48 protein-coding genes and 1 riboswitch (1 of these 49 cut by a window edge) are annotated in these 57,671 nt (G+C 49.0%); of the genes, 11 read left to right on the top strand and 37 right to left on the bottom strand.

Annotated elements, in window-relative coordinates; all coding sequences use genetic code 11:
• From wecB to fni, 15 genes are all read right to left on the bottom strand, one after another.
• Positions 1–487, bottom strand: the 5' end (the start) of a protein-coding gene (gene wecB, locus AM231_RS26875; RefSeq protein WP_054405382.1) for a non-hydrolyzing UDP-N-acetylglucosamine 2-epimerase. Its footprint begins 671 nt before the window's first position; the window shows 487 of its 1,158 coding nt (coding positions 1–487); its start codon is at positions 485–487; the stop codon falls past the left edge of the window.
• A 62-nt stretch (positions 488–549) separates the two neighbouring features.
• The gene (upp, locus tag AM231_RS26870) at positions 550–1,179 is read right to left on the bottom strand and encodes a uracil phosphoribosyltransferase (protein ID WP_053491142.1); all 630 of its coding nucleotides are present in this window, start codon (positions 1,177–1,179) and stop codon (positions 550–552) included.
• Between the two features lie 335 nt (positions 1,180–1,514).
• The gene (locus AM231_RS26865) at positions 1,515–2,765 is read right to left on the bottom strand and encodes a serine hydroxymethyltransferase (RefSeq protein WP_054405381.1); all 1,251 of its coding nucleotides are present in this window, start codon (positions 2,763–2,765) and stop codon (positions 1,515–1,517) included.
• Between the two features lie 86 nt (positions 2,766–2,851).
• Complete coding sequence (locus tag AM231_RS26860; RefSeq protein ID WP_054405380.1) at positions 2,852–3,436, bottom strand: TIGR01440 family protein; 585 nt, start codon at positions 3,434–3,436, stop codon at positions 2,852–2,854.
• A 100-nt stretch (positions 3,437–3,536) separates the two neighbouring features.
• Positions 3,537–3,992: a ribose 5-phosphate isomerase B gene (gene rpiB, locus AM231_RS26855; RefSeq protein ID WP_054405379.1), complete on the bottom strand. Its 456-nt coding sequence runs from the start codon at positions 3,990–3,992 to the stop codon at positions 3,537–3,539.
• A gap of 114 nt (positions 3,993–4,106) precedes the next feature.
• Positions 4,107–4,188: riboswitch (ZMP/ZTP riboswitch) on the bottom strand.
• Positions 4,189–4,281: 93 nt separating this feature from the next.
• Complete coding sequence (locus AM231_RS26850; RefSeq protein WP_054405378.1) at positions 4,282–4,869, bottom strand: low molecular weight protein arginine phosphatase; 588 nt, start codon at positions 4,867–4,869, stop codon at positions 4,282–4,284.
• A 53-nt stretch (positions 4,870–4,922) separates the two neighbouring features.
• Positions 4,923–5,486, bottom strand: a complete 564-nt coding sequence (locus AM231_RS26845; RefSeq protein ID WP_082341813.1) for a manganese efflux pump MntP — start codon at positions 5,484–5,486, stop codon at positions 4,923–4,925.
• Between the two features lie 90 nt (positions 5,487–5,576).
• On the bottom strand, positions 5,577–6,788 hold the full coding sequence (locus AM231_RS26840) for an L-threonylcarbamoyladenylate synthase (RefSeq protein ID WP_054405529.1): 1,212 nt from the start codon (positions 6,786–6,788) through the stop codon (positions 5,577–5,579).
• Positions 6,789–7,088: 300 nt separating this feature from the next.
• On the bottom strand, positions 7,089–7,781 hold the full coding sequence (gene spoIIR / locus AM231_RS26835; RefSeq protein WP_053491137.1) for a stage II sporulation protein R: 693 nt from the start codon (positions 7,779–7,781) through the stop codon (positions 7,089–7,091).
• A gap of 376 nt (positions 7,782–8,157) precedes the next feature.
• Positions 8,158–9,336, bottom strand: a complete 1,179-nt coding sequence (locus AM231_RS26830; RefSeq protein WP_054405377.1) for an FtsW/RodA/SpoVE family cell cycle protein — start codon at positions 9,334–9,336, stop codon at positions 8,158–8,160.
• A 338-nt stretch (positions 9,337–9,674) separates the two neighbouring features.
• Entirely contained in the window at positions 9,675–10,859 is a 1,185-nt protein-coding gene (locus AM231_RS26825) for an FtsW/RodA/SpoVE family cell cycle protein (RefSeq protein WP_054405376.1), read from the bottom strand.
• A gap of 338 nt (positions 10,860–11,197) precedes the next feature.
• The gene (gene prmC / locus AM231_RS26820; RefSeq protein WP_054405375.1) at positions 11,198–12,088 is read right to left on the bottom strand and encodes a peptide chain release factor N(5)-glutamine methyltransferase; all 891 of its coding nucleotides are present in this window, start codon (positions 12,086–12,088) and stop codon (positions 11,198–11,200) included.
• Positions 12,089–12,092: 4 nt separating this feature from the next.
• On the bottom strand, positions 12,093–13,160 hold the full coding sequence (prfA, locus tag AM231_RS26815; RefSeq protein WP_054405374.1) for a peptide chain release factor 1: 1,068 nt from the start codon (positions 13,158–13,160) through the stop codon (positions 12,093–12,095).
• A gap of 357 nt (positions 13,161–13,517) precedes the next feature.
• Complete coding sequence (ychF, locus tag AM231_RS26810) at positions 13,518–14,618, bottom strand: redox-regulated ATPase YchF (protein WP_054405373.1); 1,101 nt, start codon at positions 14,616–14,618, stop codon at positions 13,518–13,520.
• A gap of 182 nt (positions 14,619–14,800) precedes the next feature.
• Positions 14,801–15,898: a type 2 isopentenyl-diphosphate Delta-isomerase gene (gene fni, locus AM231_RS26805; protein ID WP_054405372.1), complete on the bottom strand. Its 1,098-nt coding sequence runs from the start codon at positions 15,896–15,898 to the stop codon at positions 14,801–14,803.
• Between the two features lie 363 nt (positions 15,899–16,261).
• Here fni and AM231_RS26800 point away from each other — a divergent pair, with 363 nt between their 5' ends.
• Positions 16,262–17,677, top strand: coding sequence for a phospholipase D family protein (locus AM231_RS26800; RefSeq protein WP_242615318.1), 1,416 nt, complete (start codon positions 16,262–16,264; stop codon positions 17,675–17,677).
• A gap of 66 nt (positions 17,678–17,743) precedes the next feature.
• On the opposite strand, the gene cls is transcribed toward AM231_RS26800, so the two are convergent.
• Positions 17,744–19,246, bottom strand: a complete 1,503-nt coding sequence (gene cls, locus AM231_RS26795) for a cardiolipin synthase (RefSeq protein WP_054405371.1) — start codon at positions 19,244–19,246, stop codon at positions 17,744–17,746.
• 215 nt (positions 19,247–19,461) lie between these two features.
• Here cls and AM231_RS26790 point away from each other — a divergent pair, with 215 nt between their 5' ends.
• From AM231_RS26790 to AM231_RS26770, 5 genes are all read left to right on the top strand, one after another.
• On the top strand, positions 19,462–20,058 hold the full coding sequence (locus AM231_RS26790; RefSeq protein WP_053491129.1) for a TetR/AcrR family transcriptional regulator: 597 nt from the start codon (positions 19,462–19,464) through the stop codon (positions 20,056–20,058).
• A gap of 104 nt (positions 20,059–20,162) precedes the next feature.
• On the top strand, positions 20,163–20,504 hold the full coding sequence (locus AM231_RS26785; RefSeq protein ID WP_053491128.1) for a DMT family transporter: 342 nt from the start codon (positions 20,163–20,165) through the stop codon (positions 20,502–20,504).
• A complete protein-coding gene (locus AM231_RS26780; protein ID WP_053491127.1) occupies positions 20,504–20,818 on the top strand; it encodes a DMT family transporter in 315 nt (104 codons plus the stop codon). Before AM231_RS26785 ends, AM231_RS26780 begins: the two co-directional genes overlap by 1 nt.
• Before the next feature lie 154 nt (positions 20,819–20,972).
• The gene (locus AM231_RS26775; RefSeq protein WP_054405370.1) at positions 20,973–21,929 is read left to right on the top strand and encodes a TetR/AcrR family transcriptional regulator; all 957 of its coding nucleotides are present in this window, start codon (positions 20,973–20,975) and stop codon (positions 21,927–21,929) included.
• A 29-nt stretch (positions 21,930–21,958) separates the two neighbouring features.
• Complete coding sequence (locus AM231_RS26770; protein ID WP_054405369.1) at positions 21,959–25,162, top strand: efflux RND transporter permease subunit; 3,204 nt, start codon at positions 21,959–21,961, stop codon at positions 25,160–25,162.
• Between the two features lie 87 nt (positions 25,163–25,249).
• Here AM231_RS26770 and AM231_RS26765 read toward each other — a convergent pair whose 3' ends face one another.
• Together AM231_RS26765 and AM231_RS26760 are read right to left on the bottom strand one after the other, a co-directional pair.
• Positions 25,250–25,924, bottom strand: a complete 675-nt coding sequence (locus AM231_RS26765; RefSeq protein WP_054405368.1) for a TorD/DmsD family molecular chaperone — start codon at positions 25,922–25,924, stop codon at positions 25,250–25,252.
• 10 nt (positions 25,925–25,934) lie between these two features.
• The gene (locus AM231_RS26760) at positions 25,935–26,273 is read right to left on the bottom strand and encodes a hypothetical protein (protein WP_054405367.1); all 339 of its coding nucleotides are present in this window, start codon (positions 26,271–26,273) and stop codon (positions 25,935–25,937) included.
• Between the two features lie 305 nt (positions 26,274–26,578).
• Here AM231_RS26760 and AM231_RS26755 point away from each other — a divergent pair, with 305 nt between their 5' ends.
• Positions 26,579–27,814 (top strand): MFS transporter, encoded by a 1,236-nt coding sequence (locus tag AM231_RS26755; RefSeq protein WP_054405366.1) that lies wholly within the window; start codon positions 26,579–26,581, stop codon positions 27,812–27,814.
• A 177-nt stretch (positions 27,815–27,991) separates the two neighbouring features.
• Here the strand turns inward: AM231_RS26755 and AM231_RS26750 are convergent, their stop codons facing one another.
• Entirely contained in the window at positions 27,992–29,710 is a 1,719-nt protein-coding gene (locus tag AM231_RS26750) for a glutamine--tRNA ligase/YqeY domain fusion protein (protein ID WP_054405365.1), read from the bottom strand.
• Positions 29,711–29,773: 63 nt separating this feature from the next.
• Here AM231_RS26750 and AM231_RS29755 point away from each other — a divergent pair, with 63 nt between their 5' ends.
• Genes AM231_RS29755 through AM231_RS26740 form a run of 3 tightly spaced genes read left to right on the top strand, consistent with a single transcriptional unit; the run spans position 29,774 to position 30,833 of the window.
• Positions 29,774–29,935, top strand: coding sequence for a hypothetical protein (locus AM231_RS29755; RefSeq protein ID WP_207383693.1), 162 nt, complete (start codon positions 29,774–29,776; stop codon positions 29,933–29,935).
• A 52-nt stretch (positions 29,936–29,987) separates the two neighbouring features.
• A complete protein-coding gene (locus tag AM231_RS26745) occupies positions 29,988–30,242 on the top strand; it encodes a DUF2164 domain-containing protein (RefSeq protein ID WP_054405364.1) in 255 nt (84 codons plus the stop codon).
• A 42-nt stretch (positions 30,243–30,284) separates the two neighbouring features.
• Positions 30,285–30,833 (top strand): GNAT family N-acetyltransferase, encoded by a 549-nt coding sequence (locus AM231_RS26740; RefSeq protein WP_053491120.1) that lies wholly within the window; start codon positions 30,285–30,287, stop codon positions 30,831–30,833.
• A gap of 148 nt (positions 30,834–30,981) precedes the next feature.
• Here AM231_RS26740 and AM231_RS26735 read toward each other — a convergent pair whose 3' ends face one another.
• From AM231_RS26735 to AM231_RS26660, 16 genes are all read right to left on the bottom strand, one after another.
• Complete coding sequence (locus tag AM231_RS26735) at positions 30,982–31,632, bottom strand: MOSC domain-containing protein (RefSeq protein ID WP_054405363.1); 651 nt, start codon at positions 31,630–31,632, stop codon at positions 30,982–30,984.
• 188 nt (positions 31,633–31,820) lie between these two features.
• Positions 31,821–32,318 carry a GNAT family N-acetyltransferase gene (locus AM231_RS26730; RefSeq protein WP_054405362.1) on the bottom strand — a complete coding sequence of 166 codons (498 nt, stop codon included), beginning with the start codon at positions 32,316–32,318 and terminating at the stop codon, positions 31,821–31,823.
• 81 nt (positions 32,319–32,399) lie between these two features.
• Positions 32,400–35,777 (bottom strand): GH36-type glycosyl hydrolase domain-containing protein, encoded by a 3,378-nt coding sequence (locus AM231_RS26725; RefSeq protein WP_054405361.1) that lies wholly within the window; start codon positions 35,775–35,777, stop codon positions 32,400–32,402.
• Between the two features lie 234 nt (positions 35,778–36,011).
• Positions 36,012–36,773: an alpha/beta hydrolase gene (locus AM231_RS26720; RefSeq protein ID WP_054405360.1), complete on the bottom strand. Its 762-nt coding sequence runs from the start codon at positions 36,771–36,773 to the stop codon at positions 36,012–36,014.
• Positions 36,774–36,797: 24 nt separating this feature from the next.
• Positions 36,798–37,799 (bottom strand): LacI family DNA-binding transcriptional regulator, encoded by a 1,002-nt coding sequence (locus AM231_RS26715; protein ID WP_053491115.1) that lies wholly within the window; start codon positions 37,797–37,799, stop codon positions 36,798–36,800.
• Positions 37,800–37,840: 41 nt separating this feature from the next.
• Entirely contained in the window at positions 37,841–38,659 is an 819-nt protein-coding gene (locus AM231_RS26710) for a carbohydrate ABC transporter permease (protein ID WP_054405359.1), read from the bottom strand.
• Between the two features lie 45 nt (positions 38,660–38,704).
• A complete protein-coding gene (locus tag AM231_RS26705) occupies positions 38,705–39,610 on the bottom strand; it encodes a carbohydrate ABC transporter permease (protein WP_207383692.1) in 906 nt (301 codons plus the stop codon).
• A 93-nt stretch (positions 39,611–39,703) separates the two neighbouring features.
• Positions 39,704–40,945, bottom strand: coding sequence for a sugar ABC transporter substrate-binding protein (locus tag AM231_RS26700; protein ID WP_054405357.1), 1,242 nt, complete (start codon positions 40,943–40,945; stop codon positions 39,704–39,706).
• A 468-nt stretch (positions 40,946–41,413) separates the two neighbouring features.
• Positions 41,414–42,649 carry an MFS transporter gene (locus tag AM231_RS26695; protein ID WP_054405356.1) on the bottom strand — a complete coding sequence of 412 codons (1,236 nt, stop codon included), beginning with the start codon at positions 42,647–42,649 and terminating at the stop codon, positions 41,414–41,416.
• A 314-nt stretch (positions 42,650–42,963) separates the two neighbouring features.
• The gene (locus tag AM231_RS26690) at positions 42,964–44,790 is read right to left on the bottom strand and encodes a sensor histidine kinase (protein ID WP_054405355.1); all 1,827 of its coding nucleotides are present in this window, start codon (positions 44,788–44,790) and stop codon (positions 42,964–42,966) included.
• Positions 44,787–46,361, bottom strand: coding sequence for a response regulator (locus AM231_RS26685; RefSeq protein WP_054405354.1), 1,575 nt, complete (start codon positions 46,359–46,361; stop codon positions 44,787–44,789). The genes AM231_RS26690 and AM231_RS26685 overlap by 4 nt, the downstream gene beginning before the upstream one ends.
• Positions 46,362–46,532: 171 nt before the next feature.
• On the bottom strand, positions 46,533–48,218 hold the full coding sequence (locus tag AM231_RS26680) for an extracellular solute-binding protein (protein WP_054405353.1): 1,686 nt from the start codon (positions 48,216–48,218) through the stop codon (positions 46,533–46,535).
• A gap of 67 nt (positions 48,219–48,285) precedes the next feature.
• A complete protein-coding gene (locus AM231_RS26675) occupies positions 48,286–49,185 on the bottom strand; it encodes a carbohydrate ABC transporter permease (protein WP_054405352.1) in 900 nt (299 codons plus the stop codon).
• 27 nt (positions 49,186–49,212) lie between these two features.
• Complete coding sequence (locus AM231_RS26670; RefSeq protein WP_054405351.1) at positions 49,213–50,190, bottom strand: ABC transporter permease; 978 nt, start codon at positions 50,188–50,190, stop codon at positions 49,213–49,215.
• Positions 50,191–50,430: 240 nt separating this feature from the next.
• Positions 50,431–52,506, bottom strand: a complete 2,076-nt coding sequence (locus tag AM231_RS26665; protein WP_054405350.1) for a molybdopterin-containing oxidoreductase family protein — start codon at positions 52,504–52,506, stop codon at positions 50,431–50,433.
• 289 nt (positions 52,507–52,795) lie between these two features.
• On the bottom strand, positions 52,796–53,671 hold the full coding sequence (locus AM231_RS26660; RefSeq protein ID WP_054405349.1) for a formate/nitrite transporter family protein: 876 nt from the start codon (positions 53,669–53,671) through the stop codon (positions 52,796–52,798).
• 283 nt (positions 53,672–53,954) lie between these two features.
• Here AM231_RS26660 and AM231_RS26655 point away from each other — a divergent pair, with 283 nt between their 5' ends.
• Positions 53,955–55,370 (top strand): amino acid permease, encoded by a 1,416-nt coding sequence (locus AM231_RS26655; protein ID WP_054405348.1) that lies wholly within the window; start codon positions 53,955–53,957, stop codon positions 55,368–55,370.
• A gap of 121 nt (positions 55,371–55,491) precedes the next feature.
• Here the strand turns inward: AM231_RS26655 and AM231_RS26650 are convergent, their stop codons facing one another.
• Positions 55,492–56,739 carry an MFS transporter gene (locus tag AM231_RS26650; RefSeq protein WP_054405347.1) on the bottom strand — a complete coding sequence of 416 codons (1,248 nt, stop codon included), beginning with the start codon at positions 56,737–56,739 and terminating at the stop codon, positions 55,492–55,494.
• A gap of 106 nt (positions 56,740–56,845) precedes the next feature.
• Positions 56,846–57,439 carry a TetR/AcrR family transcriptional regulator gene (locus AM231_RS26645; RefSeq protein ID WP_054405346.1) on the bottom strand — a complete coding sequence of 198 codons (594 nt, stop codon included), beginning with the start codon at positions 57,437–57,439 and terminating at the stop codon, positions 56,846–56,848.
• Between the last annotated feature and the right edge of the window lie 232 nt (positions 57,440–57,671).

The raw sequence follows: 57,671 nt of genomic DNA, 5'->3' as shown, positions 1-57,671 counted from the left end.
CCTTACGTAAATTGTTCGCGGACCATTCCGTCGGAGCAAAATGAAGATCAGCCAGCACACCAGTCAGCTGACGATTCATCTCCTCAGGATAAGGATTCAGCTTATTCCATGTGCGAAGACCTGCTTCGACATGACCAACTTGAATCTGTTGGAGGAAGGCAGCATAACTGGCCAGGAAGGTAGTCAGCGTGTCTCCATGCACCAGTACGATATCCGGCTTGACCTCACGCAGAACAGGTTCCAATCCTTCCAGGACGCGCACGGTGATTTCGTTCAGCGTTTGGCGATCCTTCATCACATCCAGATCGTAATCCGGGACAATCTTGAACACATCCAGCACCTGATCCAGCATTTGGCGATGCTGCGCAGTTACGCAAACGACCGATTCAATATGCTCGGGATGACGCTGAAGTTCTAGTATAAGCGGCGCCATCTTGATCGCTTCGGGGCGGACCCCAAATATCGTCATCACTTTCACTTTTGACATGTTTGAAATACCCCTCTTTGCATGCGTAATATTTGAATCCCAATGAAGGGACCGGCTTGTACTTATTTCGTGCCGTACAGCCGATCTCCTGCATCACCAAGACCCGGTACGATATAACCATGGTCATCCAGTCCCTCATCAAGCGCAGCAACATAGATGTCTACATCAGGATGAGCATCATGCACAGCTTTCACACCTTCGGGTGCAGCCACCAGATTCATCATCTTAATCTGCGTGCAGCCGCGTTTTTTTAGCACGTCAATAGCAGCGATGGCGGATCCGCCCGTCGCCAGCATCGGATCGATCACGATCAATTCGCGCTCCGTAACGTCTGTTGGAAGTTTCGTATAATACTCGACAGGCTGGAGCGTCTCAGGATCACGAAACAATCCAACATGCCCTACCTTAGCAGCAGGAAGCAGTTTGACTACTCCATCCAGCATGCCAAGACCAGCACGCAGGATCGGTATAAGCCCCAGCATTCGGCCGGATATGACCTTTCCCTGCGTTTCCGCTACAGGCGTCTGTACGGATATCGATTCGAGAGGAACCTCCCGCGTAATTTCATAAGCCATCAAAGTCGCAACTTCATCAACCAATTCGCGAAAGTCTTTTGTGTTAGTCCGCATATCGCGAATAAATGTAAGTTTGTGTTGAATCAACGGGTGATCACAAATCACCAATTTTCCCATGTCAGGTCCCTCCGGTTTTGAGTACAAATGTGATATCAATATGGGCGTTTATATTTGTGAGCTCCATAAATCTTGTCTATTATATCATTCCCTTTCGTCAATTGACACCTGCCGTAGTCATGTTTATTTCCCGGAGTTTTGACCCTGTAACTGGATCGCCATCTCCTTCAACCTAGGTTTTCCATTTCTGCCTATATTGATGCTTCCTAAAAACCAACCTGACCGGGAGATGAGAAGCCGCATCCAGCAAAAAATGATGGGTCCAATAAAAAAAGGAACCCACCTGCTTCAGGGGGTCCCTTCATCATAACCTGTAATTGCTTGCGAAGCTGTGATTAATATTTCATTTCAGTATAAAGAGGGTATTGGTCTGTAAGCTCAGCCACCAAACGGCTTGCTTCTGCAAGCGTCGCCTCGTCTTTAGGCTGCTTCAAGGTCATCGCAATGATTTTCGCGATTGTTACCATCGCTTGCTCATCCATGCCGCGGGAAGTAATCGCAGGCGTACCGATGCGGATACCGCTCGTGACGAACGGACTGGTCGGATCAAACGGGATAGCATTCTTATTCACGGTAATTCCGATAGAATCCAGAACTTTTTCCGCATCTTTACCGGTGATGTCCAGATTGCGTGTATCGACCAGCATCAAATGATTATCCGTTCCGCCGGAAACGATATTCAATCCTTCCTCGATCAGCGTATCAGCCAGCACTTTTGCATTCTTCACAACGTTCTCTGCATAAGTCTTGAAAGACGGATCCAATGCTTCGCCAAGCGCTACAGCCTTGGAAGCAATGACATGCATAAGCGGTCCGCCCTGGGAACCCGGGAATACAGCTTTGTCGATCGCTTGTGCCCAAGCTTGTTTGCACAGAATCATGCCGCCGCGCGGTCCGCGGAGGGTCTTGTGCGTTGTAGTGGTTACAAAGTGGGCATGCGGAACCGGGCTCGGATGAACTCCAGCTGCTACGAGACCCGCGATATGAGCCATATCGACCATGAACAATGCGCCAACATCGTTCGCAATGGCAGCCAGCTTCTCGAAATCGATGACACGAGGATAAGCGCTTGCGCCCGCCACAATCATGCGAGGGCGATGCTTGAATGCCGCTTTACGGACTTCATCGTAATCGATCAGGAATGTGTCTTCCTGCACGCCGTAGGCAACAAAGTTGTACAGCAGGCCCGAAGCATTAACCGGACTTCCGTGCGTCAAGTGTCCGCCATGAGCCAAGTTCATGCCGAGCACGGTATCGCCAGGCTTGAGCGCTGCCAAATAGACAGCCATGTTCGCTTGGGCACCGGAGTGCGGCTGAACGTTGACATGCTCGGCTCCGAACAATTCTTTGGCACGGTCACGGGCGATATCTTCCACGATGTCCACGCGCTCACAGCCACCGTAGTAGCGTTTGCCAGGATAGCCTTCCGCATATTTATTCGTCAGTACGCTCCCCATGGCTTCTATAACCGCTTCGCTGACAATGTTCTCGGATGCAATCAGCTCGATGTTGCTGCGCTGACGCTTCAATTCCAAATCCATAGCTTCCAATACAGCCGGGTCATTCTTCCGCAAATGTTCCATCATGTTTTTATCCTCCCATAATCGATCGTTTTTTGTTTCACCATCAAGACTTCAGGTTTACGACTTGCAAAAATGAGCTTTCATACGAATCAATCGCACAGCGCGGAATCATCCTTCTGCTCAAGCTGGTATACCGCCCGCTCTCCGCCAATCAGCTTCGGCCGGGTATAGGCAGCAGTCACGCGAGCCTCACCGATGTAACGCCCGCTTGGCCTGAACGGAACCGCCACTCTCCGCAAATGCATGCCGATCAGCGTCTCACCGATGTCGACTCCCGCATGGGCCTCGATGGATTCTGCAAGGCAAGGATCGGTCATACTGCGGTAAGCTGCCGAGGCCATGGAGCCGCCTGCTCCCGGAATAGGCACAGCTGCCACCTCCGTCAAGCGAAGACGCTCGAGCAGTTCACGCTCCATAACAAGCGCACGGTTCAAATGCTCACAGCATTGATATACGACAGCGAACCCGAATTCAGCTTGAACCTCGGCAATGCCCTGAAGGAGCTGCTGCGCTGTTTCAAGTGCGCCTCCCGTTCCGATCCGGCGTCCGGCTACTTCGCTGGTGCTGGCTCCGATGACCAGCACTTTGCCCGGGCCTAAGACGGCCGCTTCGGCCAGTTCACGGACAATGCTCGCTGTCTGTTCAGACAAGGAAATCTTGGAGATATCGGTCATGTCATAGTCCTCCCGATGTTTTATCACTGAAGAAGCTTCTTCCCTTCTGCACCATGGACCCTGCCAGTCGCTTAGCGACCTCAGCGGTAATGGCTATAGACTAATTCTTCAGATATCGTTCCTCGATGGCCTTGATCTTGTTCACACGGCCGACATGACGCTCGCCATGACTGAAATCGGTTGTCAGCCATGCGCTGACGATTTCCGCAGCCAGTCCGGGACCGACCACACGTTCGCCCAGTGCAATCACATTGCTGTCATTATGCTCGCGTGTCGCTTTGGCCGAGAACACATCATGCGTCAGCGCACACCGGATTCCCGGTACCTTGTTGGCAGCGATGCTCATGCCGATTCCTGTGCCGCAGATCAGAATTCCGCGATCAGCTTCACCGGAGACTACCTTCTCGCATACCGGCAGTGCATAATCGGGATAATCCACGGAATCGGAACAGCCGCAGCCAAGATCCTCCACCTCGTGTCCAAGACCCCGAATGACCTCAACAATTTCCTCTTTCAGACGAATGCCGGCATGATCTGTACCCAATGCAATCTTCATCTATGAAAAACCCCCTTGTATGTTCGCTTTTGCGTTTTAGCTTGTTTCATTATAACCCAAATGAGACGCAAAAGACGAAAAAAGAGCAGTCGGCGCACGTGTTGTGCTCCAATTGCTCTTTGCCCAGGCGACCGGCCGTATCGTCCGATGCTCCACCGTGGTTTCATCCACTTCGTCGCCAGTTACATCGGATTCCATAGTTTTTCAACTTCATCTTAAATCAATATGGAGTGAAAGGCAAGTGGCTTTTTATCCCCATAAATGTTTCTGTTTCGCGTAGCGATTAATCCTACTCGGGCAGGTCACCTTCCAGCTTGTCCAGCAGACGGAACAGCGCCGTCCGAATCTCTGCTGCCGTCGCTTCATAATCCTCCCGCGAACCACCGAAAGGATCAGAGATATCGAAACTTGGCATGCGCTGGCTCAGCTCGATCAGACGCTCGCGCTCGCTGTCACTGACTTTCCGACCCAGCGATCTGGCCAACTCAAGCGAAGCGTATAAGCTATCCAGCTCCCGTAAGTCTTCCAGCACTCTGCGATCATCCTCAACAAACTCTTTCAGCGTATGCATCTTGTCTGCGGCGTGCGGGAACTGCCGGATGGCGTAGTGCTTATGCGACTGGGTTAATGTCAGAATCAAATCTGCCCATTCCACCAGATTCGCTGTCAAAGCCTTGGATACCAAGCGCTCTTGAATATCCTGATCCTGCAGGATTCCCTGTGCATGGTGAGAGACCGGCATTCCGTCCACGGCCGAAACCCCGGCAGATTGAGCCTCCAGCGGGATGCCCCGTTGTTTGGCCAGCTTCCGCAGCATGCCTTCAGCCATTGGACTGCGGCAGGTATTCCCCGTGCAGACGAACAGTATTTTTTTCACAGGCCCGTACCTCCCGTTAGTAGATTCTTGGAGTTATTGTAACAAATATAGTGTTAAAAGATAAACATGATCCCAAATACAACCAAAATCAGTCCGCCCAGCATTTCACCGTATTCCCCCAGCTTATTGCTCACTTGCCTGCCAAGCAGCAAACCAAGTATGGCCAGCAAACCGCCCACCACACCGAAGGAAATCACGATAAGCAGCACATCATTCACAAACATCCCGAGCGATAGGCCTACCGAGAAAGAGTCTATGCTGACACTAAGCGAGAATAATAGCATACCCCAGAAAGCGGTAGGATGGATTGGCAGACCTTCTCCGCCTTTCCAGGCGTTATACATCATATGCCCGCCGAGCAGAAGCAGCAGTCCACCTGCTGCAAATCCCGTAACATGACCAAGCAGCATACCTACATAGCGCCCGGCGAATAAGCCGAGCAGCGGCATCAACATATGAAACAACGCGATCATGAAGCTGATGCCCGCCATATGAGCCAAGCGCATGCCGCTTCTCATGCCGACTCCAATACCAAGCGAAAATGCGTCTAGCCCGAGAGCAACTGCCATCAGCAGAATCGCCGCAAGCTGTCCGGATTGGAAAGACGCCTCTAACATGCCCATTCCCCCAAGTCCCATGGTCTTGTACACCATATGCGGACAAGGGATAAATGATGCAAAACTTTACTTTATCGCCGGTCAGTCGGGTTAATCATTTTCACTTCCACTTACATAAATCTGATGATGCCCTGCCGCTTTCAGCAGCCGGTTCATCACGGCTGCGCCAAGCCCTTGCTCGGGGCAGGCCTCTGCCAGGATGAAGGTCGCGCCCTCCTCATCGAACCGGCGCAGACCGGCGTACAGCCGGCGGGCCGCTTCCTCCGGCGCGGCCAGGCTGCCGAGCGAGACGGCAACGTCCGCGCGATAGTGACCGATGTGCTCGTCGAACGACAGCACACCGGTCACCTCCCCGCGCCGGGCGGCTGCCTCAAGCTCGGCCGCGATGCGTGCCGACACCGCGTCGGCACGCGGGCCCTGCACCACGCACATCGCACCCTTTGGTGCGTAGTGCGTGTACTTCATGCCCGGCGAGCGCGGCGCCGGGCTCTCCGCCTCCCCGGCGGCGCGAAGCAGCGCCGGGTCGAGTCGCACGCTTGCCGCAACGGCGGCAAGCTGCTCGGCCGTAACGCCGCCTGGGCGGAGCACCGTGACGGCGCCGTCTTCGCCGACTTGCACCACCGTCGACTCGACGCCCACCCCGGCAGGGCCGCCGTCGAGCACGCCGTCGATCGCCCCGGCCAGATCCTCCAGGACATGGCTGGCCAGCGTAGGACTTGGCCGACCGGAGCGGTTCGCGCTCGGTGCAGCCAGCGGGCACCCCGCAGCGCTGATCAAGGCCAATGCTACTTGGTGATCCGGCATCCGTACAGCAACGGTATCCAGTCCCGCCGTCACGCGAGGTGACACAGCGTCTGGTTTAACCGGCAGTACCAGTGACAACGGTCCTGGCCAGAATGATGCCATCAGCGCCCGTTCCGTCTCATTTACATGTTCCACCAAACCCTCCAGCTGCGAGACCTCCGATATGTGCACGATCAACGGATTATCCGACGGTCGGCCCTTGGCGGCAAAGACCCGCTCCACCGCCTCGGTATTGCCAGCATCTGCACCGAGCCCATATACCGTTTCTGTCGGAAAGGCTACCGTGCCGCCTTGTGCAAGCACCTGCCCTGCTTCCCGCAGCGCTTGTCCTGCCGCCTTCTGGTCCGAAGCAGCTTCTTCCCCAATCGTCAAATCCTTCAGAGAAAACGAGGTCGGTATATGCCACACACGGGTCGATAAAGACTCTGTCCGATGATGGGCACTGTCATACCGCTGCTCCTTATCGTTGCCCTCGATTCCGTTTCCGTTCTGTTTCATAATCATCCCAAGCTTTCTGTATATAAAGTATATAAACGCAGCAATCCGTTTTTCCCTGTCCTTGCTCCAAAATAAAAAGCGCTTTGATTCTTCAGTCCCGTGCCAGTTCCTTTAGGAGGACCGGTCGCGCCAAAGAGAAAGCACTCTTCTACATGAAAGTGTATCACACTGTTCTACGATTGAAAATGCGACTCCACTTAACCTTGCATGGAAGCAGCCGAGCCTCCGCCACACTTCGCAAGCGGGGACTTGGTCAAGCCCTATTCACTAATGTGTTCGGAGAATCCGTACGCAACCCATTTAGAACAAGCTCGTTACCCAATCCCAGATCTTTAAAAGCATATCCCACAAGAAGAAACGAACCTGAGGTTCACCATCCCCTGCATTCTTCGGCATCTCATTTCCTGCAGTGCCACCCTGGGCAGAAACGTTTTGGACTCCCGTGTCAACAGGCTGAGCCGCGGCATCTCCGCTGCCGCCATCGATGAAGCAAAGTGGCGGGAACAGGACGCACCACCAGTTTTGTCCTTGACCTTCCCCTAAGGTAATCCGCAGCGCATCATAATCACCGGCAGGATATACCGTGCCTCCATACAGTTTGGTCGGAAAAGGTACAACATCAAGCTCTACATTATAAGAGTATGTAATCCCTCTTCTACTCAACTCTTCCCCCACTAATTGGCGAATTTCCGGCAGATGCTGCCTGGTTAACGCCTTGGCCTCTTCCAGACTTTGCGGATTGTCCAGCTGCAGGACCCAGAGCTCCATTTGTTCAACGATTGCATCACGAATCTCACGTTTGACGAGCTGATCGGACGGGCTATCGGAATTTGCCAGAATTCGAAGACGTATGGATTCTTGAGGGATCGGACCGCCTACAACCGATGCGTCGATCTGCTGCCCTTCCCAAGCCATAATCACCATAAACATACAGGATAAGAGCACTACCATTTTCTTCACAATAATACGGAGGGTTTCACTATAATTAGTCATCTCGGACAACCGCCTCTCTATGAAAGAAACTCTATGATGCTATCAGTATGTCCCTTCGTAAAAGATATAAACGTGGAATCTAGCAATTGGATAAAAAACAATAGATTTGTGCAGCTCAATTCCCCCTACGTGGCTTTCTGATCTGAATTCGCGCCCAACTGAAACCACTTGCGACGCTCTTTTAGGAAGCCGTCTCACCAATCGTTTCACATCCAAGACACATTAGGCTGACTCACTCAGTACCAAGGCTTGAAATCTCTCTATAAAAAAAGATGCCGTCTCATAGGACAGCATCTTTATAAGTTCAAGTGATTAATCTGTTCAGTTCATATTTGCTTCCATCATATAAAACTAAAACCAGGTGCCACAAAATAATCTATGCCTCTTTGGTCGCTGCAGGACGGTATGCACGAGGATCCGGCATATCTTCTTCCACTTCCTGCCCATGCAGTTTCACACTCATGGCTACTCCCAGACTCGCCATACTGATCACAAGAGAAGTCCCCCCGTAACTGATGAAGGGGAGCGTGATCCCGGTCAGCGGCATCAAGCCGATAAACATGCCGATATTCTCGAAGATCTGATACAAGAACATAGCCACGACCCCTACGATGAGGAACGGTCCAGCACGCTCCCGGGACTCCAGAGAAATCAGAATCAACCGGTGGATCAGAATGAAATACAATAGGAGCAGGATTGAAGAGCCTATAAAACCGAACTCCTCAGCGATCTGCACGAATATGGAATCAGAATACGCGTAAGGCACTCTGCCTGATTGGATCGACGATCCTTGCATATATCCCTCACCGCTCATGCCGCCAGAGGCGATGGCAAGCTTTGCATTCGTGGTATGATAGCTTGCTTTAGCTGTTGCCTTTTCCGGATACAGCCATGGATCAAGCCGTTCCACCCAGTGAGGCTTTAAAATTTTCGATTCCAGCAGCTCATCATGATAATGAATATACGCTTGTGCCCCTCCGAAAGCCAATCCTACCACAAGAGTAAGTCCAATCAAAGCATGGGAGAACTTCACATTTCCAATCCAGAGTAGCCCAAGCAAGATGACCACATAACTCAAGGCATTCCCCAAGTCGTTCTGGATCATAACGAGCGCGAAAGGAACAAATGCCAGGAGTCCGATTGGAACCACGTCCCTCCAGAAAGAGAGGAGCGGTTTATTCTTACGCACCAATACATAAGACAAGAAAATAATTAGAATTAGCTTAAACAATTCAGCAGGCTGAATACTTAGACTTCCAATATATATCCAACCTTGGGCTCCATTGATATCCTCACCGATAAATATGACAAGGACCAAGACGGCTAATCCACCCAAGTAAATGTACTTGGCATATTTAATTAACAGCCGGTAATCCAGCAGGCTTATTCCGAAAAAAGCAATAAAACCAACCAGATAAAAAATAATCATACGGGTATGAGAGCCTTCAAACTTGGTATCAACGGTCGTGCTGTATATCGACGTAATGCTGATACCCATCATTAAAACCAGTACGAAAACGATAACGTAATCCATCTTCTTGAATTTCTGAAGCATGCTTTTGATCCCCCTGTGCCAAGAGCAGTTAACTCCCGGTTTGCCTGATACAGGCATATAACAAATTGTTCAAATAGAAAGTTTATCCCGATGGTCATGGCTAGACACCGATTATATCCGCGCAATTACGATTAAAAGCAGATCATTGTAGCTGTGCGCATTCATGCCGCGTAAGTCTCTAATGTTGTATTTTAAAAGATTTTGTCCTCTAATACAATTTACGGGCATCATATGGATATTTAACCCAAAAATAAAAGAGATGCTGTAATTGAGATAGCATCTCTCTGATTTCCCATCTATCATCATTCAGAAGTATGCGCAGAGTTGTTAAACCCGTGTTAATTCAGCTGTTGAGAAGAAACAGGACGATACGTATGTGGACGAGGCATATCTTCTTCGATCTCCTGTCCGTGCAGTTTCACACTCATTGCAACGCCCAGACTCGCCATGCTGATCACAAGCGAGGTTCCCCCATAACTAATGAAAGGAAGCGTAATGCCTGTCAGCGGCATCAAGCCAATAAACATGCCGATATTCTCGAAGATTTGATACATGAACATAGCCACAATGCCAACAATTAGAAAAGGCCCGGCACGGTCCCGGCACTCCAGCGCAATGAGAATCATGCGGTGGATCAAAATAAAATAGGCAAGCAGCAGAACAGATGAGCCGATAAATCCAAATTCCTCAGCGATCAGGGCGAAGATGGAATCGGAATACGTATACGGCACTCTTCCTGATTGAACCGTTGATCCCTGCATAAAGCCCTCGCCGCTCATTCCGCCGGAGGCGATAGCCAGTTTGGCATTCTTCGTATGGTGGATAGCATCCCGGGTCGCCTTCTCAGGAAACAGCCATGGATCAATCCGTCCAACCCAGTGCGGCTTTAATATTTTGGCTTCCAACAACTCGTCATGATAGTGGATATAGGCCTGAATTCCACCAAATGCAGCGCCTGCTGCAAGAACCAGTCCGATCAGTGCATGCAGAAGCCTCACATTCCCTATCCAGAGTAAACCCACTAGAATAACGATATAACTTAGTGCATTACCGAGGTCATTTTGTACCATCACTAATGCGAACGGTACCAATGTCAACAGCCCAATGGGAATGACATCGCGCCAGAAGGAAAGCACCGGCTTATGTTTACGGAACAGCACAAACGACACAATAATGACCAGAACAAGTTTGAACAATTCCGCAGGTTGTATGCTTAAGTTTTGTCCGAGCTTGATCCATCCTTGCGCGCCGTTAAGATCCGCACCGATAAATATGACAAGCACCAAGAGGGCGATTCCACCCCCATAGATATACCATGCATATTTAATGAACAGCCTGTAATCCAGCAGCGAGATGCCGAAAAAGGCTATGAAACCCACGATATAAAAGAGAAGCATCTTCCGATGGTAACCTTCCAGTTCCGTATTCACTGTTGAGCTGTAGATCGAAACGATGCTAATGATCATTAGCAGCAATAGAACCACAACGATAACTATGTCCATTTTCTTCAGTTTCTGAAGCATGTCTTTACTCCCCCTGCGCCGGAGTGATTAACCCTCGCTTGCATGACAAGCTGCGAACACACACACTTGAAACAAACGATTGGCTTCTCGCTTCTGCCTAACTCAGAAGTATAAGACGAACAGTTCCAGAGTGAAATAACACGACTACCAGCACCCATGGTGCATTCCTAAACAAACACACTAGGCAGCCAACTCTATTCTAAAAGAAATCCAACGCCAGCACAATGATGTGGCTAACTCCCGTTGACATGGAGCGAGGCACCATGTGGCTGCGCGAAAAGCATGTGCGCTTGGCTATTATGCCAGCATCAGAGAGTGTATCGATTGCAAAAATAAAATCACCGCGCTATTCCCAGCACATGCCGGTCAATTCCGGCCAAATCCGGCACGGTGATAATGTCATTCCAGTGCCCTGCCTGGCGCAGCAATTGCGCTACATCCCCGGCCTGGCCCATGCCCAGCTCGAATGCGATCAGACGCGGAGGTGCGGAGAGCAAAGGCAGCTGCGCCATCATGATCCGGTATGGGTCCAAACCGTCCGATCCGCCATCGAGCGCTGTCCGCGGCTCGTAGTCGCGGACTTCCGGCTGCAGACCCTCGATATCCTGCGCCGGGATGTACGGCGGATTGGATACCAGGATATCCGGCGCCATACCGGCAAACGGCTCGAGTAAATTGCCTAGCCGAAACTCGACAGTTGCCTGCAGCTGCTTCGCATTACGCGCCGCAACATCCAGCGCTGCCGGTGAAATATCACTTGCATACATGTCCCAAGCCACTGCCTTCAGTGCCAGCGTGATGGCAATGGCCCCGCTGCCGGTACCGATGTCGATGGCCTTCAGCCTTACATCCGGTTGCAGGATGAGCTCCTGCCCATGCTTCAGCACCGCTTCCACAAGCAGCTCCGTTTCCGGACGCGGAATGAGAACCGCTGGCGTAACTTCAAACGGCCGGCCGTAGAATTCCTGTTCACCGATAATATACTGGGCAGGAATACCTTGCGCTTTTTGATTGATTGCGTCTTCCAGTGCGTGACGGCGGCCTGGTGGAAACGGCTCCGTCAGCGCCATATAGTAGGAGGTTCCCGACAGTCCCAGCACATGCTCCAGCAGCAGCTGGGCATTGCGCTGCGGCTCCATCACCCGCATGCCGTCTAAAAAAGAAGAAGCCTCTACGAAGGCTTCCCTTATGCTGCGCTGCGGCGTCAATTCAAATGTCGTCCGCTTCAAAGCGTTATACTCCTTTTTCCATCATTTCAGCCTGCTCCGCAAGGGTCAGCGCCGAAACGATCTCTTCAATCTCTCCGTTCATCACCTGATCAAGCTTGTGAACGGTCAGTCCAATCCGGTGATCGGTTACACGGCTTTGCGGGAAGTTGTATGTGCGAATCCGCTCACTGCGGTCGCCCGTACCCACTTTGCTCTTCCGTTCTCCGGCATATTTCGCTTCTTCCTCTTGACGCATCATATCAAAGATCCGAGCTCGCAGCACTTGCAGCGCCTTATCCTTGTTGGAGTTCTGCGATTTGCCGTCTTGGCATGTTGCCACGATCCCTGTCGGGACATGCGTTACGCGTACCGCCGATTTGGTGGTGTTAACGGACTGACCGCCTGCACCGCTGGAACAGAAGGTATCGACGCGAATATCCTTATCATGGATTTCGATATCCACTTCTTCCGCCTCTGGCATAACCGCCACAGTCGAGGTTGATGTATGGATACGGCCCCCGGATTCCGTTGTAGGAATCCGCTGCACACGGTGTGCGCCGCTCTCGAACTTCATTTTGCTGTAAGCGCCACGGCCATTAATCATGAAGATGACTTCCTTGAAGCCGCCCAGATCGTTGGTGTTGGCATCCATCAGCTCGACCTTCCAGCCCTGGGTATCCGCATAACGGGTATACATCCGGTACAGATCGGAAGCAAACAGCGCCGCTTCGTCTCCGCCAGCTGCACCGCGAATTTCGATGATCACGTTCTTGTCATCGTTCGGGTCCTTCGGCAGCAGCAAGATGCGGATCTTCTCTGCCAGCTCTTGCTCACGCTGGGTGAGCTCCTCGATCTCCATTTTCACCATTTCGCGCATTTCGTCATCCATCTTCTCGCCCTGCATGGTCTTGGCAGCTTCGAGCTCTTCAATTACATTTTTATATTCAACATAAGCCTCATAAGCAGGCTGCAAATCAGATTGTTCTTTGGAGTAATCCCGCAGCTTCTTGGAGTCATTAGCGACATCAGGATCACACAACAACTCACTTAACTTGTCGTAACGGTCTGCTAGGGATTGTAATCGGTCCAACATAGGAATTCACCTCTCTAAGATATATTCCTGAGAATATGTCTTCTTTGCATGGGATTGGACTATTCCAATAACCGCATGCAAACGACATTTTATTTTACCATGAATCAACACGTTTGACTAGCAGGCAGTTGATGGGGCTGAGGAATTTCTTCCTCTTAGCCTTTCTCTTTTATCTGCCTACATCCACCCTGTACATCGTCCGCCCAATATGTGGTTCAAGGGCAAACAAGAATGGACTGTCGGCCCCGGGCGGATGGTGCGGTACAGCATTACTCCAGATGAATCCTCTCTTTTTAAAAAAACCACGGTCCCACGCACAAAGTGACATGAGGCCATGGTTTTTGAATCCTTCTGTTCTTATACGTTGAAACGGAAATGCATGACATCGCCGTCTTTGACAACGTACTCTTTGCCTTCCAAACGCAGCTGTCCGCGTTCCTTCGCACCGTTCATCGATCCGGCCGCAACCAGATCATCGTATGCCACGACTTCCGCACGGATAAAGCCGCGTTCAAAGTCGGTATGGATGACGCCTGCTGCTTGCGGCGCTTTCGTTCCTTTGCGGATCGTCCAGGCACGCACTTCCTGTACGCCAGCTGTAAAGTACGTATACAATCCCAGCAAGCTGTAAGCTGCTTTAATCAATCGGTTCAGCCCGGACTCTTCCAATCCAAGCTCCTCGAGGAACATGGCTTTATCCTCGCCCTCAAGCTCGGCGATCTCGGCTTCCACCTTCGCGCTGATCGGAACCACGAGTGCATTCTCCGCTGCCGCGAAATCACGGACCTGCTGCACATAAGGATTGCTGTCTGCTTCCGAAACGCCGTCCTCGCTCAGGTTAGCAGCGTAGAGCACAGGCTTTAATGTCAGCAGGTGCAGATCCCGGACGATCAGCTTCTCATCATCGTTCAGCTCCACGCTGCGTGCAGGCTGATCGTTGTATAAGGCTTCCTTCAGCCGCTCCAGCAGTTCAACTTCCTGCGCGTACTGCTTGTTGCCGCCCTTCATGTTCTTCTTCGCGCGATCAATCCGCTTCTCCACGCTGTCGAGATCCGCCAGAATCAGCTCGAGATTAATCGTCTGAATATCGCTGACCGGATTCACTTTGCCGTCAACATGCGTAATATTCTCGTCTTCAAAACAACGAACGACGTGAACGATAGCATCCACTTCACGGATATGGGCAAGGAATTTGTTTCCAAGTCCTTCCCCTTTGCTGGCACCACGAACCAAGCCCGCAATGTCTACAAATTCAAAAGCGGTCGGTACTGTCTTGTTCGGCTGAACCAGTTCGGTCAGCTTATCGAGGCGCTCATCCGGCACCTCTACGACACCGACGTTAGGATCGATCGTGCAGAACGGGTAGTTCGCCGATTCCGCGCCTGCCTGTGTGATCGCATTAAATAATGTAGATTTGCCGACGTTAGGCAAACCGACGATTCCTGCTTTTAAAGCCATTTATGTGACAACTCCTTATTTAGGTTACTCTTTATCTGTAAGTATACAAAGCTTGGAGCCTATCACCCAAGCCATTCATCTTCAGCTAAACAATCTTATTAATTATAGCAGATACCTCATAGACTTCAATACGAATATACGGTCAACACACCATCCTGATCCTGGGTGCCGCTTGCTGCCATTTACACCCGGATCAAGCGCTTGGTTGATTTCAGGGCATCGATGTCCCGGGCTCCGATTCCGAACATCGACGTGCGCAGTTCCAACTCCACCTGGGCCAGACGCCGGTCAAGCGCTTCTACAGAATCGACGGCTGACCCCAGAAGCCCGCGACCGAAACCGGCCATGTCGGCCCCAAGCGCAATCGCCTTCGCCGCATCAACCCCGCTCTGCAGTCCCCCGCTGCCGATAAGTGCGCAAGTCGGCGCTGCTCCCCGTACTTCCACGATACATTGCGCGGTCGAGTTGCCCCAATCAGCGAAGGCTTCGGCCGCAGCGCGGCGAACCGGATCAGGATTGCGGAATTTCTCAACCTGGCTCCACGATGTGCCGCCTGCACCCGCCACATCGATGAACGACACGCCAACTCCTAAGAGAGTCTGCGCTGTCTCGCCATCGATTCCCCAGCCAACTTCTTTAATGCCAACCGGTATATCCAGCGTTCGGCACAAATCCTCGATTCTACCGAGCAAATGACCAAAGCGGGTATTCCCTTCCGGCTGAAACACTTCTTGAAGTCCGTTCAGATGAAGCACCAGCATGTCCGCCCCGGCAATATCGACAGCACGTAGGCAATCCTCAAGGCCAAAGCCATAATTCAACTGCACAGCTCCCAGATTAGCAATAACCGGAATGCTGGGTGCACGCTCACGAACACGGAACGTGGAGGCAAGCTCTTCCTTCTCGACCGCAGCCCGGACCGAGCCAACTCCAAACGCCCAGCCGCGGCGTTCCGCTGCTTCAGCCAGACGCATATTGATCTCCCCGGTCGTCTTGCTGCCGCCTGTCATGGAACTGATCAACAACGGCGTTCGCACGTTGATACCAAGAAAAGTGGTGTCCAGTGCAATATCATCAAAATCAATTTCAGGCAGGGCAGCGTGGCGAAAACGATAATGCTCAAAGCCGGCGGTTATCCCTACCGAGCCTACTTCCTCGTTCAGACATAAACGCACATGCTCTATTTTCCGCTCGCCTGTAGGCACCTCCGGCAGCAATCTGTCCCCGTGCTTGTCCGACCCACTGCTTGATTCTGCGTTCTCTCTAGGTTCCGAATTCATTTCCTACGTCCTCCTTCTCTATTTCAACATCCTCTATAAACAGATCGTGACTATCAGTCTGGCCATGTAATCTGATTGGACAAACCGCTTGTTTCTCATTCTTCCCCGGGAGCATACGATCCACCCGATCTCCTATACTTGCCGAATAGCAGAAACTGGGGTGCGTCAGGACAAGTCAATTATGTTAAATAACGTTATATGACTGAAGCGACAGGAGGATGGACGATCGTGGGTTTCCCCCCTTTATTTCATAAGCGCCATACAGAGAATCTACATACGCAAGAGGGAGACACATCACTCCTGCCAGGGAAATTAAAAACGCATTCCAAAGGTTCTCGCATAAGAAAAATAGTGTTCGTCTGCATGATTCTACTTATACTATGGCTGATCAGCGTGATGATCTATCACACCCATAAGCCGCTTCCCAAGGGCATCTCCTATGAAAGCCCCCTCTACCAAAGCGACGTTAAGATGTGGGTCGACCTGACCTACCCCGGACCGGACGGCCAGCCGGTACACGATCAAGAAATTGGTCAGCGTATCGGCCAGATTGTCGATGAATCCCGGAAGTTCCTCGTTATTGATATGTTTCTGTTCAATGGGTACACCCATAAAGGCCAAAGCTTCCCTAAAATCAGCGAAGAGCTAACTCAGCGTCTTGTGGCCCATAAGAAGAAATACCCCGATATGGACATCTTCTTTATTACGGATGAGGTCAATACCGGGTATGGGTCCTACCCGGTTCCGGAGTTCGAGGCCATGAAAGCCGCCGACATTCATGTAGTCATCACCGATGTCAACCGCCTGCGCGACTCTACGCCGGCTTATTCCGCGGTATGGCGTACTTTTTTTCAGTGGTTCGGCCAGTCGGGCACCGGAACACTTCCGAATCTGATGGCAAGCGAAGCACCCGATATTACCGTCCGCTCTTATCTGAAGCTGCTCAATGTAAAGGCCAATCACCGTAAGGTCGTCATCAGCGAAAAGACAGCACTTGTTGCCTCAGCCAACGTCCATGATGCCAGTGCATACCATTCAAACATTGCCTTCGAAACAAGCGGAGAGATTATCGGGGATATGCTTGCCGCCGAGCAAGCCGCCGTTCATCTCACAAGTTCGATCAAACTGCCGCAATACGAACCGGCGTCCATGCCGTCGGAACAACCTTTTGGCAAGGCTAACGACGTCGATGTTCGTTATTTGACTGAAGGAAAAGTCTATAAATATGTTCTGGAGGCTATAGAGCAGGCTCAGTCCGGGGACACGCTCTGGATGGGAATGTTCTATTTAGCCGATAGTAAGGTCATGGATGAGCTTCTGAAAGCCTCGGAGCGGGGAGTCGAGATACGCCTCATCCTGGATCCGAACCAAAACGCTTTTGGCCGGGACAAGATCGGCATCCCCAATCGCCCGGCGGCTGCCGAGCTCATCAAGAAATCCAAAGGCAAAATCTCCATTCGCTGGTACAACACCGGCAAAGAGCAGTATCATACCAAGCTCATGTACATTGCCAAGCCCACGGGCAAGTCGGTGATTATCGGCGGCTCCACCAATTTCACGCAGCGTAATTTGGACGATATGAATCTGGAGAATAATATATGGGCAGCCGCTCCGAAAGATCACCCGCTGATCCAGGATATGGACCGTTATTTCAATCGCATATGGTATAACGAAGGAGCCGTCTACAGCCTCGACACCGATGCTTACCAGGAAGAAACCACATGGCTCAAGGAAATCGTGTTTAAGCTGCAAAAATGGCTCGGGTTCACTACGTTCTAAAAGCATCCCTTGTGAAAAAGGACGGGCAGGGAATAGAATGATTCCCGAATTGCTGTCCCATTATATTTACAGCAGCGGCGACATCAGGCGGGCTGCGGATTCCAGCAGCCGGGTCATGATTCTTTTTTTGCGGGTGTGATTGCGATCGTACAGTAGTGCAGATTCTATGTCGTGCTCGAAATCGGCTACCAGCTTTCTTACGCTTTCGGTTTGCACTAGCAGTGCGTTAACTTCAAAATTCAGGTGAAAGCTTCGCATATCCATATTGGCCGTGCCGATCGTCGCAACTTCGCCGTCGACGATCAGCAGCTTGGAGTGCATGAAGCCTTTTTCATATTCATAAACCCGAACTCCAACATCCAGCAGAGCCGGAAAATAGGAGTGAGAGGCCAGGAATGGAAGCCACTTGTCCGGTTTTGAAGGAAAAAGAATTCGCACATCAAGTCCTGAGAGGGCCGCAACCCGAAGCGCTGTGAGAATATCCTCATCCGGTATAAAGTATGGAGTTGCCAGCCATACAGACTTGCGCGCTGACACGATCATGGAGAAGAAAATATTTTTGAGGGCTCTGCGCTCATTGTCCGGTCCGCTTGCAATAATCTGAACGGCTCCCGAACGGTTCTCCAGCAAATCAGGGGAATAATAAATCGGTTCACTTGGCTGCTCTCCCGTCATGTACTGCCAATCCTGCAGAAATACCACCTGGAGTGTCCGGACGGCCTCTCCGCGGATGAGCAAATGGGTGTCGCGCCAGAAACCGAATGCCTTGCTGCGGCTTAAATATTCATCCCCTACATTCAATCCGCCAACGAATCCAACACTGCCGTCAATAACGACGATTTTCCGATGATTGCGGTAGTTCACACGGCTCGTGAAGAATATCGTCTTGGGACTGCCGAATACGGCGACCTGTACGCCCGCCTCCCGCATCTCCTGCAGGAAGGAAGGCGGCAGCTGCAGGCTGCCGACAGCGTCAACCATAAACCGCACAGCCACTCCCTCTCTTGCCTTTCTTATCAAAATGTCTTGGATCTGCGTTCCGATTGCATCCGGGCGGTATATGTAATATTCCATGTGAATATGATGCTCTGCTTGCTCCAGCTCTGCAATCAAGGCTTCAAACGTCTCTTCCCCATCTGTCAGAACCCTAGTATCGCTCGAGAATGAGATCGGTGTGCGTGCCAGACGGGTCGACAGCTGAAGGAGCTGTTGTACAGCCGGTTTGAAGCAGGATACGTCAGGAGTGCTCTTCCGAAGCACCTCGCTAGTATAGACCAGGACGTCTTTGCGTGCTTTTTTGTCATATTTCCGCCTTTTGAAATAGTTCTGCCCAAACAAAAAATAAAATACGAGTCCCGCAATCGGGACCAGCGCCAAGAGGAGAATCCAGGCCATCGTGCTTGTGGGATGGCGGTTCTCCATAAATATCATGAATCCGATGGATACCACAGTCAGCGTGGAGAAGATCCCGATGATCGTCCCCGTCGTCTTTCCGAAATAATCCATGCCAAAATAATAAAACGCGAATAACAGCGCAGTGATCAGTACAGCCTGTATTCCTTTCCTCATTTCAATTTCCCCTTGTTCTTCATCGTTTCTTTCTCTATGTATGTACGATGCCGGTCACTCCATATTCTACATGATCTCCTTCGGGAACTAAAGACTGTTCTCCCTGGCCAGACTTCCCGGGCAGACCAAGTCGCTTTCCCCAGAAAAAAGATATTGACAACGCGAACGATATTTGTTAAAAATTTAACTAACGATCGTTAGTTAGGAGAGTTGTTATGAGTGCAGCCAACATTAAGCAATCCGCCCTTGCCCACTTCGCCAAGAACGGTTACGAAGGAGCATCGTTGAAACATATCGCTGATGATTGCGGGATTAAGAAGCCTTCGATTTATGCTCATTTTTCAAGTAAACAGGATTTGTTTCTGCAGGTGCTTCAGGATGTATTCCAGCGTCAAGAGGAATTGATGGTAGCCTATTTTCTTAACCATACCGATTGGCCGCTGGAGCAGCAGCTGCACGGATTTCTTGAAAACCGTCTCCAAGCTTATCAATTGGACGATGAAGTCCAGTTCTTCATGCGAATGGCCTTTTTCCCGCCAAGCACGCTGTATGACGAAGTGATGGCGATGGTGTATCCGCTGCTGGATCAGCAGGAGCAGAACTTGTCGAGGCTGCTTGCATCAGGCTGTCCGGAGCATGGACGTATCATCCGTCATCCGCGAGACGCAGCGATTGCCTTTATGACCTTGGTGGATGGGATTCATCTGGAAACCGTATTCGGCGGGGAAGAACGGGCTTTGAGACGTCTCGCGGCCGCTTGGCCTGTGTATTGGTTAGGGGTAACGAAGCAAAAATATAACCACAAAAGTTAAATCCCAGTGGAATTACGCATGATAATTAGGAAGTTCAAGAAGAATAAGAGTAAGAGTCTCTAACTGAGGTTACTGTTCTTTTCATAAAAGGAGTGACAATCATAATGAATCGCAACTGGGTTTTTGTACTGCTTGCCGGATTAGTCGAGATCATATGGGTGATGGGTCTGAAGCATTCCTCTAATGTGTGGGAATGGATTGGAACCGTGGCCGCCATCGCGGTCAGCTTCTATCTTATTATCGAAGCAGCCAAGCGGCTGCCGGTCGGAACGGTATATGCCGTCTTTACGGGAATCGGCACCGCCGGAACCGTGGCATCCGAAATGCTGTTCTTCGGAGAACCGTTCAAACTGGTCAAGGTGCTTCTGATCTGCGTGCTGCTCGCCGGCGTGATCGGTCTGAAGCTGGTTACCGGCGATCAGGTGAAAACGGAGGTGAGCAAGTAATGGCATGGGTTGCTCTTGTATTAGCCGGATTATTCGAAATTGGCGGCGTCATCGGCATCAAAGGGGTGTCAGAGCACAAGGGATGGCGTTATGTACTGATTTTGGCCTTATCTTTTGGCGCCAGCTTCTCTCTCCTCTCCTACGCCATGACCATACTGCCTATGGGGACCGCTTACGCCATATGGACAGGGATTGGGACAGCGGGCGGTGCGTTCACCGGGATGTTTCTGTTCGGGGAGCCCAAAGAGTGGCGCAGAGTGCTGTTTATCGCTATGATTCTGTGTTCGGCAGTCGGCCTGAAGTTAATCAGTTAAAAATGAATCTGTGAAGTTTTCTCAAGTTTACAGAACCTATATTAAGGGACGACCGTAGTAAAGTTGAAACGGTCGTTCTTTTTCATATATAATTATCTTCGACCAATCGGTCAATCTTAGAACTGGAAAGTTCTCAAGCGAGGTGAATTTTGATTTGGCTGATAAAACGGCAGAAAAACGACAGCAAATTCTCATCACTGCGATGCAGCTGTTTTCCGCGAAAGGCTCTTCGGTTACCTCCATGCAGGAAATCGCCGAAGTATGCGGGATGTCGAAAGGCAGCCTCTATCTTCATTTCAAGTCGAAAGAGGAACTGGAGAAGAGCATTTACGAACATATTGCAAACCGCATCAAAGATGAAATCCTCCGGGTCGACCAAGATCCGCTGCTTGCCCCGAAGGAGCAGCTTCGCAAGCAGACGGAAGTGCTTCTTGTTCATTTTCTGGAGATCCGGGAGTTTCTCCTGAAGCAATTCCACGATCAGATGCCACCAGGCAAACCGCCTTTCGACAAGGAAAATATGCGGCAGGAAATGCTTGCTGCATTGCAGTGGTTTAACCATAAGCTTAAAACCATTTATGGACCGGACGTAGAGCCGTATACGTTGGAAATCGGCATGTTTATGGCCAGTATGCTGAGTTCGTATATCCATTTCCTGTTTATGCCGGGGTTCCATTTGAATGTCGGTATTACCGCAGACCACCAGGTCCAGCTGCTTGACGACATCGTTGCGAGCATTCTGCACAGACGTCCTGAGCCGCTAATTCCGATGGAGGCAATCGGGCAATTGAGCCAATCATGCCAGACTGACGTTCGTGTGACGCGTCATCCACTCATCGTCATAAAGGCGATGAAGAACGAGCTCAAGCATATTCAGCTAGAGCCGGATGCCCGGGAAGATGCTATGGAATCGCTCCGTCTTATGGAAAAAGAGCTGCTTGCCCTCCAACCCAGCCGGGCCGTTCTAAAGGGAATGCTTGCTAACCTGGAGGGAATCGAAAACCTTGAGTCATTATTTACCGAGCTCAAAGGCACGATACTTACTATTCTTGAAAGCTATCTTACCCCTGTCGGCATGAAGCAAGAAAGTGTATCCAAGTCAGAGACATAGAGTTTTTCGAGAGGAGAGAGAATCGTCTAATGAAGGGAATTATCAATTTTTCGCTGCGTAACAAGTTCGCCATCTGGCTGTTGACGATCATCGTCAGCTTTGGCGGATTGTACAGCGGATTGACGATGAAGCAAGAAACCATTCCGGATATTAATGTTCCATTCTTAAGCATTACCGCAATCTATCCGGGTGCAGCTCCTGAAGGCGTTGTGGAGGATATTACGAAACCGCTTGAAACGAGATTGCGCAATATTGACGGTGTCAAAACCATAACCTCTACTTCCATGGAGAATGCAGCCAATGTGATGGTTGAATTTGATTATGGTAGTAATCTGGACAATGCTACGGCTGCTGTTCGTGAAGCACTTAACGAGGTCAAGCTGCCTGATGATGCGCAGAAGCCTACCATATCCAAATTCAGCTTGAGCTCCATGCCCGTTGTCTCCTTAAGTATTGCGAATAAAGACAAAATGGCATTGGATGAATTGACGCGCATCACCGAGAATGACATTGTCCCTGAGCTGGAGGATTTGGATGGGGTTGCATCTGTCCAGGTAGCAGGACAATTCGTAAACGAAGTGCAGTTGAAGTTCAATCATGACAAAATGAGCGAGCTTGGCCTGACGGAGGATACCGTCAAGGGAATCGTGCAGGGCTCCGCGCTGTACGTTCCACTTGGCATGTTTGAAATGGAGAAATCCCAAAAAGCCGTTGCCATTGATGGCGGCATCATCGGCATCGAGGATTTGAAGAACATCGCGATTCCGGTTATACCGGGCGGCGGAGCTTCTGCCGGAGCGAGCGCTCCAAATGCCGGCGCAGGCCAACAGCAACAGCTGTCTCCAGGTGACGCAGCCGGAGCAAGTCAACAAGGTGCTGCGGAGGCCGAAGCCGGTGCAGCCGGAGCAAGCGGCGCTCCTGTCGTTCCAACAGGTATTCCAACCATCAAACTCAGTGAGATTGCCAAGATTGAAGTCATCGGAACCTCAGAATCCATCTCCCGGACCAACGGGAAGGAATCCATCGGTATCCAAATCGTAAAAGCGAACGATGCTAATACGGTTGATGTTGTGAATCAGGTAAAAGACAAGGCTGAGGAATTGAGAGGCCTGTATCCTGGCATGGATCTGACGATCATGCTGGACCAAGGCAAGCCGATTGAGGATTCAGTTCATACGATGCTCTCCAAGGCATTATTCGGCGCATTGTTCGCCGTTCTTATCATTATGATCTTCCTGCGCAACATCCGTTCGACGATTATATCGATCATATCGATTCCGTTGTCCTTGTTGATCGCAGTTCTATGTTTGAGACAAATGGACATCACCCTTAATATGATGTCGCTCGGTGCCATGACCGTTGCCATCGGCCGGGTGGTCGATGACTCGATCGTTGTTATCGAGAATATTTACCGGCGCTTATCCCTCTCGACTGAGAAATTAACCGGCAGAGAGCTCATTAGTGCCGCTACACGTGAGATGTTTGTACCGATTGCATCTTCCACCATCGTAACCATCGCGGTATTCCTGCCGCTAACCCTGGTCAGCGGTATGGTTGGAGAACTGTTCATGCCATTTGCCTTGACCATGGTCTTCGCGCTGCTTGCGTCCCTGGTCGTCGCGATCACGATTGTACCCGCTATGGCACACAGCCTGTTCCGCAAGGGCTTGAAGAATAAGCAGGATCATGCCGAGAAACCTGGTGCAATGGCCCGTGGGTATCGTTCTATTCTAAGATGGACGCTAAACCACAAAGCTATCACCTTCATGGCAGCCATCTTGCTATTGGCAGGAAGCTTGTTCCTGACGAAATACCTTGGGGTCAGCTTTATTCCTGAACAAGAAGACAAATATGCTATGGTCACCTATTCTCCTGAACCTGGCGTCATCCTCGAGGATGTAGAGGAACGCGCACTCAAAGCTGAGAAATTGATCCTGGATCAACCAGGCGTAACATCCATGCAATATTCCATCGGTGGCAGCAATCCGCTTGGTATGGGATCAGCCAACTCAGGATTGTTCTATATCATGTATGATCCGGACACGAAAAACTTCGAGGATGTCAAGACGGCACTTGTCGAGAATCTTACCAAGGAAGTACCGGATGGCACATGGTCCAATATGGACATGGCGGCTGGCGGCTTTGGGGGCAGCCAGTTGACGGTAAACGTATTTGGTGACTCTCTCGAGCAGATCAAGCCGGTGGCTGATCAAATTGCGGAACTTGCAAATAAAGATACGGCTACCTTCGCCAATGCGGAAACCAGCTTATCCGAAGCGTTTGAGCAGTATACACTCGTAGCCGATCAAGAAAAACTGAGCTCGCTGGGTCTGACAGCCGGACAATTGGCGATGAAGCTGAGCCCTGTAAGGGAACGTCCGGTATTGACCGAAGTAGAAATTGAAAACAAAACCTACAATGTTTACATTGAAGCCGACAGTAAAACTTATAAGAGCATCAAGGAAATCGAAAATGAAACTGTAACTTCTCCACTCGGCATCGAAGTACCGATCAAGGATGTAGCCAAAGTGGAAAAAGGAACGACACCTGATTCCATTACACGTATTGACGGTAAAATGGTGGTAAGTGTTACAGCAGACATCCTGTCGAGCGATGTAGGCTCTGCCTCGACCAGCCTCGAAACTGAAGTAAACAAGCTTGACCTGCCGGAGGGCATCTCTGTCAAATTCGGTGGCGTCACCGAACAAATCAATGAAACTTTCGGACAGCTTGGATTGGCCATGCTTGCAGCCATTGCCATCGTCTACTTCGTTCTCGTGGTAACGTTCGGCGGCGGCCTCGCGCCATTCGCTATCTTGTTCTCACTCCCATTCATCGTCATTGGCGCCATTATCGGCTTGCTTGTGACTGGCGAGACATTGAACGTGTCCGCACTGATGGGTGTTCTCATGCTCATTGGGATCGTCGTTACCAATGCGATCGTGTTGATCGACCGCGTGATCCACATGGAGCGTGCTGGAATGAGTACTCGCGAAGCGCTGCTTGAAGCCGGAGCCACCCGCTTGCGCCCTATTCTGATGACGGCGCTGGCAACCATTGGCGCCCTCCTGCCTCTCGTATTTGGCTGGGAGAACAGCGCGGGCATTATCTCGCGCGGCCTGGGCATCACAGTCATGGGCGGTCTGATCAGTTCGACGCTGCTCACGCTTGTGGTTGTACCTATCGTGTATGAATTCCTGATGAAGTTCAGCAAGAAGGAAATCGAAGATTAATTCGAACACGAAAAGCCCCGGCCTCCTTTAACAGGAGGGCCGGGGCTTCTTATTTGTTATCGCGTTTCTGATCTTGTATCGATATACCTATACCAGCACCGTTTCCCTGGAATGCTGCCATGTCTTCAGCATCCGAAGATCCTGAGCCAGGAACTCTTCCAGCAGGCTGAATAACGCCTGATAGAGTGGGCTTTCTGTGGAGCTTTTCAAATCCTTGCAGAGGGACGGCACCCAAGGCAACAGATGTTCCTCCAGAAAATTCGCTTGCGTCTCTATTAATTGCAGCATGCTGTATTCATCATACATATTGTTCAACATTCGATCATGAAGCAGCGTCATAAACTCCAATTGAATTGCGATATGATCGTCCGCTTCGCCATTCAATTTATTAAAAGCCACACCCGCAGATGCATAACAATCCGTCACATCTTGTGCGCATCTATCCTTCTTGTAATGAGACTGAACCGCCTGACGTTCCCTGGACTGCTGAAGCAGTCGGCGGTACTCTGGCCCTTCATATTCGCAAATTCGAACCAATTCCCCAGGGGAGCGCCCGCATAAATATTTCATCAGGTCTTTCCCTGCCTTCGAACATTCCGCCGTCTTGCTTATTCCGCTTCCCCGGCTCCATTCCGCAATCATAGACAAACTGGGCCAATTACCCAAAAAATCAATCAACAGCTCGTAAACCGTCCCCCGGTTCTCAAGCCACCTGTGACAGACGTCAGGCACCTCCAAAGTTTGAACAGTTGATATCGTCATATCGAACCTCCTACTTGGTAACCTTCTTGTTGGATGCAATATCCTTGACAGTATATCTTAGTTGATCGCCTAATGAAAGCAGTTTGAAATGATTTCCGAAAATTTCGGAAAATAAAGGAAACTTCCGGAAACCCAGAATGTCACTACTCACTTTCAAGGGGAGAAAGTTTTTGTTTACAGCTTCAATATACCTGTTTTCGAAAGCGGTTACTGTGACTCTTCTCACAAATATAAGGGCTGCTAACACCGCTTGTCCGAACATATATGCCTTTACAATACTTGGACTCTCCTGTGGGGTATGGCTACAATGTGACCATGCTGCAAAAAAGGGAGTTTCCATTATTTTCATGATCGAACCACTCCAAGATTCTTATGGTGGAAACTATAATTATTTCGTATCTCGGTAAACGCTCGATGCTTTTCTTCTTAATTGTATGCCGGGAAAAGAGATGGAATTCCAACCCGCGATCAGATGATGAGCTATGAAGAGTTGAACTAGAACTCCTTCCAGTTTGCCGGGTTATTGAGCAGGATAATGGAAAATCATTAAAAAGATGGTTTGTATCCCTTTTCAATGCGTGATACATTGATAAGAAAGCGGCTTTTTCTGTGCCGTGATTTTGGATTGTATTCGGTTTGAAAGGAATGACCTAATTGCAGAATATGGACAATGCTCAACCTTCGCTGACATCGCTCAAGCTGTTCAACTTCTTCATATATGGAACCATGGTCATCTTCACCGGTTTCTTCCAGTTGTATTTGCAAGACATCGGCATGAGCAAAATCGAAATCGGCAGCCTGATGGCAATCGCGCCGTTCGTGTCCATTTTTGCCAATCCGTTCTGGGGATTCTGGGGTGACCGGACGGCCAACATCAAGCGCGTGCTGCTGATCATGATGATCGGTACGATGCTGTTTGTTCAGATCGTATTTCAGGCAAATACCTATGCAATGATATACATGACCATGATCTTATTTTATTTTTTCCAAACTCCCATGTTCTCTCAGACGAATTCGCTGATTCTGACCTACATCGAGGGAACACAGCATAAATTCGGTTCGTTCCGGCTGTGGGGCTCACTCGGATGGGCGCTCACCGCTATTGCTGCAGGGCCTGTCATTGACCGGCTGGGATCGGGACGCATCTCCATCGTTTTCTCGGTCATGCTTCTGGTAGCCGCTCTGTTCATGTTTACACTGCCTTCCATTCAGAAAACGACGGCATCGGCATCAGTAAGTCTTAAAGGACTCAGCCGACTGTTTTTGAACACCTATTTTGTCTGGTTCATCCTGCTGGGTATCATGGTATCCATTCCGAACACTGCCAATAACACCTTTATGTCCCTATACATTCTGGAGCTTGGCGGTACCAAACAGATGGTCGGGCTCGCGATCTTCTTCTCATCTATATTTGAAGTAGTGATCTTTATTCTGTTTGACCGCTTTCTAAAGCGGAAAATCAATGTGCTTGTCGGCTGCCTGACGATTGTCAGCCTGCTTTTCGCTCTCCGCTGGCTGCTCATGGCTGAGGCCAACACCCCGCTCGAGGTCGCTCTCATTCAGCTGCTGCACTGTGTAACCTTCGGCGGTTACTTCTATGTCGGCGTTCAGCTGACCATGCTGTTTGTGCCGACCCCGTACCGCGCTTCCGGACAAGCGATCTATACCTTGAGCTGGAGCGGCATTTCCGGCGTTATCGGCGGACTCGCTGGCGGCTGGATGTTCCAAACTTTTGGAGCTCAAAGTATGTACCAGACCGGTGCAATGCTCGCAATTGTTGGCGCCATCGGCTTTGGCTGGATGTGGTACAATCTCCGCAAGCATGGATATCAACCGCTGCAACCGGACGACCCGGCTGAAGATGAGGAAGAGGAATACGCTGCAGGTTAGAATATCAGTCTGGCAAGTGCTTCACGTTGTCCTCTAACAGCACCGAAAATCAAACAAGACTCGAACGACACCGTACACACGGAATCTTCGAGTCTTGTTTATTTTGGAGTGGAAGACTTCATCTATGACGTCGATCCACGCCTTCTTTTATTCACAACGCCAATTCACAATGTGCTATTAGTTCTTCGGAAGCTGGAACGAGCTCTTCAGGGAGACCACGCGGTTAAATACCGGACGTCCCGGCTGTGAATACTTCGAGTCCACGTTGAAATATCCGTGACGGAAGAACTGGAACTTGTCCTGCGGAGCAGCATCCTTCATATTGGGCTCGACGAAGCCGTGCACAATTTGCAATGAGTTAGGATTGATGTCGTCCAAGAAGGTCTTCTCGGCTACTGCTTCTTCTGTTTCGCCAGCAACCTCCGGCACCAGCTCAGCTTCTTCCTCCTCGTCCTTAAACAGCGGTTCGAAGAGGCGGAATTCAGCAGGTACGGCCTGTGTGGCTTCCACCCAGTGGATCGTCCCTTTCACCTTACGTCCGGTAAAGCCGCTGCCGCTCTTTGTCTCCGGATCATAAGTGCAGTGGATTTCAATGACCTTGCCGTTCTCGTCTTTGATTACTTCGTTGCACTTGATGAAATACGCATGCTTCAAACGCACCTCATTACCAGGGAACAAACGGAAGTATTTGCTCGGAGGATCTTCCATGAAATCCTCTTGCTCAATGTAAATTTCACGCGAAAACGGAATCTGGCGGATCCCCATCTCCGGATTCTCCGTATTATTCTCGGCATCCAGCCATTCGATCTGTCCTTCAGGGTAGTTCGTAATGACCACCTTCAGCGGGTCCAGCACAGCCATCGTGCGCGGTGCCTTTAACTTCAGATCCTCGCGAATAAAGTGCTCCATCACCTGCCGGTCCACCGTACCATACGCTTTCGAAATCCCCGTCTCAAATACGAAGTTGCGGATCGCTTCCGGCGTATATCCCAGACGGCGAAGTCCGGAGATTGTCGGCATCCGTGGATCGTCCCAGCCGTCCACCACGTTCTCGTCCACGAGCTGTTTCAGTTTGCGTTTGCTGGTTACCGTCTGCGCTACGTTCAGACGACCGAATTCGTACTGATGCGGTGTGCTGTCCATCTCGCATTCCGCCACGACCCAATCATAGAATGGGCGCTGGTCTTCGAACTCGAGGGAGCACAGAGAATGCGTAATGCCTTCAATGGCGTCCTCCAGCGGATGGGCAAAAGCGTACATCGGATAAATGCACCACTTGTCACCTGTATTATGATGATGCGCATGGGAGATTCGGTAGATCACCGGGTCCCGCAGATTGATATTCGGCGAGCTCATATCGATCTTGGCGCGCAGCACGCGTTCGCCGTTAGCGAATTCTCCCTTGCGCATCCGCTCAAACAGATCCAGATTCTCTTCCACACTGCGATCCCGATATGGACTGTTCTGCCCAGGCTCGGTCAGGGTTCCGCGAGTTTCGCGGATTTGGTCTGCGGATTGGTCATCCACGTAAGCCTTCCCTTTCTTAATCAGCAGCACCGCACGGTTGTACATTTCTTCAAAATAATCGGACGCATACCGCAGCTCTTCCCAATCAAAACCGAGCCACTGCACGTCCTCCTTGATCGAGTTAACATACTCTAAGTCTTCCTTCACCGGGTTCGTATCATCGAACCGCAAGTGTGTCCGTCCGCCGAATTCATCGGCCAGCGTGAAATTGATCCATATGGCCTTAGCGTGCCCGATATGCAAGTAACCGTTCGGTTCCGGCGGAAAGCGGGTAACGATTTCCTTCACTTTACCGGACTTCAGGTCTTCGGTAATAACATTTTTTATAAAATTGGAGGGGGTGCCCCGATGGTTCTCCACGTTGATCAACCTTTCGTCCTGTAATTTCTGTCTATCTCCTGTATAAACGTGTTTCCCTTAAATATACCTGTAATGCCGCGATTGTTCAAGAAATTCGGTACTGCCGTGGGCAAGCTGCCAGCTTTCAAAGAGGATGCGCCGGCAAATAAGCTCGCGGCCTTCAACCTGCCTGCAGACGCTCGTCCCGGGAGGCTCGATATGCAGATTAAAATCATTTTGACGGGGGCTTTTTAATAGGGTAGCATGAAAAGAAAAACAGTGATGGATGGAGGCCTGCAAGCATCTTATGAAACCTAGTAAATTCCCCAAGGAACAGCGTGATCAGCTAATTGAATTGATTCAGGATTACTTTGAAACCGAGCGCGGCGAAACCCTTGGACATCTGGCCGCAGAGGGCGTTCTTGATTTTTTCGTGGAGACCCTGGGGCCTCATCTATACAATCAGGCGCTCAGTGACTGCAGGACCGTTGTCAATCAGCGAATGATTTCCCTGGAAGAAGACATTTACGCATTAGAGAAAAAAGTGAAGCGAACCCGGTAAAAGTACATATACTTCGCATTAGAGAATAAAGGAGAAACCATTATGTTTGGATACACATTAGACGACCATGTAGAACTGCGCCCGCTTGCAATAGAACATGCACGGGCAATGTTCGAGATTACCGACCGGTCGCGTGACCGTCTCCGCAAATGGCTTCCGTGGGTGGACGGCGTCACCGAGGTCAACGATACGATGAATTATATCAAAGGAGCCATGAAGCAAGCGGCCGATAACGGCGGCTTCTCGGCAGGCATCTGGGTGCGCGAAGAGCTGGCAGGTACGATCTCTTTTCATGAAATCGATTGGAACAACCGCTCGGTCAGTATCGGATACTGGCTGGATCAGAATTTCACCGGGCAAGGGCTGATGACAAGCGCGTGCCGCGCGTTTACGGATCATGCGCTTATGCGCATGGGCCTGAACCGGGTCGAGATTCGCTGTGCAACGGCCAACCATCGCAGCCGGGCAATTCCCGAGCGTCTAGGCTTTGTCCTCGAGGGAGTCATAAGGGAAGCTGAAAAACTGCCCCAGGGCTATGTCAACCATGCAGTCTACGGTATGATTCAAAGCGAATGGAAGCGGATGAGGTAACACATGGCATTATTCCTATAATCACAACAGAAACCGGCTTGTATCCTGCAATTAAGAGGACGCAAGCCGGTTTTTATGGTCTATATGTAGTCTGGAGCATAGCCTAATCTTTGCTTAGAGCCTGTTAAAAGCCGTCATTTCACTCCTGTTAGTTCCGGAGGGCTTCCAGCCATTTACTGAATTGCGACTTCACGCTCAAGGCCAGCACGTCGATCTCCAGCATGCGAACCAGTCCCTGTTCATCCTTCCGTCCGTCCTTCATCATGCGAAGCACTTCCAGAACCGTAATGCCAGCAGCATGGGTTTCAAGCTGAGTCACTGGAGAATCCGCACTAACCTCCCCTTCTTCAAGCACACGGAAATAAAAACCGCTATAGCCCGTGTTCAGCACCCTTGCTGGCATATCCTTAACTCCGTGCTTTTGTGACAGCTTAAAGCATGGATACCGGGGCTGGCTGATCTGTACAACCGCATCCCCTATCCGGTACACGTCTCCGATGCAAACCTGATCTTCCAGCAGTCCTTGCAATGTCAGATTTTCGCCAAATGCGGCATATTCCATCTGCTTGTCCAAGGATCTTTCCCAGTAGCGGTAATGTTCGGCGGGATAGGCGCACACTGCCTTGTCCACACCACCATGATGAACGAGATCGGCCTGACCATCCCCCTCAAAATTTACCGAGCTCAGAAACAGAGGTCCCTTCACAGGCTGCTTATAAATCCCCGTAGACAGGTCCTTTCCTTGGTAATCTACCGTTACCGGCTTTCCTACATTCAGTGATACGATTCTCATCGTCATGAACAAAACCTCCGCCCTATATTCACTTCACTTACTATATGCAATCGGGTATATCCTTGTCCAGGAGCCAAATGGGCTGGTTTTTTCTTAAATAAAAACAGCCCGGCACGCTGCCGGACTGTTCGACCCTATAACTCCAGCTCTTTTGCAAAATGCGAACCGGCCCAATCACGGCATTACAACCATGATTATGATAAGAAGCAGCACATTAAGATATCATCAACATAACGTCCATCCACATAAAACTCCTGAATCAGTCTGCCCTCTTCCGTAAACCCGCAGTACCTGTAAAAAGATAGAGCACCCGGATTGCTGGACAGCACCCGCAGCCTCAGCTTCGAAATGCCTTTGCTGCGCGCGGTATCCTTAGCGGCCGCCATCAGCCGCAAACCGATGCCCTGCCGTTGATAGTCAGGGTGAACCGCGATATTCAGCTCCAGCACATGACGATTACTGTGAAGGCTTGTAGGGTTCCGGAATCCAACATAACCGCACAACTCTCCTTCATGCAGCGCCACGAGCTGCGTGCCCGGCGGACAATGCAGAAGGTAATGATCTCTTGAAGTCCACTCCAGTGGGGCCGGGGCCGTATTACGATCCCAGACCAGTTCATCAAGTGCCATGAGTGCTGCAGCATCCTTCATCTCGGAGAATCGAATGGTCAATGTCTCTTGTCGTGTCTTCATCGCCATCCCTCGCTTTGATCAGCGTTCCCTCTATTATATCAGAGAGGTTTGCTTCTTGCAGACAAGCCTAAGGGTCAAAATTTATTGTTCATGAATGAAGGAGTAAATATCCACGACACAATCGGTTCCGCCTTCTGCAGCTAATCGCTGAAAATCTGCCTTGGCAATACGAACGCCGCCTGTACGGTAGCGGTTCCGGAAGGTATCCCCTGGCACATCCTGACCGTTAATCGTGATACGGGTCTGCTCGGCGTGATCCATATGATATATGAATGTCACTGGCACTCCTGCATAGTTGAATTTAAACTCCAGGCCATCCAATGCCTTCGGCAGAACCGGGTCAATAACCAGGTCTCCTTCCGCTTCACGAATACCAAGGGCATTGGAAATCAACTGGTTCATGTAAATCCCCGGCCCGCTGGAATATATCCGCCATCCCCCTTTGACAGGCACTCGGCCGCCGCGCAGCGCATCAAAAGACTCCTGTGCTTCATAGCGGGTATTAAACTTCCCGTCCGAACTGCTGAAATAGGCATTGCTCTGGCGCAGCTCCGCATTCGGCACGATTTCGGTGATGCCAATCGGATTGATACGCTCAAGCCCGCTCCAAACCTCGCTGCTCTTGCCGAGCTTGGCCATCGCCTCTACATAACGGATATGCGCGTGAACGTACTGAAGTCCAATCTCCCGGCCGAAATTCGCCGCCTGCTCGGCCCGCTTAAAGTGCGTGCTCACACCGCCGGCATATACGGCTGGACGGTTCATCAATCTCACGCCGTCTGGACAGAACAGCTGCTCCCGGATAATCTCGTAATGGCTTGCCGCCTGCTCCGGGGTCAGCAGCTCGCTGATCATGCTGCGCGTCATCGGAAGCAGCCGGTACTGAATTCCCGTTTCCTGATCGGACGGATGAAGCAGGAATCTACTTTGCTCTTTGCTCTCCATATAGACAAAGCCAGGTATGACTTCGGAGTTCAGGATATACGTATTGAAATCCTGATGGATTCCTGCCGCGAGGTCTCCCATCGCATGGGACATCGATGGATCCACACGCTCCATGACACGAGCGAATTGGTTCAAGGTTTGATAGGTCAATGCTACCGTCCAGCTGCTGACCATGAACTGCTTGAGCTGTGCGTTCGCCGGCTGCAGCGTATCATCCCAATCCCCGTCTCCATAAGAAGATAAATGAGTCCCGTGGAGGAAATGATCCTGAATATAGGCGATTTGCTTCTTCACATGCTCAAGCACCGTGTACGTCTGCTCGGTAAAATCGAAGCTGTGTTTTCTCGTGTAAGGTACAGCCGACTCCAGAATGCTGTAGTCCTGTGTAACGGCCAGATAATCGCCCAGCACTTTAAGCGGCCATACGATAATGTCACCGTGACTCTCTTCCTGCTGGATGTGGGCGTACTTATCAAACATGAACCACTGCGGCCAGTTTCCGTCATCCTCATATTGATGTGAATATACCTCAAGCAGGATATCGCGAACCTGCTCGTATTTATGCGTAGCCATGAAATATTCAGCAGGTCCCTGGCATACATCACGCGTTCCCCAAGCGGCACCGCCGTACTGTTCCAGACCGTGCGGTACTGAATAATGTACGAGCATATTGTGCGTATACCACCAGGCCAGCGCATTCACCTTGAACAAGCCGTCGTCCTGTCCGTTCTTCAGGCTCAAATGGAAGCCGTTCATAACGGATGTGTAGAACGAGCGATAACTTGCAATCTCCTCATCGGCCACTCGTGCCGCAAGTGGGGCGTCCACTGCATCAAGACAGCCTTCTACCGTCATCGTCCATTCCGCACTTTCGCCAAGCTCAAGTACGGTTAAGGAGGCACTGCCAGGTACAGTGTTGCTTGCCAGGCAAGTTTCGTCCATAACCCGCATATCGGCTCCTTTTACGCCAAGGCGATAATGCAGTTCCTTGTACACCGAAGAACTGAGCGATGCCGAATCAGCACGGAACGTAAGGATATCGTCTTCCTGAACCATATGATAAGGTACTTCATATTCATTGACATCCATCGTGATCTGCATGGTGGTCAGATAACGATAAGACCTTCCACTCTCAGATCGGACTTGAAGCGTAACCTCCGGCGCTGTTGCTGACGTAAAGTTAGTGATGATCAACATATCGCTTTCGGTTTTGTAGTACCACCGCACATAGTTAAAGCCGATCTCAAACACAGACGGCATCGTCAAGAGACGATACACTCCGTCCATCTCCACATAAATACGCTGTCCGGATGTCTTCGGTACATTTAATGCATTCCGTGCATGACTCATCATTTTGTTGAAGTTCGTGTTCCCTGTCACTAGCTGGGAATTAAACACGCCATACATGTAGGAGGTTGTCGTGATAACAGGACTCCCCAGCTTCACATTGTTGCCGCTCATCAAGATATGGCCATGCGGACGCTCTACGCGAAGCTCCTTCTCCTTCATGACGATATGCTCATAAGTATCCGTGAAGAACGAAAGCAGCTCTTCTCCGTCACGCTCCTCTTGGCGGCGTACAGGGAACAAAGCGTTCAGCTCGTCTTCCGTCAGCGGCAATGTCCGCAAAGCCTCCCCGAAACGCTCGCATCGCTCGATCCGGGGCAGCGAATGGCCTGAGTCCTTCAAGCGGCGAGCTTCCACCTGCTGCCATGCGGCCTGAAGTTCATCCTGGAATTCCAGCGACGTGACCGCTTCCGGATGATCCTCCTTAAACAAGCCGTAAAATACGAACCGGGCCGAGCTGTTTAACGTTACGCGAGGGGACTGCAGAGCAGTATAGGCAAACTCGTATTGATAGACCTCATTCGGCAAGCTCTCCTTGAACAAAGCTTCCACCTGGTTCGTCTCCTTATAGGAAAGGCCAAAGAACTGAAACCCGTCCGTTGCATACCCGGCCGCAGAAGTTAGCGCTCCTTGTTGAAGGTAGGGGAATGCGCCTCCTTGCGGCTGATTTTGGCGGGAGCACACCACATAATCTCGATCTTCCTGCTGGAACACGGCATGGTCGATATATTGGGACAGATACGCTTCATTGCTTCGAACGGCACCAGGATGAGCAATTCCGATATCCTGACCGTACACAACGTCAGCTTCGATTCCCTTTCCCTGGAGCTCGACGTCCCAGAACCACGCCCCCGCATCCGTTGGGGTAAACCGTACTTTATAATCCACTCCCTTGAAACTACCTTCCCACAGCATCCGGTTATCCGCATAAGTAACCACACTGTTGGAATTTACTCCGAGCATAGGAACGGCCTCGATGCCGCTACCCGTATGGATTCTCAGAAATAAGTTGCTCAGCGCCCCGTCAATCGGATTGGAGAGGAGCTGATTAATCATCGTTGTGCCATAAGTGGCTTGATAAAGATCACCACTAGGCAAAAAGGAAAACGTCAATTCTCCCGTCTGAAGTACAACTTTTCCATCGTTCGTTACATGATTGGCTGTCACAAATTTCACTTCCTATTCTGCATATATGATGTGAGTCGTGTTATGTTCGAAGCGAAAAGGCCCATTTTCTGATTAACTCGAAACGTTTTGATGTTTCTGAAAATGACTAATAACTTCCTGTAAAACATATAATTTATAGGCCTTTTCACTAAAAATACAGCAATCCAAACCAGAGAAAAAAAGTGCTTGTTGGCAGCTATAATTCGAAACGTTTCAATATAAAGGGACAGCAAATTAGGGTAAGGGCAGCCAATCCAGCACACGCTGAATTTTACGGTCCCAATATCCCCATTCATGACCACCTGGTTCTTCCTCGTAGGTAATGTGAATCCCCAAGCTGTCCGCACACTGTCTAAAGGTCTGATTATCTTTATACAGAAAATCTTCTGTCCCGCAGCACTGATACAGCATCGGTTTCTCGCCCTGATATGCAGCAAATTCCGAAGCTAAGTACAGCAAATCGTCCCGGCTTCCCTCCAAGCGGTCGACGCTTCCAAATAGAGTGCGGATTTCGGCCTCCTGAAATCCCCGGCCTGCAGCACGGCTGGCAAGATCCAGCCCTCCCGACAGGCTTGCTCCCGCCGCATAACGCTCCGGATAAGTCAGGACCAGCTTAAACGCACCATACCCGCCCATCGATATTCCGGCGACAAAGGTATCTTCCCTGCGTCTTGATACCGGGAAGAACGATTGAACCAGCTGCGGAAGCTCTTCACTAAGGAAGGTAAAGTAAGATGGACCGTTAGCCATGTCCATATAATAGCTTCGGCCCACTCCCGGCATCACCAGAGCAATGCCTTTATTCTCGGCGTACCGCTCTATGGATGACCTGCGCATCCATTCGGTCTGATCGGCACCTCGGCCGTGAAGCAAATAAAGCACCGGCAGTCTCGAAGAAGAGCCTGATGTCATCAACTTGGCTTGTGGTAAAAAAACCTCAATGCCAGTAGACAGTTCCAGCGTTTCGGAATAAAAATCACATGTGATCCATGCCAAGCTCCTCATCTCCGATCCGGTTCTTTAATTCTCTACTTTGCTCTTTCCCGCGGAAGCACGTTCCATCATTTCCGTCGTCAGCATGTAAGACTGCTTTACAGACTCGCCACTCAGGATCTGAAACAGCAAATGCGCTGCGAGCGATCCCGCTTCACTCTTCGGCTGCCTGATGGTCGTCAGCGGCGGATTCACATATTCGGCTAGTTGTATATCATCATATCCGATGACCGATACATCATTCGGCACTGATATCCCGCTTTCCTCGAACGCCTTCAATCCACCGATAGCCATCTCATCGTTACCGTAAAACACCGCCGATGGGAGCGTCCCCTGCATAATCATCATCTTGGTAGCATTGTAGCCGCCCTCGCGCACAAAGTTGCCGCTTAGACGCCATTTCGACTGTTCTTCCAGCCCGGCTTCCGCGAGCGCCCGTAGATACCCCTGATAACGCAAATGGTTATCGTAAGAATCCGCGGAACCGCTAATGTAGGCCACTTGCCGATGACCATTCTCAATCAGATATCGGGTAGCCGTGTAGCCTCCTTGTTCACCATCGACCAGCACATTGACCAAATATTCGCTGCACAAAGGCCGATCCATGATCACAATCGGAAACTGGGGACCGGAAGTCTCGATCAGAACTTCATCGCGGATATTCGGCGCGAGAATGATCGCACCGTCGGCTCTTTTTTCCCGCAGAAATTTGACCGCAGTTGAATCTCTACCGCCCATCGAGCTGCAGGCGATCAGATCATACCCATTGGTTAAAGCCACTTCCTGTACGCTTCGAATCAGTTCGGAATAATAAGGACCGGATAGATCCGTCAGAATAAGAGCGATTGTGTTGGTGCGGCTCCGCTTCAAATCCATGGCAAATCCGTTCTTACGATAATTCAACTGCCTTGCTGCCTCGAGCACCTTTGATCTTGTCTTCGAACTCACTCTGCTGTCGCCACTTAACGCATATGAAGCCGTTGATAAGGCGACACCAGCGAGCTTTGCCACATCCTTTATCGTTGCCATTTCTCTTTCGCTCCTTCTACTACTATAAAACTCTATCTATCTTATTTCATGCCAGAGATCGTATATCCTTCAATAATATGTTTTTGGAAGAAAGAAAATACGATAATAATCGGAACTACCATAAATGCCGCGCCTGCCATCTGCAAGCCGAAATCGGATCCATGCTGTCCCTTCAATAGCTGCAGACCTACCGAGAGTGTATACAGCTTTTGGTCATTCGCCATAATAAGCGGCCACAGGAAGCTGTTCCAGGCGCCGATGAAAGCCAAAATCCCTTGAACCGCAAATACCGGCTTTGTGATCGGAACGATCAAACGGAAGAAAATTCTGAGCTCTCCCGCTCCATCCAGCCTTGATGCCTCCATTAAATCTGTTGGAATCGTGGACATGAACTGACGGAACAGAAAAATACCGAATGCACCGACCAATCCCGGCAGCACGATCCCTGCCATTGTATTGGTTAAACCCATGGCATTAATCAGCAGATAAACCGGAATCATGGTCACCTGTCCCGGGATCATCATTGTCGCTAGCACGAGGTAGAACAGTTTTTTGCTGCCTGGAAACTCGAACTTGGCGAATGCATACCCTGCAAGGGCATTGAGGAACAGACCAATGAACGACCAGAACACAATAATGAGCGTATTTTTGAGGTATACGATAAAGTCCAGCTTCGTAAATAGATCCACATAATTTTTGAGGGTAAATTCTTTCGGTAATAACGTCGGCGGAACCGCCGTAAATTCATTTTCCGGCTTGAATGAGGACGTGATCATCCAGATAAATGGAATCATCATCAGCAGTCCCCCTGCAATGAGCAGCACCGTCATGAATGTTTTCTCGATTCTTTTAGCTGCCATACTCTAAAGCCTCCTTCAGCTATGATACGGAATATCGCCTAAGTCTTAATACTCAACATCTTTTCTCTTGACTGCGAATTGTAAGATCGTTACCACGATAATAATGAAGAAGAGTACAAACGATCCTGCAGCGGCATAACCGAAATTACTGAGCTGGAAGCCATTATTATAAATGAAGAGGGCCATCGACATGGTGGAATTCAGCGGTCCGCCCTTTGTCATAACCAGCGGCTCTTCGAAGAATTGAATCCAGCCGATCAGCGTTGTGATGGTGACAAAGAAGGTCGCAAAGCTAAGCAGCGGAACAGTGATGTATATAAGCTTTTTCCACTTGCTCGCACCATCGATTTCAGCCGCTTCATAATAAGAACGCGGAATACCCTGCAGCGCCGCAAGAAAAATAATCATATTCAGACCGATTGATTTCCATACAGCCAGAAGGATCAGAGATAACTTGGCTAAGGTAGGATCATTCAGCCACTGCTGTGCGGGAATGCCAAACCAGGATAGCATATGGTTAAAGAGGCCGTAATGGCTGTTATACAGGTAACCCCACACAACTGCGACCGCCACAATATTCGTAATGGAAGGCATATAATATACAACGCGGAACGTCTTGAACAGCCATCCCGTGCCATAGTTAAGCAGCAATGCAGCGCCCATGGCAAGCATCACGACAAGCGGAACTCCGATAATAACATAGAACATCGTATTATACAGGGATTTCAGGAAAACCGGATCCTTGAATACATTCATGAAGTTATCAAAGCCGACGGCTTCAATATTGGAATAATTGGCGAGACCCGCCAGGTCGATATTCGTGAAGCTGATGACAAGCGCAATGATGATCGGAATGATAGAGAATGTCAGAAGCAGCAACAGGGCAGGCGCAATAAACATATAAGGATACTTATAGCGGTTAAAACGCTTGGTAAAGTTCTGCAAAGTCATTCACCTCCTGCAAAAATGGGTAGGCATTGGAAGCAGTCAGGCTTGTTTCATCATCATCTGAAGAAACAAGCCGGGCTGGGTTACAATCTTATATTATTTGGATAGTATCTCTGTCGCTTTCGCATTCAGTTGGTCCATCTCAGTCTTGATGTCAGCACCTCCGACCGCAATTCTCTCAAATGCACCAATCGCTTCTTGCGAGATAGCATCCCATTCTTTGATGAATGGAACAGGCTGAGCATGCTCCAGTTGCTTTCCAAACGTAGCGAAGATCGGATCTTCAAAGCGTTTGTCTTCCCATGCACTCTTAATAGCAGGCAGGTTTTTGGACACATCGTAGTTAGTCAATTGTGAGTCTTGTTCGCTCATGAAAGAAATGAATTTAACGGCTTCATCTGCGTTCTTGGTGCTGCTAAATACGGACATGTTAGCACCGCCAAGGAAAGAAGTATTCGTTTCTTTTGCAGGGAGGGTTGTAGTTGCCCATTTACCCTCAATTTCAGGCGCTTTATCTTTCACACCTTGGATCATCCAAGGACCGCTGATAAACATCGGGAATTGTCCGTCCTTAAATGCGGCAAACAGATCCAGATCACTCGCGAGCGGCGTCATGCCTGTATCGTAGAAGCTCTTCAGATACTCCATGGCTCCCATGTATTCCGGCTCGTTAAAATGAGGCTTCCGATTCTCGTCGATCATAGCGCTTCCATTCTGCCAAGCAAACATGGACAAGTAGTTCATATCCTTAGCATCGATGGTAATCGCATAATTGCCGTTTCCTCTGGCAGCCAACTTCTGGCCGGCATCCTTCATATCATCCCAAGTCTTAGGACCTTCCGGATAGCCTACTTCAGCCAGAATATCGGTGCGATAGAACAAGACGCGAGTTTCCACGTACCATGGAATGCCGACAATCTTGTCGTCGTAGCTCATGGTTTGAACAGCACCGTCAAAGTAATTCTCCGGCTTCAAATTCGGATATTGGTCAAGATACGGCGTCAGGTCAAGCAAAGCGCCGGCTTGCGCGAATTCGGGAATCCAGGTGGTGCCCATCTGCACGACGTCCGGACCGCTCTTCGAAGCAACCGCTGTCAGCAGCTTGTCATGAGCACTTCCCCAAGGAATCGATTGAACGTTTACTTTCACGCCGGGATTTTTCTCTTCATATTGCTTAATAAGTGTTTCGTCCGTTTCGTCACCCATCAACCATACTTTCAATTCCTGCTTACCCTTACTGCCTTCATCTGCTTTCTCAGACCCACCCGAGCAGCCAGCTAATACGGCCGAGAACACCATTAGTGCAGCCAACATCCCTAACCATGTTTTCCTTCTCATCCTACAATCACCCCGTTCTCAATATTTACCTCATGTAAAACGTAATGCGACACCCAAATTGAAAGCACTTACTTCGAAACGTTTCGATTTTGTTCGAAAAAATAAAGACGTCGGATAAATACTCCCTCTAACATCCTTTTTCTTCATCATTCCCCCTATTACGCAAATTCACATGTTATATCTACGTGTGAATTCTCTGCTTCAAACCGCTAATATGAAGATTTCTTGCTTGATATCTTAGAAAATCCCACTTTTATTTGAAACGTTTCGACACGTTTATTATAGCTTCCTCTGAGAGCGATTTCAATATTCTTTTTTAATTTTTTTATTCGATATTTAATTGGGAAATACTGCGGTTTTATCTGGACACACGATAAACAAGCAGCAGGCACGAAACATGCCTGCTGCTTAGTCCTATCGTCATATTCCCTTACTCACCAACACAATCTATCCGTTAAACGTGATACTTCATTCTCGCTGCGATTTTTTTAATACATCCGGGAAATTCTTATTCAGTCTGGCATGTACCATAAATGAGAAGAAGGACATGACCGCTATACCTACAGCGAGCCAAGCGACGGGCGTCAACCCCCCGCCATCGTATAGCGTTCCCATAGCATAGGGTCCAATTACCCTTCCGGCGGCCCCCATTCCTCCTGCCACGCCAATATAGAACGGCGCATTATTGCCTGTACGGTCTGCGATAAACGCCGGAATGGCCGGTGAGACCAGCATTTCTCCAAGCGTCGCCAGCACCATCCCGAGCATAAAGCCAGGATAATTATTCATCACAACAATGATCATGTAGGCTCCTGTATAAAATAGCGCACTGAACGTCATCTGAGCTGTCTCCGTACGAGCGAACCATCGTTTGATTAACGTCGTCAGCGGCTGAGCAACAAAGATCAAAATTCCATTGAGTGTCCATAAATAACTAAAGGCGGCCTTGGACATGCCTTCGGAAATGATATGCGGCGATACTCCGGTATTCCATACCGAAACACCAAACCACATAAACAGAGATCCCAGGCCCATGAATAGATAGATCCGAATATTAGCCAAGAGAGCCCATGCACCTGGCCCGGCTGGCAATGGATTCTTTACCTTTGGATGTTGACTTGTCAGTTCTCCCTCTGCTCCATCGAGGCGCATTAAGTAAATCCAGAAAAACACGGCAAACCCAAGCGATGTTATTCCGTTAGCCACGAAGCTTAGATGATAGGAGATTTCGGCCAGAAATCCGCTCATTGCGGTTCCGAGCGCAATTCCGATGTTATTGGCCACATATATGACATTGAAGAGCTCTCCGCGACGGTCAGCAAAGCGAAAGCCAATAAATGCCTGGATTGCCGGCAAGGATATCGCATTACAGAACCCGATAAATAACATCATCGGGAGGAGAAGCGGCCAGAAGCCATGGATAAACGGCAGCGAAAACAGCCCGACTGCATTCAGCACTAGCGAGCCTACGATTAATCTTTTGACACCGATGCGGTGATACATTGCACCGCCTAGCAGTTGACCTGCAATGCCTCCCATGGATTGCAGCAAGATCACAAGCCCTGCATCCTGCATACTTCGACCAAGTTCATCAAATACATACATCGTTGTCAGCGGCCACATCAGGGAACCACCGGCGGAGTTTACAAGGCTCGCAATGAGAAAAGCCCTTACTTCCTTAGGATACTGTTGTAAAAATTTCATCTGTCTCTCCCGTATCTCGTCAGAATGAAGAAGAAACGGTGAATCGTACCGACTGGAACGGCATCCGTTTCTGCGAAAGAACCTTATATTGGGCATCAATCAATAGGCATGACAAAGAAAATAGAAACGACTTTCTCGCCACTTTACTTGACGAAAAAGCGTTTCTACTTGTTCGCACTTGAAAAATGCAGTCAGGATCTCTACTTATAGTATCGCTCAATTGGCCTTCTCGAAGCAAGCACTTTCAGTGACGCTTCACCTTACCGATGATGGGTAGTCCCAGGCCATTCCATATCATTCCCTGCAGCCCTATATCACCCGGATATCTTTCTTCTTCTTGCTGGAATGCGAATTTGCACGGTGGTACCTATCCCTATTCGGCTGTAGATTGAGACGCCGTAGACATCTCCATAATGAAGCTTTACCCGCTGGTCAATATTGCGAATGCCACAGCCCATATGACTGCGATCCTTAGGATCGAATATCTCATCAATTCGCTCCTGCTTCATACCCAGGCCATCATCGATGATGCGATACAGAATATCATCACCTTCTTTATTCACCGAAACCCTGATATGAATGCGATCTCCGCTCCAAGCATGCTTCAGCACATTCTCAATAAATGGCTGCAAAATCAGCTTAAGGGTTTCATATGGCCATATATCCGGATCGATATCAAACGTGACTTCCATACGCTGACCGTACTTCACCTTCTGGATATCCAGATAGGCGCTGGCCTGCTCAATCTCCGATGCGATCGGAATCAAAATCCTTCCTGAATTTAAGGTGAGCCGATAAAATTGCGCCAATTGCACAACCATATCCTGAAGTTTCTCCGTCTCTCCAAACTTAGCAAGCTGGTTAATGGAGGATAATGTATTGTATAAGAAATGAGGATTAATCTGCGTTTGCAGCATCTCCAGCTCTGCTTCCTTCTTTTCGAGCTGAGTCAAATATACCTTTTTGATTAATGCTTCGATATCCTCTCCCATCGCATTCAAAGCATCCGCAATTTGAGGGAATTCGCCTTTTCCCCGATAGGTGATCCGTTTATGCAGATCCCCCTCCCGAAAGGCATTGAGTACGCCGACGATTTTCATAATCCGCTTGGAGAAAGATCGGGAAATCTTATATCCCGCATACGTAAAAATGACCACACAGATAAAACAGATGATAATAAATACGGTTTGTACCCTCTTCGCTTCCTGTTCGATAATGGTAAGCGGTACTTGGGCTACGATCTTCCAGTTCTTCTGTGGCAAATCTTCCTCGATGGTCAAGTAATTCCGCTTATCATATGTGGCCACAGGAGCATTCTTGCCCTTCTGGTCGCTAGATCCCATACTGTCTTTGTCTTCGACAAAAGAATCGCTTGACGTAAACACTACATTTCCATAAGGGTCCAGCACGGATAACCGGCTGCCATCTCCAAGCCTTGTGTAATCCACGCTATCGAACAGCTGAGACAAGCGGACACTGAAGCGCATGATTCCCACTTCTTTGATTTCGAGTGGATTCTGCATATCCACGATGCGTCGTATCATCGAAATCCGCCCATCCCGCTCGTCCTCTTCTACCTGTCTCCACAGCATCGTTGTATTATATCGTTCTACTGGCATGGTGAAATACCAAAACTTAGCTGATATCCGAGATATATGGTATATATCATAGGTTTGCACATTGAAATCTTCTTTATTTTCGCTATCCCAATCTACATACTTCGGATATATCGTTGGATTATGAAAATAAACAGATAACCGCAAATTAAGGCCAACTGCCTTCGAAGCACTCTCCAGCTTCGGGAGTATTACTTTTTTCATACGGTTATAATTATCCGTCCCCGTTAATTCCCTGCGCACACTTTGTATTAACGTAGTATCGTCATACAGTGTTGCCGAAGTCTGAACGATATCATCTACTTTATAAGCTACATTATCCCGGATCTGCTTAAGTGTTCCCTGGATGTTGACCCGCGTCTGTTTGCGCATCATTTCATCATAAATAGACTGAGAAATATAGAAGTTTACGAATACCAATATCAGTATAAATACTGTAAACGTTAACATTAGCTTGTAGCCAATAGGAATATACCCCAGCTTCTTCCGATTGCTTCTGGATGATGGGATCCAGCGCTTATTCATCCTAGTTCTCTCTTTCGGTATTCCATAGGTGTCATGGCAAACTTCTCTTTAAACTGCCTACTGAAATACGGGAGGTAGCGATAGCCAACCTGATCAGCGACTTCATAGATTTTGAGACCAGGCTGTTTCAACAATTCACATGCTTTTTCCATACGCAGCTGGACAAGCAATTCATTAAATGTGCTTCCGGACCTCTCTTTGATTAAAAATCCTATATGACTCGGCGAAAAAGAAAAATGCTGTGCAATATCCTTTATCGTTATATTCTCACTCATACGTTCCTTCATCGTTTCGATCACACTACGAATAAATTTACCGTCCCGGGAATTGGATTTCTCATATAATCTTTCGGAAATTTCGAATATACGCTGAATGAACCAAGAACGAATATCACTAACGGTTTCGAATTGCATCAATATATCTAAATGATGGATTTCCATGCCTAACAGTTCGAACAGATCTTCATTTCGGCTGCTTAAATATTGTTCGAGCTTCCATATAATATAATTCGACATATTATGCACAGTAAATCGGGAGCGCAGATTCCGTATGGAACCGAATAATTTCTCCAGCTCATCACAGATTTGGACTAGTTCGTATTCCTCCATGGCCTTTAATAAGGTGTTCATACGTTCATCCAGCATCTTGGCATCAAGCATGCCAGGCTCCGTACTAACGTCTTCGTACTTGATCACGTTTCCCTTGCCCAAAAACATCTTGCCTTCCACAGCCTCCACAGCTTGTCTATAAGACAATTGAAGCTGATCCAGCGTGTATACGGGCTCACCAATACCTGTTGTCATAGACGTTGTTAACTGCTGCTGAACGCTATCCATTAATGCATCTATCACTGCATTGAAATTACTGTCTTCCAGCAGAATCGCCACTCGCTGCGATGATAGCTTGCAATAAGGAATCATGCCCATCTTGGCAATCGCCTGTTGAATATGCTGCATGAAGGTTCTCGCCAATTCCTTCTGAGTAGTTAGACTGCCTGCTTGACGCCATGATAGATTATCAAGCTCCATAACAGCCACGCGAATCGGCCAATTCAATTGATCAAATTCATATGAAATACTCATCTTTGCCAACGATTCCTCCGACTCCTCACGTTCAAGAAGTCGTATGAGAAAATCGCTTTTGACGATTGGAATCATCTCTTGGTATGCCATCTCCACTTCGCGATGCTTCAACTCATTATCAAGATCCCGTTTCACCTTGAGCAATGACGAGATCAGTTCTTTATCGTTCATTGGCTTCAGCACATAACTATAAGCTTTTAGAGACAATGCTTCCTGAACATAACTAAATTCCTGATATCCACTGACAAATATAATTCGTATATTCGGTTTATGTTCTAATGCAATACGTGCAAGCTCAAGACCGGACATATAGGGCATGTTAACGTCGCTGACTAGAATATCAATGTCCTTATTCTTAATGATCTCACATGCAGATAATGCATTATTAATACCATCTACTACTTCCATGCCCAGATCAACCCAAGGAATGAACCTCTTCATACCTTCCAAATCTAGTTCCTCATCATCTACGAGCAGCACCTTGTACATGGTAATCCCCCTAGCCATTTGTAAAAATTGCCCTTATTTTCATACTGATATCATACTATACATAATGAGCTAATGGATACAAAAATAAGGGTAATAGATACTAAAACAGAATCATCCCAAAGAGCCCGAGGGACTCATTGGGATGATTCATTACAATGGTTCGATTAAAGATTATTTTTTCTGTTTCTCAAGATTTGCATGCCACTTAGCTTCACGGAAATCAAGAAGCTGCTGGTAACCCAGATCCATCAAACTCTGATTTCCTTGGTCAAGAATTTGATCTACTTCTTCATCACTCTTAGCCATAACGGAGTTAGCATAAATTTCGAGGAACAATTCATCCACAGATTTAGCGATAATATCTTCATCTGAGTTTGGAGGAGCATCAAGACCAACAAATTCAGTAACGTTTAATTGTGTCGGCCAAGTAACCGTTTGTTGGTAACGCACTTCCCACTGCTGTTCTTCTGGAGGAAGGGTGGACATATACTTCCACTTAGCAGGGTCAATGTAACTCGTATTACCTACGAGCTGCCACGGGCTATTCTCAGATGAAATTTTTGTTACTTCTTCTCTATCATAATTTTCTGTGAAGTTTGGTTGACCATTCTCATCGAATCCATTCCAGTTCTTACCTTCTGGACCGAAGAATTGAACGTTCATACCTTCTGGACCTGTCATCCAGTCAAGGAATGCGAAGATTGCCTCTGGATCTTCGGCTGCTGTAGTGATATGTGCAGCGTTCCATCCAAAGCTCGTGTAAGTACCGGCAGTCATCTTGTTCTTATCCAGTCCTGGCTTATGAATAGGCCAAATCATGAAATAACCGCCATTTGGATCGTCCTTCGTTAATTCAATCTGTGCTTTTGATGCGATATCTGTCGGGCTTGAACCTGCAAATACAGCCACTCGACCAGTCATTACTTTCTCTTTAACCATATCCTCGGTTTGGCTAAATGCATCTTGAGAAATAAGTTTCTCTCTGTAGAGCTTAGCGATATATTTCTGAGCTTCACGGAATGTTGGATCTGTAAGTAACGGAGTCAGTTTTCCATCCTTTGGAACAGCAAGCAAGTTTGCTTTTAAGTTCGAATAGCTTAATTGCTCTCCAAATGCCGTATACAATACCCCAAGTCCTTGTCTATCCTGCGCACGGTGCGGTTCGAATGGAACAATGGAATCACCATACTTGTCTTTAACCATCTTCAAGTAGTTATACAAATCGTCAGTTGTTTCAAGTGGTGGCTGACCTAACTCATCATAAATTTTCTTGTTAACAACATAACCTGCAGTACCATAAGGATTGGATGAGTACCAGTTAGGGAATCTGTAAATCTTTCCGTCTTCATGACGAAGCAGATCCAGATCGCCCATCCATGTTTTCAAGTTAGGATATTTATCTAACCAAGGATCGAATGCAACCAGCTTACCTTCTTTTTGAAGGCTTAAAATCATTGGATCGTCACGGTCTGTCCAGATCATATCAGGCAGATCATCAGATGCAATCATTGCACTCAGCTTTTGCTTATGTGCTCCATTAGCTGCGATTACATCGATTTTCACTTGCTTCTCTTCACTTAAATACTTACCAAGCGGAACGCTTTCCCACTTAGGGAAGTCTGTTCCTTCATAGTGAGCATAAGCTGTAAACTGAAGCGGCTTCTCACCAAGTACCCACTTGCCTTCATCACTGCCCTCTGCTGGCGGGTCCTTTTTCTCGCCGCTATCGCCGTTTGCTGCAGGCGGTGTTGCCGGAGCCGGATCAGCTGTTTTGCCGCCGCCGCATCCTGCCAGAGCTGTGGCCAGTACGAAAATCAACGATACCATCAACAGCCAAGACTTTCTTGTCTTTCTCATGTACTAAACCCCTCTCATTCTAAAAATATATATGTTCAAAGCTGTTCGCCTTAAACCGTTCTTAAAACTACTCTTTCAGTGAGCCTACAAGTACACCTTTAACAAAGTACTTTTGTACAAAAGGGTATACAAGAATGATTGGCACTGTCACTACAATCATCATCGCCATTGTGAGTGATTTGGAAGTAATCTGTTTGGATCGTTCCATTAACATAGCAGAAGCGCTATCAAGTACTGAGTTTGAATTCGTAACAATATTGGCATTCAACGTCTGTCTTAATATCGTCTGTATTGGAAGCAAATTATCAGTAGTAATGTAAATACTAGGCAAAAACCAGTCATTCCAGTGACCTACGGCTGTGAACAATGCCAGGGTTGCAATTACCGGACCGGACAGCGGAAGTATAATCCGGAAGAACATTCCCCAGTTGCTGCAGCCATCAATACTAGCTGACTCTTCCAATCCAACAGGGAGACCTTTAAAGAAGGTTCGGAATATAATCATGTTCCATACGCTAATTAAGGATGGAATGATAAATACCCAGAAAGAGTTCATCAAACCAAGCGAACGGATCAGGAGATATGACGGAATTAATCCCCCAGCAAAGTACATTGTGAAGACAAAGAACACCATGTAAAAGTTCCGACCGATCAAATAGTTACGAGTCATTCCGAATGCCAAAAGGGCGGTCATAAATATTGATGTTATGGTTCCGACTATGGTCCGGCTAATGGATATAAAGAATCCATTAGCCAATCGGTCGTCATCCAATATAATTTTGTAATTCTCCAGTGTGAATTCCCGAGGCCAGAAGGTAATTCCGCCTTTAGCGGTGTCTACACCCTGGTTAAAGGATACGGCCACAGCATTCCAGAATGGATAAAGTGCTGAAAAGGCCAATAAAGTAAGAAATGTATAGATCAAGACAAGCACGATCTTGTCACCAGTGCTAATTCTTTTTAGCATGCTGTACCTCCTGATTGCTACTGATTATTACCATAGACTGTTACCGGATCTTCGGGCCGCATAGTTAGCGATCGTAAGCAGGAAGACAGCGATGACCGATTTGAAGAGTCCGATGGCAATCCCGTAAGAATATCGATTCGCACCTAGACCGACTCGATAAACATATGTATCTACAACGTCGGCTACCGGCCTTAGTACAGGGTTAGAGGCCAACAGCAAGATATCCTCGAATCCTGCATCGAGCAGTCTACCGATTGCAAGTATCATAAAGATGATAACGACTGGCATAATCGAAGGAACCGTAATGAGATAGATCTGCTTTGTCTTGCTAGCCCCATCGATGTCTGCAGCTTCATACAGAGCCGGATCAATACTGGCTATGGCGGCGAGATATACAATCGAGTTAAACCCAATCTCTTTCCATACGTTAGCCGAAATCAGAATTGTCCAGAAATATTGTTTTAGAGAAAGGAAGTTGATCGGTTCATCAATGGCCCCCACACTCTGCAGCAGCATATTCACACTACCGTTCTCTGTGGAAAGCATTGCAATTACAAATCCCGCGACAATAACCCAGGACAAGAAGTGAGGCATGTAGGTAATCGTCTGGATCACTCTCTTGAAGAACATATGTCGAACTTCATTCAACATCAGTGCAAGAATAATCGGTGCCGGAAAACCAATAAAGAATTTAAGTAAACTGATTACAATCGTATTCCGAATAATCCTCTCAAACTCTGGGGCATTAAAAAAAGCTTCAAAGTGCTTGAAACCAACCCAGGGATTGTCAAAGATATTTGACCCTGTAAAAATGCTGTAATCCATAAATCCGGTAATTACACCGTACATCGGCAGATAGGCAAAAATGAAAACCAGAATAACTCCTGGTAATACCATCAGCTGAACATCCCATTGCTTCAATAAGCGCCTAAATAAGCTTTTATTATGTACCTTTGGCTGCCGGGAAATGGGTGATGGTTGCTGTTCTGTAGTAGCTTGCGGCATATTTATCCTCCCGTTACAAATTGATGTAAATACATGCCGGTTCTCTGAAATCTTAGACTTCGAAACCGCTTGCAATTGACCTAGTACCATTCTACCCATGGAAATATATTGAAGCTATATAATAAAAGCCCGATTTTTTATACTTCTACCGGAAAGTTCGATAATTTCTATCAAAAAAGAGACTGCCTTCAGGTCATATAGACCTATAAGACAGTCTCTCTATGCATCTTTAGGCAGCGGTCAGTTAGGCCTGACCTCTACCACCGTTGAGAAGAAGGTTGCCCCCTCACCGAGATCGGCCAACCGGTCGGACGTTAAGGCGTTGGCCCGCTGCTTCCGTCCATCTGCATCCCACCACAAACCTTGACTCACCACAGTACCGGGCAGCATTTTTTCCACAATCTTGGCCCGCACTTCGAATGTTCCCCGATCATTATAAACGCTTACCCACATTCCATCTTCGATGCTGCGCTCGGCCGCATCCTCCGGGTGAATTTGCAGAAAAGGCTCCTTCTCCAGCTTCTGGTGCTTGGGAACGTTGGCGAAGGTAGAATTCAAAAAGTTATGCGTCGGCGGCGAGATAAACATGAGTGGATATTGATGGCCCCGTCCCCGCCGGATGCCGTCATAGCCTTCCTTTAGCGGCACATAGGTGGGCAGCGGCGGCAGTCCTGCTGCCGCAAGTGCCTCGGAATACAGTTCGATGCGCCCCGATGGCGTTGGCAAATGATCCAAGTACGAAGCATATGGAGTGAGATTCAGCTTCACATGGCGATGCTCCTTCAAGGCGCTTAATGTGACCCCGTCCAGGTACGGATTATCAGGATAATCAAGTGCCCTTGAAATCATCTCTTCCTCCGTTTCGGAGAAGGCAGCCTCAGGGAATCCCATCGCCCTGCCCAATAGAGAGAATAACTCCACATTCCCCTTGCTCTCACCCTGTGCAGGAATGACCGGCTCTTGCAATTGAATATACGGATGCCAATAGGAAGCGAACACATCGGTATTTTCAAACGAAGAGGTCGCCGGAAGCACGATATCTGCGTATTTTGCCGTATCTGTCATAAACAAATCATGAACCACAGTAAACAGATCCTCACGCGCAAATCCGGTGCGCACCCGCTCGGTATCCGGTGCCACGACCAGCGGATTGCTGCAGTAGACAAACATTCCCTTAATCGGCTTGTCTGTCATCGCCAGTGCCTCACCGATCCGGTTCATATTAATCGAACGCGCCTCAGGATTCGGCCTTAGATCGGGCCGCTCGAGCGCATCGCCGTTCATTGAGCTGTATCCGCCATTAGATTTAGCCGCGCCTCCGCCTGGCTTCAACCAATGGCCGGTTAGTCCAGGCAAACAAGCGATGCTGCGAACGGCCATTCCACCGTTGTCATGATGCTGAAGCCCATTGCCGATATGTATATATGCGGCTTCGGCACGGCCGTACATCGCAGCCAATTCCTCTATATGTTCAGCCGGTATCCCAGTAATGGACGATACATAATCAGGCGTATATTCGGTTACGTGCTCTCTAAGTTCCGCGTGGCCAAGCGTATATTGCTCCATAAATGTTTCATTCACTAGTCCATCACGGAATAAAATATGCATTATACCAATGGCAAGAGCCGTGTCTGTACCTGGGTGAAGCGGAATAAACCAATCGGCCCACTGGCCCGTCTGGTTTTTGTGTACATCAATGACAATCACCTTGGCCCCGTTCTTCCGGGCTTTCTCTGCCAACACGACCTGGTGCATATTCGTACTGACGATGTTGCCGCCCCAAACGATGATCAAATCGGATTGAATCGTCTCCTCGGGCAGAGTTCCAGCATTAAAACCCATGACTGATTTCCAGCCTTCATTACCAGCAGAATTGCATATGCTCTGTTTCAATTTACTCGATCCGAGTGCGTTGAAGAAACGGCGATCCATCCCGTCGACGCCAAGGATGCCCATATTGCCATAAAAGCTATACGGCAGTATGCTCTCCGCCCCGTATTCCTCCGTCATTGCCTTAAACCGTTCTGTTATTTCGAATATAGCTTCATCCCAGCTAATCTGCTCAAAAGCGCCTTCTCCCTTGGCTCCGACCCGGCGCAGCGGATACATTAAGCGTTCCGGATGATAGACCCTCTCTGCCATATTTCGCACCTTATTACATATCGCGCCCTGTGTAACAGGATGGTCCGGATTACCGGTAACCTTAACGATTCTACCGTTTTCCTTATGCAGCAGCAGGCCGCAAGTATCCGGACAATCCAGTGGACATACCGCCGGAAACACGCCGTTTTCCTGATGAATCATATCTTGTGTCATTTCCCATTCCCCCTTCTGCACGGCTGCATCATATCTCCCTATCTTAAAAGAATATCAGGGTTCCAGTAAAGCCGAACATTTTTTATATGAAGGTGATTCACAATTCTTCCAGCCGGGTATATTCCTATCAAGAGCATAGAAGAGGAACCCAGACCCTTTCTCTTCCTTGCCAAATCATGGACCACTCCCAAAAAAATTCGCCATGTCAGTGTCTCCTCCCCCGAGACCGACATGGCGAATTTGTTTTTGTATACCGCGAGTTAAATGATAAAGTAAGAAGCCCAGCATCCTAAGAAACCTTCGGTGTGGAATGTACCTGCTGCGCATTACCCGTGCTGGGTGCAGACGGCGGCAAAGCTGCGTCACGTTCGCCACGGGGAACGGCCTGATCACTGCTGCTATTTTTTAAATATACGGATCCATAGGCCATTCCTACAAACAAGGCGCCCCCAACAAAGTTACCAAGCCATACCGGGATGAAATTCATCAGATAATCACCCCAGCTGAAATATCCCTCAAAAATAGCCGCCGGAATGAGGAACATGTTCGCTACTACGTGCTGAAAACCAATCGCGACAAAAGCCATCGTTGGAAACCAAATGCCCATAATTTTGCCGCTCATCTGATCTGACCCGTAGGAGAGCCACACGGCGAGAGCAACAAGCCAGTTGCAGCCGATGCCCGATAAGAACGCCTGCAGGAAGCTGTCGTCCAGCTTATGTCCCGCCATGGCCACAAGCTTCTCCAGATAAATGCCGCTGGCTGTCAGTCCGGTTACATGGCCAAAAAAGTAAGCCACGAACAATGCACCCACCAGGTTGCTTATCGTAACGAGCGCCAGATTTCGAACCATCTCTATCGTGGATATCCGCTGTTTGAATCTAGCCAATGATACGGCCATCATGTTACCTGTCAGCAGTTCTCCCCCTGCCAGCAGCACAAGAATCAATCCGATTGGGAATACGGCTGCACCTATCAAACCGGCAATACCTCCCCAATCTGACGAAACTCCTGCAATTACGCGAATATCCAGCAAAAAGCCCAGCGCAATAAAAGCTCCCGCCAGGAATCCTAATATGATGACATTCATCGTGGAATTATGTGCTTTTTTGACCCCGGTCTCCATCGTTATTTCGGCAATTCGCTCAGGTTTGTAGAAGGCCATAGCCACTCCCTCATTTCTACTGCTACCTGCCCTTCAAGTCTGTGGCATCCACGCAGCTTATGATCGTTCCCTGTTATCGTTACCTGTATTGAAGTTACCTGTATTGTACCGCATCTTCACCATCTATTACGTGAAATATATCACTTATTGTGTCCATTGAGGGTGGACATCTGGCAGATGAGACAATTGGACTTCCAAACAAATTCTTTTTTCTTTATAATGTCGGAATGGATGGGTCACATCGGGGAAATCTATCTAAATAAACATCTAGGAGACTCCATTTATGAGCTTGAAACACAATCTGCTTCGAAAGAAGCCGATCCCGATTATACAAGACGGGGAAGTACGTACCGCTTTAAAAAAACAGCTTGGCGTCATGGATCTCATCGTTCTTGGCGTTGGGTCGATCGTAGGCACAGGGATTTTTGTATTAACTGGCGTCACAGCCGCCACCCATGCCGGTCCAGGACTGATCGTTTCATTTCTGCTGGCGGGTCTGGTGTGCGCCTTCTGTGCACTCTGCTACGCTGAATTCGCGTCCTCCGTGCCGGTGACCGGCAGTGCCTATACGTACAGCTATTCAACCTTTGGCGAAGGCTTTGCATGGCTGATGGGCTGGGACCTTCTGCTCGAATACGGCTTCGCCAGTGCACTTGTATCCAGCAGCTGGTCAGGCTATGTTCAGAGCATTCTGGGAGGATTCGGAATTCATCTTCCTACCGCGATTACCAGCGCCTTCAATCCGGGCAAAGGCACCTACGTGGATATACCTGCCATATTCATCGCCCTGCTGATTACGTGGATCGTATCTCGCGGGGCGAAGGAATCGACAAGGCTTAATACCTTTATGGTCTATTTGAAAGTCGCGGTCATTCTGCTGTTCATCGGCGTGGGAATTTTCTATGTAAAACCCGAGAACTGGACACCGTTTCTCCCATTCGGCATGGAAGGAGTGATGACAGGAGCTGCCATTGCCTTTCTCGCTTATATCGGATTTGATGTCATAGCGACAGCAGCCGAGGAGGTCAAACAGCCGCAGAAAAGCCTCCCGATCGGTATTCTGGGCTCACTCTTGATTGTCTCGGTATTATACATTGCAGTTACTGCGGTGCTGACAGGCCTTGTGCCATACAACCTGCTTAATGTGAAGGACCCTGTAGCTTTTGCCCTGCTCTATATCCAGCAGGACTGGATGTCTTACTTCATTTCGCTGGGGGCCATCGCAGGACTGACTACCGTCCTAATGGGCGTCATGTTCGGACAATCCCGTTTGCTGTATGCACTTGGCCGGGACGGGCTGCTCCCTAAAAAAATGAGCTCGGTGAACCCGAAGACGAAGTCTCCGGAATTCAGCACCTGGGTATCCGGTATCTGTATCGCTGTGCTGTCCGGTTTTGTGCCGCTTGGCAATTTGGCGGATTTGGCCAGCATCGGTACGCTATTTGCCTTCATTACCGTCTCGCTTGGCATCATCGTGCTGCGCAAAACACATCCGGATTTGAAGCGCAGCTTCCGAGTACCGTTTGTTCCTTGGCTGCCCTTGATTGCCGTGCTCAGCTGCGTATATCTGTTAACCACGCTGCAGCGGATTACCTGGATCGGATTCATCATATGGATCGGAATCGGCATCATCATTTACGCTATCTACGGATACAGGCACAGCGCCTTGGCGAAGGATGAGTCTTCGGATCGCCCCTAGCGGCCTGACATGACTCCATGCCATCGCTCAAATGCTGAGCTGGAGCAACAACATGAAAAAGTAGTGCAGGGATTATCCTGCACTGCTTTTTTTGCTGTCCGGTATCCGTGTTTTCGGAGAATTATGCCTTTGCTGGGGCTTCCACGCTATCCGCCACTTCCGCTGCCTGAATCGAAACATTCGAGATGGGCAGCCTCATGCTGATAAAGGACGACACCAGGAAGAGTGCTCCTGCGGTGAAGTACACAACAACGATGGAGGTTACCGACATATACCATCCCGTGACTCCCGAGCCAATGAGCAGCATACCCGTGAATATCGGCATCATCACGCCATTCAGCCGACCGATGAATTTCTCATCCACCTGCTGCATCATGACTGCCATCAATACCGTTTGCGCCATCGCCAGGAGCACGCCGGTGATGAAACGCATCGTGCCGGTCAGGATCGGCCACTCGGACAACACCTCCACAAAGGTGGAGATGCCGAGGAAGGCAAGCCCGGCGAACAGCAGGTAGGAGCCTTTTATTTTACCGGCAATCACGGCAGCAATGACACCGCCGATTAACATGCCTAGACCCTCAAGTGCAGTGAACCACTGCACGCTGGACATCTCGAGCCCAAGCCGCTCCGTGATGACAAAAATATCGAGCGGCTGCACGAATCCGCTGCCCAGTGCCAGCAATACGTAGATCACCAGCAGCACCTTCAGCAGTCGACTTGAACCGATGTAAGCGAAGCCTGCCTTCATGTCCTGCACAAAAGAACCCGTGGATTCCGATCCCTTGGGCGATTCATCCACGCTGGAAGGAAGAAAGGAGAGCACGATCGCTGATGCAGCGAATATGGCCAACAAGCTGATTAACGAGGCTTGAAGTCCAAAAGCTTGATAGATCGCCGTACCAATCATAGGTCCCAATATGATGAACAGTGACATCGAAGTCTGGGATAATGCGGTCGCTGCAGGCACATGTTCATCTGGCAAGCAGCGCTTGATGATCTTCATGGATGAAGGCTGCGAGAATTGGGATACAACGGCCGATACCAACGTCACGGCAAACACAGCCTGCCAATAACCCGCATATACCACGAACAAAATAAGCAGTATCGATAGAAAGCTTAAGATATCTCCCCAAATCATCGTTCGCTTGGGACGCCAGCGGTCAGCCAGCACACCGCCAATCATGGAAATTACAAAGATCGGCGCGTATTCAATCACCGTTAGCAGCGATACGGCTACCGGGTCATGGTTGCTCTTCTCCATAATGAAGAACAACAGCGCCATGTTGCGGATCCAGATTCCGATATTTTGCATGAAATCCGAAACCATAAGCAGTACAAACGCACGATTCCCAAACAAATGTTTCATTCCCCATCCTCCAATATACCGACTGTTCGGTTTAATTATATGCACAGAGACGCTCCTCGTTGCCTGGAACTAGGAACGCTCTGGTGGATCCATGGTTTTTCTGCTGCTACTTGTTTGCACGGGTTAATACCCCGTGTAAAAAATACGTCACACCCCTGTAGTATAACTCCCTCAATTCCTCCTGGGATCGTTCGAAGTACGACACCGACATCCCATCAAGGAGCGATCCAAAAACGATGGATATTTCCTCCACTTCCTCTGCGGGTATCCGTCCTTCTTGCGCACCCTCGGTTAAAATTTCGCGGTAAAGCCTGCGGGGGCCTTGCACAATCGCCAGCATTTCATTTAAAAGCGACTTATTCTCAGGCTGATTAATATAGAACTCTTCCGCAATCTTGGTGAGCGGATTCTGGAAGTCATCGACCATATGCTCAGCAATTCCGTACAGCTTCTCCTCAAAGCTTACGAAGCGGGCTTTCTTTTCATCCCAGGACTCCATCCAATCCTGATTCTGCTTCGCCAGCAGCTTGACGAACAAATCTTCCTTGCTCTCAAAGTGATAATAGATGCTGCCCTTGCTGGCACCTGTATACTTAACCAGTTCATCCATCGATGTTGCGGCATACCCCCGCTGAATGAACAGCTCCTTCGCCTTATCCAGAATCAAGTCCCGCTTTCGCTGGGCTTTTTCTGTCGACATCCTTGTAAGCACTCCTTACCGGGAAACCGTTGTGACCAATTTCCGTTTATGTTGTTGTCGTTTCTGTCATAGCGTAACAAAAAACCGACTGTACGGTTTAATTATATGGTAAGCATTACCTCATGTAAAGGATGTTTCATGATCCTTGCATGCATAAAGGGGCTGTCCCATAAGTAGGTTTGCTCACTTGACGGACAGTTCGTCAGATAAAAAAATGCGTCAAATGAAGAAA

The sequence above is a fragment of the Paenibacillus solani genome, assembly GCF_001277345.1.
GTDB lineage: Bacteria > Bacillota > Bacilli > Paenibacillales > Paenibacillaceae > Paenibacillus_AQ > Paenibacillus_AQ solani.
This window is presented reverse-complemented; position numbering and strand designations above follow the sequence as displayed.

Excerpts from the sequence above, each read along its gene's own strand:
- upp (WP_053491142.1), bottom strand. The coding sequence starts at position 1,179 with ATGGGAAAATTGGTGATTTGTGATCACCCGTTGATTCAACACAAACTT.
- AM231_RS26865 (WP_054405381.1), bottom strand. The coding sequence starts at position 2,765 with ATGATGGAACATTTGCGGAAGAATGACCCGGCTGTATTGGAAGCTATG.
- AM231_RS26860 (WP_054405380.1), bottom strand. The coding sequence starts at position 3,436 with ATGACCGATATCTCCAAGATTTCCTTGTCTGAACAGACAGCGAGCATT.
- rpiB (WP_054405379.1), bottom strand. The coding sequence starts at position 3,992 with ATGAAGATTGCATTGGGTACAGATCATGCCGGCATTCGTCTGAAAGAG.
- AM231_RS26845 (WP_082341813.1), bottom strand. The coding sequence starts at position 5,486 with ATGTTAGAGGCGTCTTTCCAATCCGGACAGCTTGCGGCGATTCTGCTG.
- AM231_RS26840 (WP_054405529.1), bottom strand. The coding sequence starts at position 6,788 with ATGAAACAGAACGGAAACGGAATCGAGGGCAACGATAAGGAGCAGCGG.
- spoIIR (WP_053491137.1), bottom strand. The coding sequence starts at position 7,781 with ATGACTAATTATAGTGAAACCCTCCGTATTATTGTGAAGAAAATGGTA.
- AM231_RS26830 (WP_054405377.1), bottom strand. The coding sequence starts at position 9,336 with ATGCTTCAGAAATTCAAGAAGATGGATTACGTTATCGTTTTCGTACTG.
- AM231_RS26825 (WP_054405376.1), bottom strand. The coding sequence starts at position 10,859 with ATGCTTCAGAAACTGAAGAAAATGGACATAGTTATCGTTGTGGTTCTA.
- prfA (WP_054405374.1), bottom strand. The coding sequence starts at position 13,160 with ATGTTGGACCGATTACAATCCCTAGCAGACCGTTACGACAAGTTAAGT.
- ychF (WP_054405373.1), bottom strand. The coding sequence starts at position 14,618 with ATGGCTTTAAAAGCAGGAATCGTCGGTTTGCCTAACGTCGGCAAATCT.
- fni (WP_054405372.1), bottom strand. The coding sequence starts at position 15,898 with ATGAATTCGGAACCTAGAGAGAACGCAGAATCAAGCAGTGGGTCGGAC.
- AM231_RS26800 (WP_242615318.1), top strand. The coding sequence starts at position 16,262 with ATGATTCTACTTATACTATGGCTGATCAGCGTGATGATCTATCACACC.
- cls (WP_054405371.1), bottom strand. The coding sequence starts at position 19,246 with ATGAGGAAAGGAATACAGGCTGTACTGATCACTGCGCTGTTATTCGCG.
- AM231_RS26790 (WP_053491129.1), top strand. The coding sequence starts at position 19,462 with ATGAGTGCAGCCAACATTAAGCAATCCGCCCTTGCCCACTTCGCCAAG.
- AM231_RS26785 (WP_053491128.1), top strand. The coding sequence starts at position 20,163 with ATGAATCGCAACTGGGTTTTTGTACTGCTTGCCGGATTAGTCGAGATC.
- AM231_RS26780 (WP_053491127.1), top strand. The coding sequence starts at position 20,504 with ATGGCATGGGTTGCTCTTGTATTAGCCGGATTATTCGAAATTGGCGGC.
- AM231_RS26770 (WP_054405369.1), top strand. The coding sequence starts at position 21,959 with ATGAAGGGAATTATCAATTTTTCGCTGCGTAACAAGTTCGCCATCTGG.
- AM231_RS26765 (WP_054405368.1), bottom strand. The coding sequence starts at position 25,924 with ATGACGATATCAACTGTTCAAACTTTGGAGGTGCCTGACGTCTGTCAC.
- AM231_RS26760 (WP_054405367.1), bottom strand. The coding sequence starts at position 26,273 with ATGAAAATAATGGAAACTCCCTTTTTTGCAGCATGGTCACATTGTAGC.
- AM231_RS29755 (WP_207383693.1), top strand. The coding sequence starts at position 29,774 with ATGCCGCGATTGTTCAAGAAATTCGGTACTGCCGTGGGCAAGCTGCCA.
- AM231_RS26745 (WP_054405364.1), top strand. The coding sequence starts at position 29,988 with ATGAAACCTAGTAAATTCCCCAAGGAACAGCGTGATCAGCTAATTGAA.
- AM231_RS26740 (WP_053491120.1), top strand. The coding sequence starts at position 30,285 with ATGTTTGGATACACATTAGACGACCATGTAGAACTGCGCCCGCTTGCA.
- AM231_RS26735 (WP_054405363.1), bottom strand. The coding sequence starts at position 31,632 with ATGACGATGAGAATCGTATCACTGAATGTAGGAAAGCCGGTAACGGTA.
- AM231_RS26730 (WP_054405362.1), bottom strand. The coding sequence starts at position 32,318 with ATGAAGACACGACAAGAGACATTGACCATTCGATTCTCCGAGATGAAG.
- AM231_RS26715 (WP_053491115.1), bottom strand. The coding sequence starts at position 37,799 with ATGGCAACGATAAAGGATGTGGCAAAGCTCGCTGGTGTCGCCTTATCA.
- AM231_RS26710 (WP_054405359.1), bottom strand. The coding sequence starts at position 38,659 with ATGGCAGCTAAAAGAATCGAGAAAACATTCATGACGGTGCTGCTCATT.
- AM231_RS26705 (WP_207383692.1), bottom strand. The coding sequence starts at position 39,610 with ATGACTTTGCAGAACTTTACCAAGCGTTTTAACCGCTATAAGTATCCT.
- AM231_RS26700 (WP_054405357.1), bottom strand. The coding sequence starts at position 40,945 with ATGAGAAGGAAAACATGGTTAGGGATGTTGGCTGCACTAATGGTGTTC.
- AM231_RS26695 (WP_054405356.1), bottom strand. The coding sequence starts at position 42,649 with ATGAAATTTTTACAACAGTATCCTAAGGAAGTAAGGGCTTTTCTCATT.
- AM231_RS26690 (WP_054405355.1), bottom strand. The coding sequence starts at position 44,790 with ATGAATAAGCGCTGGATCCCATCATCCAGAAGCAATCGGAAGAAGCTG.
- AM231_RS26685 (WP_054405354.1), bottom strand. The coding sequence starts at position 46,361 with ATGTACAAGGTGCTGCTCGTAGATGATGAGGAACTAGATTTGGAAGGT.
- AM231_RS26680 (WP_054405353.1), bottom strand. The coding sequence starts at position 48,218 with ATGAGAAAGACAAGAAAGTCTTGGCTGTTGATGGTATCGTTGATTTTC.
- AM231_RS26675 (WP_054405352.1), bottom strand. The coding sequence starts at position 49,185 with ATGCTAAAAAGAATTAGCACTGGTGACAAGATCGTGCTTGTCTTGATC.
- AM231_RS26670 (WP_054405351.1), bottom strand. The coding sequence starts at position 50,190 with ATGCCGCAAGCTACTACAGAACAGCAACCATCACCCATTTCCCGGCAG.
- AM231_RS26665 (WP_054405350.1), bottom strand. The coding sequence starts at position 52,506 with ATGACACAAGATATGATTCATCAGGAAAACGGCGTGTTTCCGGCGGTA.
- AM231_RS26660 (WP_054405349.1), bottom strand. The coding sequence starts at position 53,671 with ATGGCCTTCTACAAACCTGAGCGAATTGCCGAAATAACGATGGAGACC.
- AM231_RS26655 (WP_054405348.1), top strand. The coding sequence starts at position 53,955 with ATGAGCTTGAAACACAATCTGCTTCGAAAGAAGCCGATCCCGATTATA.
- AM231_RS26650 (WP_054405347.1), bottom strand. The coding sequence starts at position 56,739 with ATGAAACATTTGTTTGGGAATCGTGCGTTTGTACTGCTTATGGTTTCG.
- AM231_RS26645 (WP_054405346.1), bottom strand. The coding sequence starts at position 57,439 with ATGTCGACAGAAAAAGCCCAGCGAAAGCGGGACTTGATTCTGGATAAG.